The organism is Micromonospora sp. WMMD1102 (assembly GCF_029626265.1).
Lineage (GTDB): Bacteria > Actinomycetota > Actinomycetes > Mycobacteriales > Micromonosporaceae > Plantactinospora.
This window is the reverse complement of record NZ_JARUBN010000001.1, coordinates 5,667,374-5,724,435: the sequence shown is the minus strand read 5'-3', so window position 1 is coordinate 5,724,435 and position 57,062 is coordinate 5,667,374. Positions and strand designations below refer to the sequence as shown.

The 57,062-nt window shown below is 73.0% G+C and carries 52 protein-coding genes, 3 pseudogenes and 1 riboswitch (2 of these 56 running past the window's edge); of the genes and pseudogenes, 41 read left to right on the top strand and 14 right to left on the bottom strand.

All coding sequences use genetic code 11. The features are described 5' to 3' along the window. From O7626_RS25630 to O7626_RS25615, 4 genes and pseudogenes are all read left to right on the top strand, one after another. Positions 1-303: the end of a helix-hairpin-helix domain-containing protein gene (locus tag O7626_RS25630; protein WP_278063647.1), read on the top strand. It extends 561 nt beyond the left edge of the window; 303 of the gene's 864 nt are visible here — the last part of the coding sequence; its start codon lies beyond the left edge, outside the window; its stop codon occupies positions 301-303. A gap of 65 nt (positions 304-368) precedes the next feature. Then, entirely contained in the window at positions 369-2,852 is a 2,484-nt protein-coding gene (locus O7626_RS25625; protein WP_278063646.1) for a ComEC/Rec2 family competence protein, read from the top strand. A gap of 235 nt (positions 2,853-3,087) precedes the next feature. Next, on the top strand, positions 3,088-4,062 hold the full coding sequence (gene holA, locus O7626_RS25620) for a DNA polymerase III subunit delta (RefSeq protein ID WP_278063645.1): 975 nt from the start codon (positions 3,088-3,090) through the stop codon (positions 4,060-4,062). Continuing rightward, positions 4,059-4,376, top strand: a pseudogene (locus tag O7626_RS25615) (hypothetical protein); the annotation flags it as partial. The gene holA and the pseudogene O7626_RS25615, both read left to right, overlap by 4 nt. A gap of 671 nt (positions 4,377-5,047) precedes the next feature. Here the strand turns inward: O7626_RS25615 and rpsT are convergent. Together rpsT and O7626_RS25605 are read right to left on the bottom strand one after the other, a co-directional pair. Next, complete coding sequence (gene rpsT / locus O7626_RS25610; RefSeq protein ID WP_278063644.1) at positions 5,048-5,314, bottom strand: 30S ribosomal protein S20; 267 nt, start codon at positions 5,312-5,314, stop codon at positions 5,048-5,050. 165 nt (positions 5,315-5,479) lie between these two features. Then, complete coding sequence (locus tag O7626_RS25605) at positions 5,480-6,469, bottom strand: phosphotransferase (protein ID WP_278063643.1); 990 nt, start codon at positions 6,467-6,469, stop codon at positions 5,480-5,482. A gap of 323 nt (positions 6,470-6,792) precedes the next feature. On the opposite strand from O7626_RS25605, the gene lepA reads away from it, so the two are divergent. The 4 genes from lepA to O7626_RS25585 all read left to right on the top strand — a co-directional run bounded on the left by lepA (position 6,793) and on the right by O7626_RS25585 (position 10,914). Beyond that, positions 6,793-8,673 carry a translation elongation factor 4 gene (gene lepA / locus O7626_RS25600; protein WP_278063642.1) on the top strand — a complete coding sequence of 627 codons (1,881 nt, stop codon included), beginning with the start codon at positions 6,793-6,795 and terminating at the stop codon, positions 8,671-8,673. Next, positions 8,670-9,335, top strand: a complete 666-nt coding sequence (locus O7626_RS25595) for an NUDIX domain-containing protein (protein ID WP_278063641.1) — start codon at positions 8,670-8,672, stop codon at positions 9,333-9,335. The genes lepA and O7626_RS25595 overlap by 4 nt, the downstream gene beginning before the upstream one ends. Before the next feature lie 105 nt (positions 9,336-9,440). Continuing rightward, positions 9,441-9,728 (top strand): GlsB/YeaQ/YmgE family stress response membrane protein, encoded by a 288-nt coding sequence (locus tag O7626_RS25590; protein WP_278063640.1) that lies wholly within the window; start codon positions 9,441-9,443, stop codon positions 9,726-9,728. A gap of 367 nt (positions 9,729-10,095) precedes the next feature. Continuing rightward, on the top strand, positions 10,096-10,914 hold the full coding sequence (locus O7626_RS25585; protein ID WP_278063639.1) for a hypothetical protein: 819 nt from the start codon (positions 10,096-10,098) through the stop codon (positions 10,912-10,914). Positions 10,915-11,324: 410 nt separating this feature from the next. Here the strand turns inward: O7626_RS25585 and O7626_RS25580 are convergent, their stop codons facing one another. From O7626_RS25580 to O7626_RS25570, 3 genes are all read right to left on the bottom strand, one after another. Then, complete coding sequence (locus tag O7626_RS25580; RefSeq protein WP_278063638.1) at positions 11,325-12,227, bottom strand: phytanoyl-CoA dioxygenase family protein; 903 nt, start codon at positions 12,225-12,227, stop codon at positions 11,325-11,327. Between the two features lie 243 nt (positions 12,228-12,470). Then, positions 12,471-13,331: a hypothetical protein gene (locus tag O7626_RS25575; RefSeq protein WP_278063637.1), complete on the bottom strand. Its 861-nt coding sequence runs from the start codon at positions 13,329-13,331 to the stop codon at positions 12,471-12,473. Positions 13,332-13,437: 106 nt separating this feature from the next. Continuing rightward, positions 13,438-14,223, bottom strand: a complete 786-nt coding sequence (locus tag O7626_RS25570) for an enoyl-CoA hydratase-related protein (protein WP_278063636.1) — start codon at positions 14,221-14,223, stop codon at positions 13,438-13,440. Positions 14,224-14,240: 17 nt separating this feature from the next. On the opposite strand from O7626_RS25570, the gene hemW reads away from it, so the two are divergent. Next, complete coding sequence (gene hemW, locus O7626_RS25565; protein WP_278063635.1) at positions 14,241-15,464, top strand: radical SAM family heme chaperone HemW; 1,224 nt, start codon at positions 14,241-14,243, stop codon at positions 15,462-15,464. A gap of 53 nt (positions 15,465-15,517) precedes the next feature. Here the strand turns inward: hemW and O7626_RS25560 are convergent, their stop codons facing one another. Beyond that, positions 15,518-16,294, bottom strand: a complete 777-nt coding sequence (locus tag O7626_RS25560) for a DUF4870 domain-containing protein (RefSeq protein ID WP_278063634.1) — start codon at positions 16,292-16,294, stop codon at positions 15,518-15,520. 365 nt (positions 16,295-16,659) lie between these two features. On the opposite strand from O7626_RS25560, the gene hrcA reads away from it, so the two are divergent. From hrcA to O7626_RS25545, 3 genes are all read left to right on the top strand, one after another. Then, positions 16,660-17,682 (top strand): heat-inducible transcriptional repressor HrcA, encoded by a 1,023-nt coding sequence (gene hrcA / locus O7626_RS25555; RefSeq protein WP_278063633.1) that lies wholly within the window; start codon positions 16,660-16,662, stop codon positions 17,680-17,682. A gap of 65 nt (positions 17,683-17,747) precedes the next feature. After that, positions 17,748-18,884: a molecular chaperone DnaJ gene (gene dnaJ / locus O7626_RS25550; protein ID WP_278066313.1), complete on the top strand. Its 1,137-nt coding sequence runs from the start codon at positions 17,748-17,750 to the stop codon at positions 18,882-18,884. Between the two features lie 46 nt (positions 18,885-18,930). Beyond that, on the top strand, positions 18,931-19,674 hold the full coding sequence (locus tag O7626_RS25545; RefSeq protein WP_278063632.1) for a 16S rRNA (uracil(1498)-N(3))-methyltransferase: 744 nt from the start codon (positions 18,931-18,933) through the stop codon (positions 19,672-19,674). Positions 19,675-19,806: 132 nt separating this feature from the next. Here the strand turns inward: O7626_RS25545 and O7626_RS25540 are convergent, their stop codons facing one another. Both O7626_RS25540 and O7626_RS25535 read right to left on the bottom strand, forming a co-directional pair. Then, positions 19,807-22,368: a glycoside hydrolase family 3 C-terminal domain-containing protein gene (locus O7626_RS25540; protein ID WP_278063631.1), complete on the bottom strand. Its 2,562-nt coding sequence runs from the start codon at positions 22,366-22,368 to the stop codon at positions 19,807-19,809. A 72-nt stretch (positions 22,369-22,440) separates the two neighbouring features. Continuing rightward, complete coding sequence (locus tag O7626_RS25535; RefSeq protein ID WP_278063630.1) at positions 22,441-23,202, bottom strand: SDR family oxidoreductase; 762 nt, start codon at positions 23,200-23,202, stop codon at positions 22,441-22,443. 150 nt (positions 23,203-23,352) lie between these two features. On the opposite strand from O7626_RS25535, the gene O7626_RS25530 reads away from it, so the two are divergent. The 12 genes and pseudogenes from O7626_RS25530 (at position 23,353) to O7626_RS25475 (ending at position 33,939) form a co-directional block, all read left to right on the top strand. Beyond that, the gene (locus tag O7626_RS25530) at positions 23,353-23,703 is read left to right on the top strand and encodes a histidine triad nucleotide-binding protein (RefSeq protein ID WP_278063629.1); all 351 of its coding nucleotides are present in this window, start codon (positions 23,353-23,355) and stop codon (positions 23,701-23,703) included. 89 nt (positions 23,704-23,792) lie between these two features. Next, on the top strand, positions 23,793-25,184 hold the full coding sequence (locus O7626_RS25525; protein WP_278066312.1) for a serine hydrolase domain-containing protein: 1,392 nt from the start codon (positions 23,793-23,795) through the stop codon (positions 25,182-25,184). 368 nt (positions 25,185-25,552) lie between these two features. Next, positions 25,553-26,248, top strand: a pseudogene (locus tag O7626_RS25520) (PhoH family protein); the annotation flags it as partial. Further along, a pseudogene (locus O7626_RS41575) lies at positions 26,237-27,058 on the top strand (LAGLIDADG family homing endonuclease); the annotation flags it as partial. The pseudogenes O7626_RS25520 and O7626_RS41575, both read left to right, overlap by 12 nt. A gap of 150 nt (positions 27,059-27,208) precedes the next feature. Further along, a complete protein-coding gene (locus tag O7626_RS25510; RefSeq protein ID WP_347404870.1) occupies positions 27,209-27,676 on the top strand; it encodes a PhoH family protein in 468 nt (155 codons plus the stop codon). Positions 27,677-27,745: 69 nt separating this feature from the next. Further along, a complete protein-coding gene (ybeY, locus tag O7626_RS25505; RefSeq protein ID WP_278066311.1) occupies positions 27,746-28,213 on the top strand; it encodes an rRNA maturation RNase YbeY in 468 nt (155 codons plus the stop codon). Further along, the gene (locus O7626_RS25500) at positions 28,213-29,646 is read left to right on the top strand and encodes a hemolysin family protein (protein WP_278063628.1); all 1,434 of its coding nucleotides are present in this window, start codon (positions 28,213-28,215) and stop codon (positions 29,644-29,646) included. The genes ybeY and O7626_RS25500 overlap by 1 nt, the downstream gene beginning before the upstream one ends. After that, positions 29,639-30,037 carry a cytidine deaminase gene (locus O7626_RS25495; protein WP_278063627.1) on the top strand — a complete coding sequence of 133 codons (399 nt, stop codon included), beginning with the start codon at positions 29,639-29,641 and terminating at the stop codon, positions 30,035-30,037. Before O7626_RS25500 ends, O7626_RS25495 begins: the two co-directional genes overlap by 8 nt. Next, positions 30,034-31,002: a GTPase Era gene (era, locus tag O7626_RS25490; protein ID WP_278063626.1), complete on the top strand. Its 969-nt coding sequence runs from the start codon at positions 30,034-30,036 to the stop codon at positions 31,000-31,002. The genes O7626_RS25495 and era overlap by 4 nt, the downstream gene beginning before the upstream one ends. A gap of 37 nt (positions 31,003-31,039) precedes the next feature. Next, a complete protein-coding gene (locus O7626_RS25485; protein ID WP_278063625.1) occupies positions 31,040-31,879 on the top strand; it encodes an NAD(P)-dependent oxidoreductase in 840 nt (279 codons plus the stop codon). A gap of 71 nt (positions 31,880-31,950) precedes the next feature. Continuing rightward, the gene (locus tag O7626_RS25480; RefSeq protein ID WP_278063624.1) at positions 31,951-32,607 is read left to right on the top strand and encodes an MOSC domain-containing protein; all 657 of its coding nucleotides are present in this window, start codon (positions 31,951-31,953) and stop codon (positions 32,605-32,607) included. A 180-nt stretch (positions 32,608-32,787) separates the two neighbouring features. Next, a complete protein-coding gene (locus O7626_RS25475) occupies positions 32,788-33,939 on the top strand; it encodes an acyltransferase (protein WP_278063623.1) in 1,152 nt (383 codons plus the stop codon). On the opposite strand, the gene O7626_RS25470 is transcribed toward O7626_RS25475, so the two are convergent. Further along, on the bottom strand, positions 33,920-34,705 hold the full coding sequence (locus O7626_RS25470; RefSeq protein WP_278063622.1) for a DUF4097 family beta strand repeat-containing protein: 786 nt from the start codon (positions 34,703-34,705) through the stop codon (positions 33,920-33,922). The two genes, O7626_RS25475 and O7626_RS25470, sit on opposite strands and share 20 nt — an antisense overlap. A 114-nt stretch (positions 34,706-34,819) precedes the next feature. On the opposite strand from O7626_RS25470, the gene recO reads away from it, so the two are divergent. The 9 genes from recO to O7626_RS25425 all read left to right on the top strand — a co-directional run bounded on the left by recO (position 34,820) and on the right by O7626_RS25425 (position 45,056). Next, the gene (recO, locus tag O7626_RS25465) at positions 34,820-35,659 is read left to right on the top strand and encodes a DNA repair protein RecO (RefSeq protein ID WP_278063621.1); all 840 of its coding nucleotides are present in this window, start codon (positions 34,820-34,822) and stop codon (positions 35,657-35,659) included. 8 nt (positions 35,660-35,667) lie between these two features. Then, positions 35,668-36,480: an isoprenyl transferase gene (locus O7626_RS25460; RefSeq protein WP_278063620.1), complete on the top strand. Its 813-nt coding sequence runs from the start codon at positions 35,668-35,670 to the stop codon at positions 36,478-36,480. Positions 36,481-36,786: 306 nt separating this feature from the next. Then, on the top strand, positions 36,787-37,038 hold the full coding sequence (locus O7626_RS25455) for a hypothetical protein (RefSeq protein ID WP_278063619.1): 252 nt from the start codon (positions 36,787-36,789) through the stop codon (positions 37,036-37,038). A 238-nt stretch (positions 37,039-37,276) separates the two neighbouring features. Beyond that, positions 37,277-38,896, top strand: coding sequence for a hypothetical protein (locus tag O7626_RS25450; protein ID WP_278063618.1), 1,620 nt, complete (start codon positions 37,277-37,279; stop codon positions 38,894-38,896). A 3-nt stretch (positions 38,897-38,899) separates the two neighbouring features. Beyond that, the gene (locus O7626_RS25445) at positions 38,900-39,334 is read left to right on the top strand and encodes a hypothetical protein (RefSeq protein WP_278063617.1); all 435 of its coding nucleotides are present in this window, start codon (positions 38,900-38,902) and stop codon (positions 39,332-39,334) included. Then, a complete protein-coding gene (locus O7626_RS25440; RefSeq protein ID WP_278063616.1) occupies positions 39,331-39,948 on the top strand; it encodes an FHA domain-containing protein in 618 nt (205 codons plus the stop codon). The genes O7626_RS25445 and O7626_RS25440 overlap by 4 nt, the downstream gene beginning before the upstream one ends. Before the next feature lie 13 nt (positions 39,949-39,961). Then, on the top strand, positions 39,962-40,762 hold the full coding sequence (locus O7626_RS25435) for a protein kinase (RefSeq protein ID WP_278063615.1): 801 nt from the start codon (positions 39,962-39,964) through the stop codon (positions 40,760-40,762). Continuing rightward, on the top strand, positions 40,759-43,059 hold the full coding sequence (locus tag O7626_RS25430; RefSeq protein WP_278063614.1) for a cation:proton antiporter: 2,301 nt from the start codon (positions 40,759-40,761) through the stop codon (positions 43,057-43,059). Before O7626_RS25435 ends, O7626_RS25430 begins: the two co-directional genes overlap by 4 nt. After that, on the top strand, positions 43,056-45,056 hold the full coding sequence (locus O7626_RS25425) for a serine/threonine-protein kinase (protein ID WP_278063613.1): 2,001 nt from the start codon (positions 43,056-43,058) through the stop codon (positions 45,054-45,056). Before O7626_RS25430 ends, O7626_RS25425 begins: the two co-directional genes overlap by 4 nt. Before the next feature lie 40 nt (positions 45,057-45,096). Here the strand turns inward: O7626_RS25425 and O7626_RS25420 are convergent, their stop codons facing one another. From O7626_RS25420 to O7626_RS25410, 3 genes are read right to left on the bottom strand one after another with little or no spacing between them, the layout of a single operon-like run. Further along, the gene (locus tag O7626_RS25420) at positions 45,097-45,897 is read right to left on the bottom strand and encodes an energy-coupling factor transporter transmembrane component T (protein WP_278063612.1); all 801 of its coding nucleotides are present in this window, start codon (positions 45,895-45,897) and stop codon (positions 45,097-45,099) included. Beyond that, positions 45,894-47,339, bottom strand: coding sequence for an ABC transporter ATP-binding protein (locus tag O7626_RS25415; protein WP_278063611.1), 1,446 nt, complete (start codon positions 47,337-47,339; stop codon positions 45,894-45,896). Before O7626_RS25415 ends, O7626_RS25420 begins: the two co-directional genes overlap by 4 nt. A 16-nt stretch (positions 47,340-47,355) precedes the next feature. After that, complete coding sequence (locus tag O7626_RS25410) at positions 47,356-47,949, bottom strand: ECF transporter S component (RefSeq protein WP_278063610.1); 594 nt, start codon at positions 47,947-47,949, stop codon at positions 47,356-47,358. A gap of 96 nt (positions 47,950-48,045) precedes the next feature. Further along, a riboswitch (TPP riboswitch) is annotated at positions 48,046-48,154 on the bottom strand. A 155-nt stretch (positions 48,155-48,309) separates the two neighbouring features. On the opposite strand from O7626_RS25410, the gene O7626_RS25405 reads away from it, so the two are divergent. The 7 genes from O7626_RS25405 (at position 48,310) to O7626_RS25375 (ending at position 54,323) form a co-directional block, all read left to right on the top strand. Then, positions 48,310-49,059, top strand: a complete 750-nt coding sequence (locus tag O7626_RS25405) for an SIS domain-containing protein (protein ID WP_278063609.1) — start codon at positions 48,310-48,312, stop codon at positions 49,057-49,059. Positions 49,060-49,180: 121 nt separating this feature from the next. Beyond that, entirely contained in the window at positions 49,181-49,690 is a 510-nt protein-coding gene (locus tag O7626_RS25400; RefSeq protein WP_278063608.1) for a DUF6328 family protein, read from the top strand. Positions 49,691-49,908: 218 nt separating this feature from the next. Next, the gene (locus O7626_RS25395; RefSeq protein WP_278063607.1) at positions 49,909-50,034 is read left to right on the top strand and encodes a hypothetical protein; all 126 of its coding nucleotides are present in this window, start codon (positions 49,909-49,911) and stop codon (positions 50,032-50,034) included. Continuing rightward, complete coding sequence (locus O7626_RS25390) at positions 50,031-50,612, top strand: sigma-70 family RNA polymerase sigma factor (protein WP_278063606.1); 582 nt, start codon at positions 50,031-50,033, stop codon at positions 50,610-50,612. The genes O7626_RS25395 and O7626_RS25390 overlap by 4 nt, the downstream gene beginning before the upstream one ends. Continuing rightward, complete coding sequence (locus tag O7626_RS25385; RefSeq protein ID WP_278063605.1) at positions 50,609-52,573, top strand: EAL domain-containing protein; 1,965 nt, start codon at positions 50,609-50,611, stop codon at positions 52,571-52,573. Before O7626_RS25390 ends, O7626_RS25385 begins: the two co-directional genes overlap by 4 nt. 177 nt (positions 52,574-52,750) lie before the next feature. Then, positions 52,751-53,374, top strand: coding sequence for a hypothetical protein (locus tag O7626_RS25380; protein ID WP_278063604.1), 624 nt, complete (start codon positions 52,751-52,753; stop codon positions 53,372-53,374). A 61-nt stretch (positions 53,375-53,435) separates the two neighbouring features. Next, positions 53,436-54,323 (top strand): serine hydrolase, encoded by an 888-nt coding sequence (locus O7626_RS25375; RefSeq protein ID WP_278063603.1) that lies wholly within the window; start codon positions 53,436-53,438, stop codon positions 54,321-54,323. A gap of 22 nt (positions 54,324-54,345) precedes the next feature. On the opposite strand, the gene O7626_RS25370 is transcribed toward O7626_RS25375, so the two are convergent. Beyond that, entirely contained in the window at positions 54,346-54,948 is a 603-nt protein-coding gene (locus O7626_RS25370) for a TetR/AcrR family transcriptional regulator (protein ID WP_278063602.1), read from the bottom strand. Between the two features lie 114 nt (positions 54,949-55,062). Between O7626_RS25370 and O7626_RS25365 the strand changes: the two genes are divergently transcribed. Beyond that, positions 55,063-56,193: an aldo/keto reductase gene (locus O7626_RS25365; protein ID WP_278063601.1), complete on the top strand. Its 1,131-nt coding sequence runs from the start codon at positions 55,063-55,065 to the stop codon at positions 56,191-56,193. A gap of 215 nt (positions 56,194-56,408) precedes the next feature. Here the strand turns inward: O7626_RS25365 and O7626_RS25360 are convergent, their stop codons facing one another. Continuing rightward, positions 56,409-57,062: the 3' portion of a pyridoxal-phosphate dependent enzyme gene (locus tag O7626_RS25360; protein ID WP_278063600.1), read on the bottom strand. Its footprint extends 342 nt past the window's final position; only the last 654 of its 996 coding nucleotides appear in the window; its start codon lies off the right edge, out of view; the stop codon is at positions 56,409-56,411.

The following is a 57,062-nucleotide window of genomic DNA, read 5'->3' as shown; positions in this document are numbered from 1 at the left end:
CGCAAGGTCACCGACGGTGAACTGATCCTGGTGGGAGTGACACCACCACCGGGGGCCGCGCCGGCCGGTGCCGGGGCGCCCGCAGGTGCACCGGGTGTCCAGCCGGGCGCCGGAAAGGTCAACCTCAACACCGCCACCGCCGCTCAACTCGACGCCCTGCCCGGGGTCGGGCCGGTGCTCGCCCAGCGCATCGTGGCGCACCGGGAGGAGCACGGCGGCTTCCGTTCGGTGGGCGATCTGCGCCAGGTCACCGGCATCGGTGACGCCCGTTACGAGGACCTGAAGGACCTGGTGACGGTGTGACGGCGGGGCTGGTGGGCGGTGCTGGGCCGGTGGGCGGTGGTGGCCCGTCCGGCGGTGGTGGGCCGGTGACAGCCGGAGGAGGTGCGGCTGGGGATGGAGATCGACGGCGGCCGGACCTGCGGCTGGCCGGACTGGCGGTGGGAGCCTGGCTGTCGGCGTTGGCCGGGTTGCTGCTCGGCACAGGCCCGACTGTGCTCGTCGCGGTCCTGGCTGGCGTAGCCGCGCTGGTCACGTCGGGCTGGCTGACCGTGTCGAGCCGGCCGGACGGATCGAGCCCTCGGATCGGCTCGGATCGGGTGGCCGTGCCGGGTCGGGTGGCCGTGTCGGCTCGGTTGGCCGGGGGGACGCGCGTCGTATTCGATCGGCACGGCTGGGTGGTGGTGACCGTACTGCTCGGTGTGGTCTGCGGCAGCGTGGCCACCGCCGCCCGGCTCGCGGTCCGGGACGCCGAGCCGGTGAGCCAGTTGGCCGAGGCGCGGGCCAGGGTCAGCGCCGAACTGGTGATCCGGGAGGACCCGCGGCCGATCGGTGGTGCCGCCGGCCTGCCGACCACCTATCTGCTGCCGGCCCGGCTGGTCTGGGTGGCCGAGGAGGAGAGGCCCAGGGTCAGGGTGCCGGCCCGGATACTCGTGCTGGCTACCGAACCCGGCTGGCGTCGACTGCTTCCCGGGCAGCGGGTGACGGCGAGCGGACGGCTGGCGGCGCCGCGCGGTGGGGACCTCACCGCCGCCGTGCTCACCGTCGACATCGCACCCGAGCTGCGCGGCACCCCGTCCTGGGCACAGCGGGTGGCCGGCTCGCTGCGGGCCGGGCTGCAACGTGCCTGCGCACCGCTGCCCGCCGAGCCGGGCGGACTGCTGCCGGGACTGGTGGTCGGCGACACCAGCCGGCTGGAGACGACGGTCGAGGAGGACTTCCTGGCCACCGGCATGACCCACCTGACAGCGGTCTCCGGATCCAATGTGGCGATCGTGGTGGGGATGGTCCTGCTGCTGGCCCGCTGGGCCCGGGCCGGCCCCTGGCTCGCCGCCGTCCTCTGCGGGATCGCGCTGGTCGGCTTCGTCGTCCTGGCCCGGCCGTCGCCGAGCGTGGTCCGGGCCGGCACCATGGGGGCGATCGGCCTGCTGGGGCTCGCCCTCGGACGCCCCCGGGCGGCCCTGCCGGCGCTGGCCGGCGCGGTCACCGTACTGGTGGTCGTGGACCCCGACCTGGCGGGTGACCCGGGGTTCGCGCTCTCCGTACTGGCTACCGGGGGTCTTCTGCTGCTGGCCCCTCGTTGGCGGGACGGACTGCGGCGCCGGGGCGTACCACCCGGTGCGGCGGAGGCGCTGGCCGTCCCGGCAGCGGCACAACTGGCCTGTGCGCCGGTGGTGGCCGGGCTCTCCGGCACGATCAGTCTGGTGGCGATACCGGCCAACCTCCTGGCGGTGCCGGCGGTGGCGCCCGCCACGATGCTCGGGGTCACGGCCGCGGTGCTGTCCCCACTCTGGCCGGACGGTGCGCAGGGCGTCGCCTGGCTGGGCGGATGGCCGGCGTGGTGGCTCGTCCTGGTGGCGCGGTACGGCGCACGCCTGCCAGCCGGGACGGTGCCCTGGCTGGACGGGGTCGTCGGTGGTCTGCTGCTCGGCGCACTGACCGTCGCACTGCTGATCGCCGTCCGCCGCCCACCGGTGCGCCGGATCGTCGCGGTGGTGACGACCGCGGTGGTGGTCGGCGCGCTGCCGGTGCGGGTGGTCGCCAGCGGATGGCCTCCGGTCGGCTGGGTGGTCGTCGCCTGTGCGGTGGGTCAGGGCGACAGCCTGGTGCTGCCGTTGGGCGCCGGCCGGGCGGTGGTGGTGGACGCGGGCGCGGACCCCACAGCCGTGGACCGCTGCCTGCGCCGCCTCGGCGTACGGACCGTGGCCCTGTTGCTGGTGAGCCACTTTCACGCCGACCACGTGGACGGGGTGGACGGCGTCTTCCGGGGACGGCGGGTGGAGGCGGTGATCGCCCCGCGGTGGCTGGAGCCGGTCGAGGGGCGCGGAACGGTGGAACGCGCGGGAAGGATGCGGGGCGTACCGGTCGGAGTGGCCGGTCCCGGCTGGACCTACACGGCCGGCCCGGTGACGCTGACCCTGCTCGGCCCGCCCTACCCGATTCGGGGCACCCGTTCGGACCCGAACAACAACTCGCTGGTCCTGCGCGCCGAGGTGGGCGGCGTCAGCATCCTGCTCACCGGGGACGCCGAGACCGAGGAACAGCAGGCGCTGCTGGAGCTGCTGCCGGTGGCCCGGCTCCGGGCGGATGTCCTGAAAGTCGCTCACCACGGCTCGGCCTACCAAGAGCCGGCTTTCCTCGACGCCGTACGTCCGGCGGTGGCGCTGGTGCCCGTCGGCGTCGACAACGGATACGGGCACCCGAACGCGGGAGTGCTGGCCCGGCTGTCCCGGTCCGGCGCCCGGGTACTGCGGACCGACCAGCACGGGGATCTGGCGGTGCTCGGGAGCGGCGGGGAAGGGCTGGCGGTGGCCGTCCGGGGCCTCGATCCCGGTGACCCGGCCACCCGATGATTCCGCTCCGAGTTCCCCGCCCGGTTCGCTGACTGTCCTACCGGGTAGACCGGCCTACCGTGTCGTAGCGGGGTGTCAGCTGGTTCCGGCGGTAGGCTTCGAGCCGGTCACCACAAATCCTGGCAAGAATGCCGGGGTTAAGATAAATGTCTGGATTTGCGCTAACTGCGGGGTCAGCCGCAGCGAGCCAGGTGACCAGGCCCGATGGACGCACACCGCGTGCGACGATGACCTCGTGACCCCCGCTAGCCTCGCTCCCGTCGTACTCGTGCTCGGTGACGAAGAACTGCTCGCCACCAGAGCGGTCGCCGGAGTGGTCGACGCGGCCAGAGCCGCCGACTCGGACGTCGACGTACACGACCATGAGGCGGGCGGATTGGGGCCGGGAGAGATCGCCGAACTGCTCGGACCGTCCCTGTTCGGGGGCCGCCGGGTACTCGTCGTCCGAGCTGGACAGGATGCCAGGAAGGACCTGGTGGCGGCGCTGCTGGCGTACGCCAAGAATCCCGACCCCGAGGTGCAGTTGGTGGTCGTCCATGCCGGCGGAGCCAAGGGCAAGGCGTTCGCCGACGGCCTGCGGTCGGCAGGCGCGGAGGTCGTCCCGGCGGCGAAGCTGAAAGGTCACCGGGACCGCGTCGCCTTCGTCCGGGACGAGATCCGCCGCGGCGGCGGTCGGTGCACCGACGACGCGGCCGAGGCGCTCATCGCGGCGGTCGGCAACGACCTGCGCGAACTCGCCTCCGCCTGTTCCCAGTTGCTGGCCGACACCGACGGGCGGATCGGCGTCGACACGGTTTCCCGGTACTACCGGGGGCGGGCCGAGGTCAGCGGCTTCACCGTCGCCGACGCCGCGATGGCCGGTGACGTGCCGGGTGCCCTGGAGGCGCTGCGCTGGGCGCTGCACGTCGGAGTGGACCCGGTGCCGATCGCCGACGCGATCGCCGACGGGGTGCGCACGGTGGCCCGGGTCAGTTCGGCGGGCCGGGGCAGCGCCTACCAGTTGGCGAGCAGCCTCGGCATGCCGCCGTGGAAGATCGAGAAGGCGCAGCGGGTCGGTCGGGGCTGGACTCCGGAGGGACTGGCCGACGCCATGTACGCGGCGGCCGAGTGCAACGCCGCGGTCAAGGGCGGTTCCGACGACCGGGGATACGCCCTGGAGCGGGCCGTGGTCGCGGTCGCGGCAGCCCGCAGGGTAGGCGCATCGCGATGACCACGGCGACGGCGGCGGACGAGGAGCGGCTGAGGCCGCTCTACGCCCGCGTGCTGCGACTGCGGCACGTCGATCCGGGTGGGATGCTCTGCTTCGTCTTCTTCGAGGGCACCGTGGCCCTCGGACTGCTGCTCGCCCTCGCCGAACTGGTCCGGTGGTGGGAAGTACTCGTGTTGCCCGCGACCGTCGCGGCCATGGTCAAGACCAACGACGTGGTGGCCGCCGCGGTGATCCGTTCGGCGGTCCGGGTGCCCAGCCAGGAACGGGAACGGTTCCGCCGCCAGATCCAGCCGGCGGTCGGGCGGGCCAGCGTGCCGAAGCGGTCGCTTGTCGAGTCCGGGCAGACCCACCGGCTGACCGAGCCCGGCTCCGGCCCCGCCGAGGCGGTCGGCGTCCCGACCCGCCGTGCCCGCCCAGGTAACCGGCTGCCGACCCGGTTCCTCGGTGCCCGACAGTTCGGCATGACCGCGGCGATGCGGGCCCGGCTGGACTTCGGTGCCCGGCGTCGACGGCACAGTGATCCGGCGGCGACCGAGCGGACCGCGGCCGGAGCGGCCGATGGTGCCGGATCCGGCGGGGAAGCCGGTGCCACTGGCCACGGCGAGGCGCGACCGCAGCACGGTCCGCCACAGACCAGCGGCCTACCGCAGGCCACCGGCGTGCCCCAAGCCACCAACCTGCCGCAGACGGGTGTTCCGCAGACCCGGCAGGCCGTGCCGGCGCCGTCCGCCGCCGGGACCGCCCGGGGTCCCAACAGCGGGCTGGCCGAACACCTGGAGCTGCGACCGGCCCGGCGCTGGCTCTCCCGCCCGGACCCGATCAACACCAGCCGGCAGTCGGCCAGACGCCGCTACCGTTGACCGACGCGGCCGCGAGAGCGGCCAGGGAATGACCGACCCAGCGGCGAGAGCGGCCAGGGAACACGTGTGGCCCCGAACCGGTCAGGCTCGGGGCCACACGTCAGGTGTGTGGGTGTTCCGTTTGGTCAGGCGGAGAGCGACTCGAGCCGCTTGGCGATCGCCGACTTGCGGTTCGCCGCCTGGTTCTGGTGGATCACGCCCTTGCTGACCGCCTTGTCGAGCTTGCGCGACGCGTCCCGCATCAGCTCGGTCGCCTTAGCGGCGTCTCCACTCTCGGTCGCCTCGTGGAACTTGCGGATGGCGGTCTTCAGCGACGACTTGACCGACTTGTTACGCAGCCGGCGCTTCTCGTTCTGCCGGTTGCGCTTGATCTGGGACTTGATGTTCGCCACGCGACAGCCTCGTCCTGGTAGCTAGGGTTACGTTTGCCTTTGCTGCGCGGACGGTGACACACGTCAGAGTGCGCCGTGTCGGCACGCGCGAAGAGCCACGTTACCAGGTACGCCCCGCCCGAGCCAAAACAGCTCAGTCTGGCGCCCCGCCGGGACCGGGACAGCTCAGGTTGGTGTCCAGTGCTGCCGCTCGGCCAGCCAGCCGAGCGCGGTCTCGCCGCTCCACCGCTGGTGCGCCTGGGCGTGCGGCGCACCGCTGTCCGGGCCGGCCGCAGCGCGGATCAGCCAGTAGCCGGAGAGTGCGGCCAGTGCGGCGTCCAGCCCGTCCGGCGGGGCGTCCCGCGCCGCCAGATGGGTGGCGAACAGGGCGTCGGCGTCCAGCCCGCTGGCGTAGGCGGTGATCAGCAGGCTGGCCAGGTCGAACCAGGGCGGTCCGAAACTCAGCCACGTCCAGTCGCAGAGCCAGGCGAGACCGGCGGGGTCCACCAGGACGTTGTCCACCCGCAGGTCGCCGTGGATCATCGACGGCAGGTCGGCGTACCCGGGTAGCCGGGACTCCAGCGCCGCCAGGTCGGCCAGCCGGTGCCGGGCGACCGCCGGCACCTCCGGCAGGGTCTCCCGACCGGCGGCCAGCTCCGCCCACCAGGCCAGGTCCGCGCGGGCCAGGTCGGCGAGCCGGGGTACGCCCAGCGCCACAAGCTCACCCGGCGGCTGTCGCAGCGCTGCCGCCACCGTCGCGTACGTGTCGAGGGTCGCCGCCAGTTCGGCCGGCCGCCAGGGCAGCCCCGGCATCCGGCCGTCGATGGCGTCCAGACAGATCACGTGGTACCCGGCGGCGGTGAGCGTCCAGCGGGGACGGGCGACGGCCAGCCCGGCCGGCAGTACGGCGGTGATCGCCGCCTCCCGGGCGTACCAGTCGCTCAGGTGCCGCTGGTCGACCAGGGACGCGGCCTTGACGAAGACCCGGTCGCCGGCCACCGTCTGGAGCACCCCGGCGAACCCCTGGGTGAACCCGCCACCGGCGGTGCTGGCCCAGTTGACCCGGGCACCCAGCCGGGCGCTGATCGCCGCCCGCAACTCGGCGGGAAGATCGGCCCAGCCCGGCCGTACGGCGGTCGCGTCGTACGGTCGGGGTGGTACCGAGATGGTGGCCATCTCCCAAGTCTGCCCCGGTCCGATCGGGTTGCCGGGATTTCGTCGCCACCGGGCACTCGCGTCGCGCCAGGCCCTGACCGCGGTGTACACGTCCCGGTCTGCGGTGTGCGCGTCCCGGTCTGCGGTGTGCGCGTTCCGGTCTGCGGTGTGCGCGTCCCGATCTCCGGGCAGGGGTGGTCAGGGGTGCGGTGGGGGTCTTCAGGGGTGTGGCGGGCGTAGGTGACGGAAGTCGCGGCGGTGATCCGGCGGCCTCGGCCGGGCACTGTCGGGCGGCATGGGAACATAGAAAGCCCATCGTCGTCAGCCAAGCAGAACGGACCGCCGTGCCACCGACGCCCGACTCCGGCGCGAACTCTCCTGGTGCCACCGAACCCGGTCGCATCCGGAACTTCTGCATCATCGCCCACATCGATCATGGCAAGTCGACGCTGGCCGACCGGATGTTGCAGCTCACCGGCGTGGTCGATCCCCGGCAGATGCGCGCGCAGTATCTCGACCGGATGGACATCGAGCGGGAACGCGGCATCACGATCAAGAGTCAGGCGGTCCGCATGCCGTGGACCGTGCGGGAGGGTGACCAGCAGGGCGAAGAGGCCGTGCTGAACATGATCGACACGCCTGGGCACGTGGACTTCACCTACGAGGTGTCCCGGTCGCTGGCCGCCTGCGAGGGCGCGATCCTGCTGGTCGACGCCGCTCAGGGCATCGAGGCGCAGACCCTGGCCAACCTCTACCTGGCGCTCGAGAACGACCTGCACATCATCCCCGTACTCAACAAGATCGACCTGCCGGCCGCCCAGCCGGACAAGTACGCCGAGGAGCTGGCGCACCTGATCGGCGGGGACCCGAGCGACTGCATCCGGGTCTCCGGCAAGACCGGCGAGGGGGTGCCGTACCTGCTCGACGAGATCGTCCGGCAGTTCACCCCGCCGGTCGGCGAGGCGGGCAACCCGGCTCGGGCCATGATCTTCGACTCCGTCTACGACGTCTACCGGGGCGTGGTGACGTACGTCCGGGTGATCGACGGCCGGATCGAGGCGCGCGACAAGATCAAGATGATGTCCACCGGGGCAGTGCACGAGCTGCTGGAACTCGGTGTGATCTCTCCCGAGATGCAGAAGGCCGGCGCGCTCGGGGTCGGCGAGGTGGGTTACCTGATCACCGGCGTGAAGGACGTCCGGCAGTCCCGGGTCGGCGACACGGTCACCATCAACGCCCGGCCGGCGAGCGAGCCACTCGGCGGCTACAAGGACCCGAAGCCGATGGTCTACTCGGGTCTCTACCCGATCGACGGGTCGGACTACCCGGCGCTGCGAGACGCGCTCGACAAGCTGAAACTCAACGACGCGGCGCTCAACTACGAGCCGGAGACCTCGGCCGCGCTCGGCTTCGGCTTCCGCTGCGGCTTCCTCGGCCTGCTGCACCTGGAGATCATCGGCGAGCGGCTGGAACGCGAGTTCAACCTCGATCTCATCTCGACCGCGCCGAACGTGGTCTACCGGGTCGCGATGGAGGACGGCAACGAGGTCACCGTCACCAACCCGAGCGAGTACCCGACCGGCAAGATCGCCGAGGTGTACGAGCCGGTGGTCCGGGCGACGGTGCTGACCCCGAACGACTACGTCGGTGCCGTGATGGAGCTCTGCCAGGGGCGGCGCGGCTCGTTGCAGGGGATGGACTATCTCTCCGCCGACCGGGTCGAGCTGCGTTACACGCTGCCGCTCGCGGAGATCATCTTCGACTTCTTCGACCAGCTCAAGAGCCGTACCAAGGGCTACGCCTCGCTCGACTACGAGCCCACCGACGAGCAGCGCTCCGACCTGGTCAAGGTCGACATCCTGCTCAACGGCGAGCCGGTCGACGCGTTCAGCGCGATCGTGCACAAGGACAAGGCGTACAACTACGGCGTCAACATCGCGGCGAAGCTGCAGAAGCTGATCCCCCGGCAGCAGTTCGAGGTGCCGATCCAGGCGGCGATCGGCAACCGGGTGATCGCCCGGGAGACGATCCGGGCGATCCGCAAGGACGTGCTGGCCAAGTGCTACGGCGGTGACATCAGCCGGAAGCGCAAGCTGCTGGAGAAGCAGAAGGAGGGGAAGAAGCGGATGAAGATGGTCGGCCGGGTCGAGGTGCCGCAGGAGGCCTTCATCGCCGCCCTCTCCACCGCTGACTCCGGCGACGGCAAGGGTGGCGGCAAGAAGTGATTCCCCGGGGGTACGGCCCCGGCGCCTCCTTCTGCCCCCGGTGCGCGACCGCCCTGCCCGGCCCCGCCCCGACCACCTGCACCCGGTGCCGCTACCAGCTTTTCGTCAACGCCCGCCCGACGGTCGGCCTGGTCATCCTGGACCGCGAGGTCGCACCCGGCCGCCTCGCCGGCCCGGACCCTGAGGTCGGACCGGCCAGCCCTGCTACGCCGGCCAGCCCTGTCGGCTCGGCCAGCCCCGCCGGCCCGGAGCAGCCACCCGGCGTGGACCGGGCCCGGGAACGCGGCCTGGCGGGGGTGCGCTTCCTGGCGCTGCGCCGGGCGGCGGAGCCGATGGCGGGCCGGTGGGAGACCCCGGGTGGATTCTGTGACGGCTGGGAGCACCCGGCGGAGGCGGCGGTGCGGGAGGCCCGGGAGGAACTCGGGGTCTCGGTCACCCTCGGCGAACTTCTCGGCATGTACGTCGGCAGCTACGAGTTCCAGGACGAGACGCTGCCGGTACTCGACACGTTCTTCCTGGCCACCCTGGACGACCCGCGGATCGTGCTCAATCCGGCCGAGTCCGCCGAGCTGGGTTGGCTCCCGCTGGTGAACCCGCCCCCACTGGCTTTCGCCACCATGGATGCGGCGGTTCGGGACGCGGTAGGACGTCTGGGCGACTAGGCACGCGGCACGACGTCTGGGCGACTGGGTCGGTTTGAGATTTTGCGCCTTCGGGAACCTAGCAGTCACCACAACAACGTGTGACACATCCGAAGGAGGACGGCCGTGGAACTCACCGTCTGGGGTATCATCACCGCGCTCGTCGTCGGTCTCATCATCGGCGCCCTCGGCCGTCTGGTCGTACCAGGCCGCCAGGACATGCCGATCTGGCTGACGATGCTGATCGGTGTCGGTGCGGCGCTGCTCGGCACGGTCGTCGCCCGGGCCGCCGGCATCGCGACGCAGACCGCCGGCATCGACTGGATGGAGCTGCTGGTCCAGGTCGCCCTGGCCGCCATCGCGGTGGCGCTGGTCGCCGGAGTCGGCCGCCGTCGCCGAGTCAGCCGGTACTGAGCACCCCGCTCCCGGTCCAGCAAGGGGCGTCGGCCGAACGGGCCGGCGCCCCTGCGGCGTTCCCGGGCCGCCGTGGTGTTTCCGGCTCTCGGCGTCGGTGGCGCTGCGGCCGAAGCCACGGAACCCCGGGCACCGTCGGGCGGCTCGCCGTGTCGGCAGGGCTCGGGTGGTGGCGGACTGGCGCTTCGGGTGGTGGCGGACTGGCGCCGGTTGCCGGGAACCGCTAAATTCTCCACGGCCGTATGATCGATCGTGGTCGACTAGCCGACCCGACCTACAGTTGTGATCGTCATTCGCATTTGCTGAAATGATCTCCTTATGTTACGCTCCGTAAGTGTCTACGGACTCTCTCCCGGGAAGCGCCAGGGTGTCATCTCGACAACTTTCCGATCTGCACCCCAAGGTCGCGTTGTACCTTGAGGCGTACACCCCCCTGGTCGAAGAGTGGTTCTGCATGCTCCGCGTTTCGGACGCGCTGACGGAATTGCGCCGCGCGGCACCCGGCCGCGATCTCGTCGACAATCTGCAAAGCCTCGACCAGCTTTTCCGAGACCTGGTCGACGCCATGTTCGCGCATCCGACGCCGGTGCTGGAGCACGCCCTCGCGGTCGTGGCCGCCCACCGCGAGGCGGTGGTCTGGGAGGACCAGATGGTGCCGCGCGGCGATGCCGGGACGGCGGAGCTGGCCGCCTCGCTGCGGCACAAGTTCAAGCGCAACATCAGCCTCGCTCTGTTGGAGGCGCTGATCTGCCTGGAGTCCGCCCTCGCGTACGGGCGGGACGGCCTGGGCCTGACCGGGGCGGCGCTGGAGCAGACGCTGCGCGGCAGTACCTCCATGCTGGCCAGTCTCTCCGTCCTGCACGACCAGCACGAGGTGGCTCGGATGCGGCAGTTGACGGGCGACCCGACGGAGATCCAGCATCCGCGGTTCACGGTGGCGGACATCGTCCGGGGCGCCTTCCGGATCGGGCCGGAGAAGTTCCGGGCGGTCGGCCCGGAGGGGCAGCGGAAGATCAGGTTCGGCAGCGTCGCGCCGCAGGACATCGAGCTGTCCAGCCCAACCATGAAGTGTCCGGCGCACCGGCTGACCAACGACGACGGCCAGCCGTTGAACAACGAGCTCTGGGCACTTCTCGTCGACGTCTACCGGTTGTCCGGCCGGTTGGCCCAGCGCGCCCCGGCGTAGAGCCGACTGTCCGGGTTGAACGTGAATGATCCGGCGATTTAATCGCATTAGCCGTCGGGTCGACCGATGTGTTCCGGGCCACTTTCCGGCGGCTCGGCAGAATTGCCATTGCAATCGGTGAATCACCGACAGTTATCTATGGCGTCGCCAGCGAGGGCTTGGATGCGCGAACGCCCGGCGGCGACGAGGACGGCCGGCGGGCATATACCCCGGACGAGCGGGATACCGCCCTGTCATCAAGATGACTTGGTGGTATCACGACGAAAGCGAATATGCCCGGTCCGCCGGGACCGCTCATCGAGATGTCCGGGCTCGCATCGAAGACGGCGGGCGACGGCGGATGCGACGAAACGGCGGTCCCGCCGGCCCGGCTGGACCGGCGGAACCGCCGCATCAGGTGGAGCGAGTCGTCAGCGCAGCCAGGGGATGCTGCGGTCGAGCAGACCGCGCTCCTTCAGCTCCTTGCGCAGCGGGATCTCGTCGTCGACGTAGCCGTCCCAGTTGATGCCCCAGTAGTTGGCGGTGTGGGTGCCCTCACCGATCAACTGACGCTGCACCGGGGTCCGGTTCTTGTACCACTCGCCGTTCTTGTCCGGGTGCAGCTCGTCCAGCGGCCGGATCCACCGGTAGGTGTAGCCGACGAAGAGCATCTTCCGGGTGATGGTGGAGAGGTTGGTGGACCGGGAGTGCCACTGCCGCCGGTCGAAGATGAAGGCGTCGCCGGGGTTGGCGGTGATCTCGACCGTCCCCTCCGGGTCCGGGTTGTGCACGCTCAGGTCGGCCGGGCGCGGCAGCGAGTTCCACAGGTGGCTGCCGGGGATGACCTTGGTCGCCCCACGGCCCTTCTCCGACAGGTCGGAGAGCACGTACGCGACCTTGAGCGAGAACATCGGCCGGGGCAGGTTCGGATCCATCGTCTCCGGGTCCGAGTTCTGCCGGTAGCCGTCCTGGTGCCAGCCCCAGTACGGCTTCTCCGGCTCCAGGGCCGGCGGGGTGACGTCCAGGTGGTTGTGGTGGGTGTAGATGTTCCACCCGGCCAGGCCCCACATGTAGGGGAACGAGATCGGGTGGGTGAGCAGCTCGCCGAAGAGCTCGTCCCGCTCCACGAAGCCGAGCAGGTGCAGCGTGCCGTCCTTGGTGGTGTTGCCGGCCGCCTTCTCCTCGGCGTAGACCCGGTCGACCGCCGCCTCCAGGGCCGCCCGGTGGTCCTCGGTCAGGACATTGCGGAGCAACAGGAAGCCCTGCTCGTGGAACTCCTTGCGATCCGTGTCACTGATCGGCTCGTAGCCGGTGCGGCCGCCGTAGTCGAACACCGCGTCCCCTCCCCATAGGGTGAAACTCTTTCTGAGCACACAGGCTGCCGATCGTAACTCCCTTGGCAAGACCCGCAGCGCGGCGCTCGGCCACCGGATCGACCCCGGTCAGCCAGAGGTACGCAGGGGAGCTGAGCCCTGACTCGAAGTGGCGAAGCGGTGGCGAAATGGGGGATCAAAGGCGCGTCTGTCCGTTTGTGCAATCACCGCCAGTTAGCGAGGCAGTGGCCGGGCAACAAAACGTCAGTCGGTGAAGACCTCGGCGACCACCTGGTGCGGGCTCGGCGGGCTGCCCTTGACCGGCGCCCAGGCCCCGCCGTCCGCGCTCCACTGGAGGTCGCCGAACCGGACCGTGCGTACCCCGTGGTCGTCGGCGTGCGACACCAGCCAGTGCGCGTAGCGCCACCCCACCTGTGGATCGGTGGTCGGTACGGCCAGACCGGTCAACTCGGCCGGCACCGACGTCTCCAGCCGGCCCCAGTCCAGCTTCAGCCCGGCGGTAAGCGCCGCCGCCGCCGCGTTCCCGCGCATCGCCGGCTCCCGGCCCACCGTGCAGGCCACCGCGCCGGTGGCATTGCCGAGCAGTGCCCGGGTCAGCACCTCGGACTCGTCCGCCCACTGCTGGTAGGCGTTGGGGAAGGCAGACCGCTGCACCCGCTGCGCCGCGACCGTGACCTCCATTTGCTCCCAGCCGCGCACCCGCTTCAGCGCGTTGTAGAACCTGGTCGCGGCGTAGCGCGGATCCCGGATCTGTTCCGGGGTGCCCCAGCCCTGACTCGGGCGCTGCTGGAACAGCCCGACGGAGTCCCGGTCCCCGCCGGCCAGGTTGCGCAGCCGTGACTCCTGGAACGCCGTGGCCAGCGCCACCACCACGGCCCGCTCCGGCATCTTGCGCCGGACGCCGACCGCCGCGATGGTCGCGGCGTTCGCCATCTGCTCCGCGTTCAGCGTGACCCGGCCGTCCGCCTCCACCACGCAGCCGGGCGCCGCCCGGGGGATCGGCAGCTCGTGCCCGAACTCGCGGGCACCCAGATAGACGCCGAAAGCGGCAACCACCGCGAGCGCCAGGCCGGCCGCCACCACCGCCCGAGTCTGCACCGCCACCCCCTGCCCGATATTGGGACACAGCCTACTTCGACCGCCGATAGTTCCCGGACCGCCAGTTCGACTGCCGATAGTTCCGGACCGGTCGCGCCGGCTGTCCCGGCGGTCAGCTCCCGGGTACCCACCGGGCGGGCCGTTTCTCACCGAACGCGGCGACGCCCTCCCGACCCTCCTCGGAGTGGAAGTACCGCACCGACAGGTCGCGCAGTTCGGCCAGGCCGGCCCGGAAATCCGTCTCGGAGCCGCGCCGGAGCAGCTCCTTCGCCCCGGCCAGCGCGCCCGGGGCGCCCCGGACCAGCGCCAGGCAGTACGAGGCGACGGTCTCGTCCAGCGCCTCGGCGGTGGTGACCGTGGTGACCAGCCCGATCTCGGCCGCCCGGCGCCCGTCGAAGGTGTCCCCGGTCAGATAGAGCTCGGCGGCGGCCCGGGGTTGCAGCCGGGGCAGCACGGTCGCCGAGATCACCGCCGGGACCACCCCGAGGCGTACCTCGGTGAACGCGAAGGTCGCCTCCTGGGCGCAGACCGCCACGTCGGCCGCCGCGATCAGGCCGAGGCCACCCGCCCGGGCCGGCCCGCCGATCCGGGCCACCACCGGCTTCGGGCACTCCCAGATCGCCCCGAGTACGTCACCGAGCATCGCCACCGGCACCGTGCCCTCGCGGTACGCCGCCGCCGTCTCCTTCAGGTCGGCTCCGGAGCTGAAGACCGGCCCGGTGTGCGAGAGCACCACCACCCGTACGTCGTCGTCCGCCGCCGCCGTGCCCAGCGCGTCGAGGAGTTGGGCCAGCAGGGTGCTGGAGAGCGCGTTGCGGTTGTGCGGGCTGTCCAGGGTGAGGGTCGTCACCCCGTGCGTGGTGGAGACCCGGACGAGCGGATCGGGGGCTGAGGTCATGCCGGCACACTAGTCGCATGCCAAAAGTCCTCCCCGCCGGCGAGCCCGTACCCGTCGACGGGTCGCTGCCCGAAGCCGCCCTGGCCAGGGTGGGTGAGCGTGGCTTCGGCGTCTACGTGCACGTGCCGTTCTGCGCCAGCCGGTGCGGCTACTGCGACTTCAACACGTACACCGCGACCGAACTCGGCGGTACGGCGGGCCGGGACGGGTACGCCGACCAGGTGCTCGCCGAGTTGCGCCTGGCCGACCGGGCGCTGGCGGACCGGCCGCCGGGCCGGGTCGACACGGTCTTCGTCGGCGGCGGGACCCCCACCCTGCTGCCCCCGGACGATCTGGCCCGGATCCTGGACGGCATCGACCGGACCTGGGGGCTGGCCGCCGACGCCGAGGTCAGCACCGAGGCCAACCCGGAGTCGGTGACCCCGGAGTCGCTCTCCGCGCTGCGGGCCGCCGGCTACACCCGGATATCCCTGGGCATGCAGTCGGTCGCCCAGCCGGTGCTGGCGATCCTCGACCGCCGGCACACCGCCGGCCGGGCGACCGAGGCGGCCCGGGAGGCCCGGGAAGCCGGGTTCGAGCACGTCAACCTGGACCTGATCTACGGGACGCCGGGGGAGCGGGCGGAGGACTTCGCGGCCTCGCTCGACGCGGTGCTGGCCGCCGGGGTGGACCACGTCAGCGCGTACGCCCTGATCGTGGAGGACGGCACCCGACTGGCCGCCCGGATCGGGCGGGGGGAGCTGGTGTACCCGGACGACGACGTGGCGGCGGACCGCTACCTGGCCGCCGAGGCGGAGCTGTCCGGGGCCGGTTTCTCCTGGTACGAGGTCTCCAACTGGGCCCGTACGCCGGCCGCGGCCTGCCGGCACAACCTGCTCTACTGGACCGGCGGCGACTGGTGGGGACTCGGGCCGGGCGCGCACAGCCACGTCGGCGGGGTCCGCTGGTGGAACGTCAAGCACCCGTCGAGCTACGCGGCCCGACTCGGTGCGGGGCAGTCCCCGGGGGAGGGCCGGGAGCTGCTCTCGGCCGGGGAGCGGCACACCGAGGAGGTGCTGCTGCGGGTGCGGCTCGCCACCGGACTGCCGCTGGCCGTCCTGGACGAGCCGGGGCGGGCGGGTGCGACCCGGGCCCGGGAGAACGGGCTGCTGGACGGCGCGGCGTACGACGCGGGGCGGGCGGTACTCACCCTGCGCGGGCGACTGCTGGCCGACGCCGTCGTCCGCGACCTGCTGCCCTGACAGCCCGATGGCCCGCGCCGGGTGCGGCACGGGCCATCGTCGTGGCTCGGGAATTACTTGATCATGCGAATGGTCATCGGGTAGCGGTACAGCACGCCCTCGTTGGCCTTCATGCCGGCGATGATCGAGAAGATCAGCACCACCACCCAGGCGATCAGCGGCAGGAAGAAGAGCACCACGGTGCAGGTCCCGACGACGAGCGAGACGATCGAGATGATGCCCCAGGTGATCTGGAAGTTGAGCGCCTCGACCGCGTGCGCGCGCACGGTCGGCGACTCGTTGCCCTTGGCGAGCAGCGCCACGAGCGAGGCGATGAAGCCGACCACGATGCCGCCGAAGTGCGCGATCAGGGCCCAGGTCTTCTCGTCGCTGTTGGCATAGCCGTGCGGTGCCGGTGCGCCGTAGGGGTTGCCGGGGTAGCCGCCCTGCGGCGGGTAGCCGCCCTGCGGCGGGTAGCCGCCCTGCGGCGGGTAGCCGGCGCCGGGGTATCCGCCGGGCGGCTGGCCACCGGACGGCGGGTAACCGGGCGGCTGGCCACCGGGCGGCGGGTAGCCGCCACCGGGGGGTGGGTAGCTCCCGCCCTGGGGCGGGTAGCCGCCACCGGAGGTCGGGTACGTCCCGCCGCCTGAGGTCGGGTAGGTGCCGCCACCGGACGTCGGATAGGTGCCGCCGCCCGAGGTCGGCGGGGGCGTGCCGGGCGCACCGTACTGCGGTGCGGCGGGCGGGGGATACCCCTCGCCCGGCGGCGGGTACTGGCCCGGGTTCATCGGGGTGGTCGGGTCCTGCGGCGGACCGCCGTATTCTCCGGGAGGGCGGGGCGGTTCAGTCATGGGGTCACGGTAGGACCAGCGCTCAACCGACGCCAGCCGCCCCCCCGGTCGAACCCGCACCCGCGGTCGAACCCGCACCCGTCCGGAGGATCGAACCCGCACCCGTCCAGCCGATCGGACTCGCGCCGTCCGGCGATCGAACCCGGACGATGACCGGCGGTGCCCGCCAGGCGCACCGGGGTAGGGTGTGCTGGCAAGCCTGTTGTCCAGCTTCGGATAGCCCTTCCAAATGATCATCGCGCGGGGTACGCCTTGGTCGTAGACTGGCACTCGCTACAGTCGAGTGCCAGGCAAGCCTGGCCCGACCGTCGTGGTCGCCCCGGTCGTTTCGCCCAGCCGGGGCCGGACGTCGCAGGGAGGTGAGGATGGGTCTCGACGACCGCAAGCTCGACGTGCTGCGCGCGATCGTGGAGGACTACGTCGCCACCCAGGAACCGGTCGGCAGCAAGGCACTTGTCGAGCGTCACCAGCTCGGGGTCTCCCCGGCCACCGTCCGCAACGACATGGCCGTGCTGGAGGAGGAGGGCTACATCCGGCAGCCGCACACAAGTGCCGGTCGGGTTCCCACCGACCGTGGCTACCGGCTCTTCGTGGACCGGCTCTCCCGGGTCAAGCCGCTGACCCCGGCCGAGCGCCGGGCGATCGAGCGGTTCCTGGTCGGCGCGGTGGACCTCGACGACGTGGTGCACCGTACGGTCCGGCTGCTCGCCCAGCTCACCCGGCAGGTGGCCGTGGTGCAGTACCCGAGCCTGGCCCGCTCCGCCGTCCGGCACCTGGAACTGGTGCCGATCTCCACCACCCGGCTGATGCTGGTCATGATCGCCGACACCGGCCGGGTCGAGCAGCGGCTGGTCGAGCTGCCGGCGCCGATCACCGCCGACGACGTGACCGACCTACGCCGGCTGATCAACGAGCAGCTCGCCGGCAAGAAGCTCGCCGACACCCCGCCGCTGGTCCAGGCACTCGTCGACGAGGTCGTCCCCGGGCTCCGCCCGGCGATGACCACGCTCGCCACGGTGCTGCTGGAAACCCTTGTCGAGCGGCACGAGGAGCGGCTCGCCCTGGCCGGCACCGCGAACCTGACCCGGGGCGGGCTGCTCGACTTCCAGGGCTCGCTGCGACCGATCCTCGAGGCCCTCGAGGAGGAGGTCATCCTGCTCAAGCTGATCGGCGAGGTGGAGCCGAACACCCTCCAGGTGCGGATCGGCGACGAGAACGAGATCGACAACCTCCGGGGCACCTCGGTGGTCAGCACCGGATACGGTCCGGGTGCGACCATCGTCGGCGGACTCGGCGTGTTGGGGCCCACCCGGATGGACTATCCGGGCACCATCGCCACGGTGCGGGCCGTGGCACGCTACGTCGGCGACGTGCTGGCGCAGAACTGACCACCACAGCTCACCCTGACGACCGGCGGACGGTACGCGAGACAGACATGAGGACACGGAACGCAGTGGCCAAGGACTACTACGGGATTCTCGGCGTCAGCCGGGACGCCTCCGACGACGACATCAAGCGCGCCTACCGCAGGTTGGCGCGGCAGTACCACCCGGACGTGAATCCGGATCCGGAGGCACACGAGAAGTTCAAGGACATCAACGCCGCGTACGAGGTCCTCTCGGACGACCAGAAGCGGCAGATCGTCGACCTCGGCGGTGACCCGCTGGCCCCCGGTGGCGGACCCGGTGCCGGTCCCGGCGGTGCGGGCGGCCCCTTCGTCGGCTTCCAGGACATCATGGACGCCTTCTTCGGGGCGGCCGGCGGCTCCCGGGGCCCGCGTCCGCGCACCCGGCCCGGTGCCGACGCGATCCTGCGGCTCGAACTCGACCTGCCGGAGACCGCGTTCGGGGTGGAGGCGCCGATCACGGTGGACACGGCCGTGCTCTGCACCACCTGCACCGGCGCAGGCACGGCACCCGGCACCCACCTGGCCACCTGCGAGGCGTGCGGCGGGCGCGGCGAGGTGCAGTCGGTGCAGCGCACCTTCCTCGGCCAGGTCGTCTCGTCCCGGCCGTGCACCGTCTGCCAGGGGTACGGCACGGTCATCCCGCACCCCTGCCCGACCTGCGCCGGTGACGGCCGGGTGCGCACCCGCCGCTCGCTGACCGTCAAGATCCCGGCCGGGGTCGAGGACGGCATGCGGATCCGGCTGGCCCAGCAGGGCGAGGTCGGCCCCGGCGGCGGTACGGCCGGCGACCTCTACGTGGAGATCCACGAGCGGCCGCACGACGTCTACTCCCGCAAGGGCGACGACCTGCACTGCCGGGTCACGGTGCCGATGACCGCCGCCGCGCTCGGCACCCGGCTGACCATCAAGACGCTGGACAGCGAGGAACCGGTCGACGTCAAGCCGGGCACCCAGCCGGGCTCGACGCTGCGGCTGCGGGCCCGGGGCGTGCCGCACCTGCGCGGTGCCGGCCGGGGCGACCTCTACGTGCACCTCGACGTGCGTACCCCGACCAAGCTCGACGCCGACCAGGAGCGGATGCTGCGCGAGTTCGCCAAGACCCGGGGCGAGGAGGTTGCCGAGCTGACCAAGCAGGGCGGCTTCTTCTCCCGGATGCGGGACGCCTTCAACGGCCACGGCTGACCCGCGCCGTGCCACCCCGGGCCGGTGACCGGTTAACCTGCTCGCCGTGAGTGCGCCGCTGTTCCTGGTCGAGTCGCTGCCGCCGGGCGACTCCGTCACCCTCGACGGGCCGGAGGGGCACCACGCCGTGACGGTGCAGCGGCTGCGTACCGGCGAGGAGCTGCTGCTCGCCGACGGGCGCGGCGGCACCGTCACCGCCGTGGTCACCGCCGTCGGCCGGGGCACCCTGACCGGCAGGGTCACCGCCCGCCGCTACGCCGAGCCGCCCGACCCGCGCCTGGTGGTGGTGCAGGGCATCGCCAAGGGAGACCGGGCCGAACTCGCCGTGCAGGCGATGACCGAGGTCGGGGTGGACGAGATCGTGCCCTGGGCGGCCGAACGCTCGGTGGTGCAGTGGCGCGGCGACCGGGGCGTCCGGGCCCGGGACCGCTGGGTGGCGACCGCCCGCGAGGCGGCCAAGCAGGCCCGCCGGCCCTGGCTGCCGGCCGTCGCCGGATCGGCGCAGGCGCCGGACGAGTCGACCCGGGCGCTGGCCCGGCGGATCGCCGCCGCGACGGCCGGTTTCGTGCTGCACGAGGAGGCGGTGGACCGGCTCGGCTCCGCCGAACTGCCGTCGACCGGCGACATCGTGCTGGTGGTCGGCCCCGAGGGCGGGGTGTCGCCGACCGAGCTGGCGGCGCTCGCCTCGGCCGGTGCCGTACCGGTCCGGCTCGGCCCCGAGGTGCTGCGTACCTCCACCGCCGGAGTCGCCGCACTGGCCGTACTCTCGGCCCGGCTCGGCCGCTGGTGACGAGGCTTCTGCCTTGGCTCGACGGCTGGTGACGAGGCTCTGCCTCGGCTCGGCCGCTGGTGACCCGGTTCGGTTGTCGGTGACCTGGCCCGGTTGCTGGCGACCGGCTCGGCCGCTGGTGGCGTGGATCTGTCAGGAATCGAGGTCGACGGTGGCGCTCCGGCGCAGGTCGCCGAGGCTGTGCGCCGCCTCGACCCGGTACCGGCCGGTGCGGGTCCGCCAGCCGTCCGGCTCCCAGACCTGGAAGGTGCGCTCCGGCAACGGCACCCGGACCGTCACCGTCTCGCCGGGAGCGGCGGTGGCAGCGGCGAAGCCGGCCAGCCAGCGGACCGGACGCTCCGGGTCGGCGACCTCCGGGCCGACGTACACCTGCACCACCTCGCGGCCCGGCCGGTGGCCGGTGTTCCGGACGGTGACCACCGCGACCGGCCCCTCCGCCGCCTCGTCCACCGTCAGGGACTCGTACGCCCAGTCGGTGTAGCCGAGCCCGTGCCCGAACGGGAAGAGCGGCTCGGCCCGCCAGCCCCGGTAGCCGACGAAGACCCCGTCGGAGTAGTCGAGCACCCCGTCGACCGGGGTGGTGGGCAGCGCCGGGCAGTCCTCGGGCCGGCGCGGCCAGGTGGTCGGCAGCCGTCCGCCCGGTTCCGCCCGCCCCCGCAGTACGTCGGCGAGCGCCGCCCCGGCCTCCTGACCGGGAAACCAGGTCAGCAGGATCGCCGCCACCTCGTCCGCCCAGGGCATCAGCACCGGTGAGCCGGCGTTGACCACCACCACCGTACGGGGATTGGCCGCCGCCACCCGGCGGACCAGTTCGTCCTGCCGGCCGGGCAGCGCCAGCGTGCTCCGGTCGAACCCCTCCGACTCGACCTCCTCGGTGGTGCCGACCACCACCACCGCGACGTCGGCCCCGGCGGCCAGCCGGACCGCCTCGTCGAGCAGGGCCTCCGCCAGGGATTCCTCGTCGGGCAACGTCTCCGGCAGGGACTCCCCGGCGGCGGCGGGCGGCTCGGCGTGTCCGAGGGTGACCGACACGAAGCCCGGATGGTCGCCGTCGACGAACCGCCGGCGCAGCAGCACCTCGACCGGCTCGCCGGCCCGGACCGGGATCTCGAACCGGCGCTCGACGGTGCCTCGGAATACGGTTCCGGGCTCCTCGGCCGGGTCGGCGAGCGGGCCGGCGAAGAGTTCGGCACCGTCCACGGTGAGGGTGAGGAATCCGAAGCCCTCGACGGAGAGCCGGGCGGTGCCGCTGCCGCGCGGTGTGTGCACGGCGCGCAGTTCGATGCTGGCCAGCTCCGCCGGCGGCATCCCCTCGGGCAGCTCGCCCATCCAGCGCACGGTGGCCCGGTCCAGCTCCGTCGAGTAGCGCGCCCGCCCGTCGACGTCGCGCAGCGTCGCGGTGATCGGGGTCCAGGCGACACCACCGGCGGCCGGCAGCCGGAGCCGGGGGTCGGCGCCGACCGCGTACCCGAGTTCGGTGTCCGGGAGCGCGGCGGTCAACCCGGCGAGCGGCGAGATCGCGTGCGGCGGCGAGACCAGCGCACTGCCGCCGCCCTGGATCCGGGCGTCGTCGGCGAGCGCGCCGAGCACCGCGACCCGGCGCAGCCGGCCGGGGTCGAGCGGCAGCAGGTCGCCGTCGTTGCGGGCCAGCACGAAGGAGTTGACCGCGACCGCGTGCGCCACGGCGGCGCCGTCCGGCGGGCGCGGCAGGTCGGCCGGGTCCACCGCCGGAGGTACGCCGTCGAGCAGCCCGGCCCGGCCGGCGAGCCGGAGCACCCGGCGTACCTTGTCGGCCACCTCCGCCTCGGCGACGGTGCCGGCGCGGACGGCGGCGACCAGCGCGGCGCCCCACGGATCGCCGACGGCCGGCATCACCACGTCGAGCCCGGCGTTCGCGGACGCCCCGGTGCTCCGCGCCGCCGTCCAGTCGGAGACCACCACCCCGTCGAAGCCCCACTCCCGCTTGAGCAGGTCCCGCAGCAGCCCGGCGTGCTCGGTCATGGTGTGACCGTTCACCCCGTTGTACGCCGCCATCACCGCCCAGACCCCGGCGGCGACGATCCGCTCGAACGGATAGAGGTAGACCTCCCGGAGCGCCCGCTCGGAGACCCGGACGTCCACGGTCATCCGCTCCGTCTCCGAGTCGTTGGCGACCAGGTGCTTGACCGTGGCCCCGACACCGAGATCCTGCACTCCGGTGACGTAGCCGACGCCGATCTCGGCGGTGAGCAGCGGGTCCTCGGAATAGCACTCGAAGTGCCGGCCGCCGAGCGGGCTGCGGTGCAGGTTGACGGTGGGGGCGAGGAGCAGGTGGATGCCGTTGCGCCGGCACTCGGCGCCGAGCACCCGGCCGGCCTGCCGGGCCAGCTCGGGATCCCAGGTGGCGGCCAGCGCGGTCGGGCTGGGCAGGGCGATCGACGGGTTGTCCGGGGCCCAGCGGACGCCGCGTACCCCGATCGGGCCGTCCGACATCACGAGCGTGCCGAGCCCGATCCCGGGTACCGCCGGCAGGGTCCAGAAGTCCTGACCGGAGAGCAGCCGTACCCGGGTCTCCAGGTCGAGCGCGGCGAGCGCCCGCTCCAGCACCGCCTCGTCCCCGCCGGCCGTCGCCCTGTCCCCGACCGTCGGCCCGTCCGGGTGTGCCGTCGTCCCGTCCTCGCCGGTCGTCTTCCCGTCCCGCCGATCCACAGTCATCGTCGCGCCCCTTCCGCCCGGCCGGATATCGATCATCCTGCCAGTCGTCAGCCTCGCTCACCGGCCGCCGGCTCAGGTGCGCAGGTAGGAGGCGCCGTTGAGGTCCACGATGGTGCCGGAGGCCCACTCCGCCTCGGGCGAGGCCAGCCAGTGCACGGCGGCGGCGATCTCCGCCGGCCGGGCCACCCGGTTGAACGGGCTCTGCGCCCGGATCGCGTCGCCGCGCGGCGCCCTGAGGTGCTCGTTCGTCATGTCGGTCTCGACGAAGCCGGGCGCGACGGTGGCGACCGCGATGCCGTACGGGGCGAGGGCCACCGCGAGGGACTGGCCGAGCGCGTTCAGCCCGGCCTTGCTGGCGCCGTACGCCGGCTGGGTCGGCTCACCCCGGAACGCGCCCCGGGACGAGACGTTGACGATCCGGCCGCCCCGGTCCCGCAGGTGCCTCGCCGCGCACCACATGGTGTTGGCCGCGCCGAGCAGGTTGACGTCGAGGGTACGGCGCCACTGCTGCTGCCACTGCTCGTAGGAGGACTCGAAGACCGGGTGCCCGGCGTCCGCACTGCCGAACACCCCGGCGTTGTTCACGAGTACGTCGAGTCCGCCGAGCCGGTCGGCCGCGTCGTCGACCATCGCGCGTACCTCGTCCGGGTCGGCGAGGTCGGCCCGGACCACCACGTGCCCATCGCCGGGCAGGGCTGCCACGAGTTGCCCGGCCAGCGCGGCCGAGTCGCGGTGGTGCACCGCGACCCTGTCGCCACCGGCGGCGAACGCCGTCGCCACCGCCCGTCCGATCCCCCGGGACGCTCCCGTCACCAGCACCGCTCGTCCAGTCATCGCGCCATGATGCCGGTCGGTCCGGTCCCCACGGCAACCCGGCTCTGGAGGACCCCGGATTTGGAGGACCCCGGCTCTGGAGAGCCCGGCTCCCGCCGACCCGGCCGGGCGGTGCGCGGGCGGGACCGGCAGCCCCTACGATTGGCGACGATGGAAACTGACTGCCTGTTCTGCCGGATCGTCGCGGGCGAGATCCCGGCCACCGTCGTCCGGGAGACCGACACCACGCTGGCCTTCCGGGACATCGACCCGAAAGCCCCGGTGCACGTGCTGGTGATCCCGAAGGAGCACTACGCGGACGTGGTGACCCTGACCGAGGCCGACCCCGGGCTGGCCGGCGAGGTGCTCGGCACCGCGGCGGTGGTGGCGGAAACCGAGGGACTGGTCGCCGACGGATTCCGGCTGATCTTCAACACCGGCCCGTACGGCGGGCAGGAGGTCTTCCACGCGCACGCCCACGTGCTCGGCGGCGAGCCGCTGGGCCCGATGCTGGCCCGCTGACCCCGCATCGCCGTTCACCCGCCATCGCGCCGCACCCCCACACCTAACGCCGGCGTAAGATCAACGATCTTGACGTGTCAGGGGGAGAAGTGGGCGAGGTTGATCGACGGTTGGAGCGGCTCGTCCGGCAGGCGCAGGCCGACTCCCGGATCCCGGCGGTCTCGGCCGCCCTGCACCGGGCCGACCGGCCGCTCTGGACCTGCACGGTCGGCAGCACCGGCAACGGCGCCCCGCTCGGCCCGGACACCGCGTTCCGGATCGGCTCGGTGACCAAGACCTTCACCGCCGTACTCGTGTCGCAGTGCCGGGACGACGGCCTGCTCGACCTCGACGACCCGATCGGGGCGCACCTCGACGTGCCGGCACACGCCGAGCTGACCGTACGCCGGCTGCTGTCGCACACCTCCGGCGTGCAGCGCGAGCCGTACGGCGACATCTGGGACACCCTGCACACCCCGGAGCTGGCCGGGTTCCTCGCCGACCTGGCCCGGGCCGAACGGGTACTTCCGCCGGCCCGCCGGTTCCACTACTCCAACCTCGGTGTCGCGCTGCTCGGCCAGGCGGTGGCCCGGCTGCGCGGCGGCAGCTGGGCGGAGGTGCTCGCCGACCGGGTGCTCACCCCGCTCGGCCTCGCCGACACCCACCAGGGGCCGCCGGCCGGCGCGGCGACCGGTTTCCTGGTCGACGCCTACTCCGACCACGCCCGGCCGGAGCCGAACACCGACCTCGGCGCGGTCGGGCCGGCGGCCCAGCTCTGGAGCACGGCACCCGACATGGCCCGCTGGGCGGCGTTCCTGGCTGATCCGGCGGCGGTCGACCCGGCCGGTGCGGTACTCCGGCCGGACACCCTCGACGAGATGCGCTGGCCGCTGACCGTGACCGACGAGTCGCTCTGGGCCGCCGGGTTCGGGCTGGGCCTGATCCTGCTGCCGCAGCGGGACGACCCGGGGGCCGCCGAGCGGGTGCTGCACGTCGGCCACGACGGCGCGATGCCCGGCTTCCTGGCCAGCGTCTACGGCCGGCGGGGCGGTTCCGGCACGCCGGGCGCGATGGGCTGCGCGGTGCTCGGCTCCTCCGGGACCGGGGTGGCGGTGAACGAGCTGGCCCACCAGCTCCTGACCACCTCGGCCCGGGACGATCCCGCCGACATCGTGCCGTGGATCCCGGGCGCGCCGGCCCCGGAGGCGTACCGGGGGCTGCTCGGCCGCTGGTGGGGCGAGGGATTCGAGTACGTCTTCTCGTGGTCCGACGGCGCCCTGCGGGCCCGGGGCGCCGCCGATGCCGCCGGCCGGCCGCCGGCCGTCTTCGCGCCGTTGCCGGACCGGCCCGACGTGCTGCGGACGATCTCCGGCCGCGAGGTCGGCGAGCTGCTCCGGCTGACCCGGGACGAGCGGGGCGAGGTGGTCCGGATGCACTGGGCCACCTACCGGTTCACCCGTCGCCAGGAGACCTTCGACCGCTTCGACTTCCGGACGACCTGACCCACCCCCTGACAACCCGCCCGCCCTCCCGGCGCCCCTCCCGACACCCGCCGAGCACCGGCAGCAGGCCGGTTCCGGCGGCTGACCTGGACACCGTGGGCGTTACCGCTGCCCAATTACGCCCACGGTGTCCAGGTCAGCCAGGCAGGACGCTCGTCCGGCGCGGCGGGTTGGGGCGGACCCGGCACGTGGCCGGGGCGCGAGCTGCGCAGGCCGGTGGAGAGTGGCGGAAATGGGCAGCGTGCAGTCGGCGTTGAACAGATACGATGACTCCAACGTCCGCACGTCGCACGACCAGCCGGGAGGTTCCCGGCGGCGCAGCGGCACCGAGATCGGAAGCAGGTGGCACAGGGCCCCGGGCCCGACCCATGACCGGTACCCCACCCCCCGGACAGACCCGGGTGCAGACCAGGATCACGGTCCCCGACCCCAAGATCATGGTCAATCTGCTCGGCGCGGGCGACGAGATCCTGCGGCTGATCGAGCGGTCGATCCCCAGCGACGTGCACGTCCGGGGAAACGAGATCACTCTCACCGGTGCCCCTGCCGACAACGCCTTCGCCGAGCGGCTCTTCACCGAGCTGCTCGAACTGATCGAGAAGGGCGAGACGCTGACCACCGACGCCGTGCGGCGTACTCTCGGCATGATCGAGCAGGGCGGCACCGAGCGCCCCGCCGAGGTGCTGACGCTGAACATCCTGTCCCGGCGCGGCCGGACCATCCGGCCCAAGACGCTGGGCCAGAAGCGGTACGTCGACGCGATCGACGGGCACACGATCGTCTTCGGCATCGGCCCGGCCGGTACCGGCAAGACCTACCTGGCGATGGCCAAGGCCGTGCAGGCGCTCCAGGCCAAGCAGGTGAACCGGATCATCCTGACCCGGCCGGCGGTCGAGGCCGGCGAGCGGCTCGGCTTCCTGCCCGGCACGCTCTACGAGAAGATCGACCCCTACCTGCGCCCGCTCTACGACGCGCTGCACGACATGCTCGACCCGGACTCCATCCCCAAGCTGATGGCCGCCGGGACGATCGAGGTCGCCCCGCTGGCATACATGAGGGGGCGTGCGCAGCCGTACGACGCGCGGGTGCTGACTCCGGAGGGCTTCAAGCCGTTCGGGTCGCTCGAGATCGGCGACCTGGTCATCGGCTCGAACGGTGAGCCCACGCCGGTGATCGGCATCTACCCGCAGGGGCCCAAACAGGTCTACCGGGTCACCACCCAGGACGGCGCCTCGACGCTCTGCTGCGGCGAGCACCTCTGGACCGTCGCGACTCCGGAAGACAAGCGGCGTGGCCGCCGACGTACGCTCGAGACGAGCGAGATGATCGGCCAGGAACGGCGGGGATACATCCACCGTTACGAACTTCCGGTCGTGGCTCCTGTGCAGATGGAGTCGCGGGAGGTTCCGCTCGATGCGTACGCCCTCGGTCTGCTGCTCGGGGACGGCTCCATCTCATGCCGGACGACTCCGGGCTTCACCATGACGGACCCGGAGCTGGCGGCGGCGCTCGAGGCGGCACTGCCCGGCATCGAACTCGCGCGCAAGAACGACATCGACTACGTCCTCCGGCACGTGAACGGTGGCCGTGGCGGCGTGATCGTCGCGAACCCGGTGACCGTCGCGCTGCGCGGGCTGGAGCTGGCCGGCACCACGTCGGGGACCAAGTTCGTGCCCGAGGTGTACAAGCGCAACTCCGTCGACATCCGTCTGGCCGTGCTCCAGGGGCTGCTGGACACGGACGGCGGACCGGTCGTGCAGTCGGGGCGCACCTGCCGGGTGCAGTACTCGACGACGTCCAGCCGGCTGCGGGACGATGTCGTCTACCTGGTCCAGTCGCTCGGCGGAGTCGCCACCTGGCGCGTCCGGCCGGCCGAGGGGCGAAAGCCCGGGCTCGCGAACGGCCGTCCGGTTCCGTATCGGGCGGACGCCTATGTCGTGGAGATCCGGTTGCCGGAGGGGATCACCCCGTTCCGGCTGACCCGGAAGCGCCGGCTGTACGAAGCGCACGGGGGTGGTCGGCCGATGCGTTTCATCGACACCATCCTTCCGGCCGGTGTGCAGGAGACGATGTGCATCCAGGTCGCGGCGGAGGACTCGCTGTACGTCACCGACGACTTCATGGTGACGCACAACACGCTCAACGACGCTTTCATCATCCTGGACGAGGCGCAGAACACCACGCCCGAGCAGATGAAGATGTTCCTCACCCGGCTCGGCTTCGGTTCCAAGATCGTGGTGACCGGCGACGTGACCCAGGTCGACCTGCCCGGCGGGACGACCAGCGGCCTGCGCGCCGTCCGGGACATCCTCGAAGGAGTCGAGGACGTGCACTTCGCCCAGCTCGGCAGCTCCGACGTCGTGCGGCACCGGCTGGTCAGTGACATCGTGGACGCGTACGCCCGATGGGACGCCGAGCGGGAGTCCCAGCAGGGCCAGGGCGTGCACGCCGTACCGGGACGGACCGCGCACGGCGGCGGCCGGCGCCGCTAGTCCGGCCGCGGCCGGTGCAGCGGCAGGACCACATCACCACAGCTTCCGACAGTGCATCAGGGGAACCAGTTGTCCATCGAGATCGCCAACGAGTCGGGGAGCAGCGTCGACACCGACGCCGTGCTCGCCGTCGCCCGGCACGCCCTCGACGAGATGGGAGTCAACTCCCTCGCCGAGCTGTCGGTGCTGCTCGTCGACGTCGACTACATGACCGAGCTGAACCACCGCTGGATGGGCGGGGACGGCCCGACCGACGTACTCGCCTTCCCGATGGACGAGGGCAGTGTCGACCACGGGCCCGGCGAGGTCAACGGCGGTGAGCCGGCGCTGCTCGGCGACATCGTGCTCTGCCCCGAGGTCGCCGCCAAGCAGGCCGCCGCCGCCGGGCACTCGGCCGACGACGAGCTCCACCTGCTGACCGTGCACGGCGTACTGCACCTGCTCGGCTACGACCACGCCGAACCTGAGGAGGAACGGGAGATGTTCGCGCTACAGGCGCGGCTCCTGGACAGCTGGCGCGCGACCCGGACCCAGTGATGCCTGACCATTTAGCCGCGCTGCCCGCGTCGTTGGCGTCGTCCGCCGGCGCACCGGGCGGCCTCCCCGATCTCGTGCTTCTCTTCTTCGCCGCCGGTCTGGTGGTGCTGGCCGGCATCTTCGCGATGGCCGACGCCGCGGTCGCCGCCGTCTCCCCGGCCCAGGCCGGTGAGCTGGCCCGGGACGGCGTACGCGGTGCGCGTACCCTCCAGGTGGTCGCCGCCGACGCGGTCCGGCACATCAACCTGCTGCTGTTGCTGCGGCTGCTCTGCGAACTGACCGCGACCGTCCTGGTCGCGCTGGTCGCGGTGGACACCTTCGGCGCCGGCTGGACCGCCGCCCTGGTCACCGCGGGCGCGATGACGGTGGTCAGCTTCGTCGTGGTCGGCGTGGCGCCGCGCACCATCGGCCGGCAGCACGCCTACACCGTCGGCCGGGTCACCGCGCCGCTGGTCCGCTGGCTGGGCCGGGTGCTGAACCCGCTCGCCTCGCTGCTGATCCTGATCGGCAACGCGGTCACCCCCGGGCGCGGCTTCCGGGAGGGCCCGTTCGCCACCCAGGTCGAGCTGCGCGAGCTGGTCGACCTGGCCGAGCAGCGCGGTGTCGTGGAGCACGGCGAACGGCAGATGATCCACTCGGTCTTCGCGCTCGGCGAGACGATCGCCCGCGAGGTGATGGTGCCGCGTACCGAGATGGTCTGGATCGAGGCGCACAAGAAGCTGCCGCAGGCGCTGGTGCTCTTCCTCCGCTCCGGCTTCTCCCGGATCCCGGTGATCGGCGAGAGCGTCGACGACGTGCTCGGGGTGCTCTATCTCAAGGACGTGATCCGGCAGACCCAGGGCGACGACCCGGCCGCCGAGGAGCGGCCGGTCTCCGAGGTGATGCGGACCGCCACCTTCGTGCCCGAGTCGAAGCCGGTCGACGACCTGCTCTCCGAGATGCAGGCGGCCCGCACCCACGTGGTGATCGTCGTCGACGAGTACGGCGGCACCGGCGGGCTGGTCACCATCGAGGACATCCTGGAGGAGATCGTCGGCGAGATCACCGACGAGTACGACGTCGAGCGCCCGCCGGTCGAGCACCTCGACGACGGCCAGGTGCGGGTCACCGCCCGGCTGCCGGTGGAGGACCTCGGCGAGCTGTTCGACGTCGAGTTGCCGGCCGACGAGGTGGAGACGGTCGGCGGCCTGCTCGCCCAGGCGCTCGGCCGGGTGCCGCTGCCCGGTGCCTCGGCCGACGTGGGCGGGCTGCGCCTGATCGCCGAGGGCACCACCGGGCGGCGCAACCACATCGACTCCGTACTGGTCCGCCGGCTCACCGAGGCGGACTCGCCGGAGCAGCAGCAGACCCCCGCCACCCCGGCGAGCCGGGGTGCAGAGAACACCCGGGAGCAGCAGTCCCGGACCGAGGAGAGGCAACCAGCCGATGCCTGAGCCGTCCGCCGCGCCGCCGACCGCCCCGGTCGCCGGGCACACCCCGTCGGCGACGGTCGAGTTGACCGCCGAGGACACCAAGCTGGTGGTGCTGGCCCGGGGTGCCCGGGGCCGGGTCGGCGCGGTGGAGGGCGCGGCAGTACGCGACCAGGACGGCCGGACGTACGCCGCCGCCAGTGTCTCGCTGCCGTCGCTGACCATCACCGCGTTGCAGCTCGCGGTCGCCTCGGCGGTCGCCGCCGGTGCCACCCGGCTGGAGGCCGGTGCGGTGGTGACCGAGGCGTCGACGCTGGACGGCGCCGGGCACGCCGCCGTCCGCGACCTGACGGCGGACGCCCCGATCCACGTCGCCGCCCCGGACGGCACCCTGCTCGGCACGGTGCTGGAGTGAGCGCGTCCGAGGACACCCCCCGCGCCGCCGGCCGGCGCGCCACCGGTGCCCGGGAGGCCGGGCAGCGTGCGGCGGGCGCCCGGGAGGTCGGTTACCGGGCCGGGTTCGCCTGCTTCGTCGGGCGGCCGAACGCCGGCAAGTCGACGCTCACCAACGCGATCGTCGGGCAGAAGATCGCGATCACCTCCAACAAGCCGCAGACCACCCGGCACGTGATCCGGGCCGTACTGCACCGGCCGGACTCGCAGCTCGTCCTGGTGGACACCCCGGGGCTGCACCGGCCGCGTACCCTGCTCGGCGAGCGGCTCAACGACCTGGTCCGGCAGACCTGGAGCGAGGTCGACGTGATCGGCCTCTGCATCCCGGCCGACGAGCCGATCGGCCGGGGTGACCGGTTCATCACCGGCGAGCTGGCCGAGCTGAAGGCCACGGTGCTGGCGGTGGTGACCAAGACCGACCTGGTGGACCGGAAGCGGCTGGCCGAGCAGCTGCTCGCGGTGAGCGAGCTGGGCGACTTCGCCGAGGTGGTGCCGGTCAGCGCGGTCTCCGGGCACCAGGTGGAGACCCTTGTCGAGGTGATGACCGGCTATCTGCCCGGCTCGCCGCAGCTCTATCCGGACGACATGCTCACCGACGAGCCGGAGCAGATCCTGGTCGCCGAGCTGATCCGGGAGGCGGCCCTGGAGGGGGTCCGGGACGAGCTGCCGCACTCGATCGCGGTGGTGGTCGAGGAGATGATCCCCGAGGACCGGCTGACGAAGATCTACGCCGACGTCTACGTGGAACGCTCCAGCCAGAAGGCGATCGTGATCGGGGCACGGGCCAGCCGGCTCAAGGAGGTCGGCATCCGGGCCCGGCAGCAGATCGAGGAACTGCTCGGCACCCGGGTCTATCTCGACCTGCACGTCCGGGTCGCCAAGGACTGGCAGCGGGACCCGAAGCAGCTCCGCAAGCTCGGCTTCTGAGCCCGTCCGCGCGCCGGGGAGGGGAAGGGAGGCGCGAATGGTGTCGCGGCTACTCGTCACCGGCTCGGCCGGGCGGGTCGGGCGGCTGCTCCGGCCCCGGCTGGCCGGCCCGGAGCGGATCCTGCGGCTGCTCGACCTCGCCGATCAGGCACCGCCGGGATCCGGCGAGCCGGTGGAGGTCGTCCGGGCCGACATCTTCGACCCGGCGGCGCTGGCGGCGGCCTGTGCCGGGGTGGACGCCGTACTGCACCTGGCAGCGATCCCCACCGAGGAGAGCTGGGCGGAACTGCTCCGGGTGAACGTGACGGGTACGCAGCTGGTGCTGGAGGCGGCCCGTACCGCCGGGGTGTCCCGGGTGGTGCTCGCCTCGACGATCCACGCGGCCGGGTGGTACCGGCGGGCCGGCAGCACCCCGGAGCCGGCCGGCGTACCGGCTCCGGAGGGCCCGGACGGGGTACCCGCGGCGGCACCCGCCCGGCCGAACACCTACTACGGCTGGTCGAAGGCGGCCGTCGAGTCCCTCGGCAGCCTCTACGCGGACCGGTACGGCATGACCGTCTTCGCACTCCGGCTCGGCGCCTGCTTCCCCGAGCCGCCGGGGTTGAGCGGGCTGGAGAACTGGATCTCCCCGGACGACTGCACGCGGCTGGTCGACGCCTGCCTGCGGGCCGACACCACCGGCTTCCGGCTGCTCTGGGGGATCAGCCGGAACAGCCGGCGCTGGTGGTCGCTGGCCGAGGGGCGGGAGATCGGGTACGAGCCGCAGGACGATGCCGAGCGCTACGCCGACCAGGTCCGCCCGCTGGACGGCGAGGTCGCCACCGCCGGCCTGCTCGGCGCCCAGTTCTGCGGCTACCCGCTCGGCGAGCGGCCCTGACCTGCCGCCAGGCGGCGTCGGGGGGCAAATCGGTGCCGGTCGACGGACGGCAGTGGATAGGGTGCGGACCCATGGGAAAAGTCCTCTCGGTCAACCTGGCCGTGCCCGAGCCGAACAGCGCCAAGGCGGTCGGCACCACAGGCATCAACAAGCGCCCGGTCGACGGGGCGGTCCAGGTCCGGGCGCCCGGACCGAAGACCGTCGGGCTGGGCAGCGGCCTGGTCGGTGACCAGATCTTCGACGTGGCGCACCACGGCGGCGACGACCAGGCGGTGTACGCGTACGCCCGGGAGGACTACGACTGGTGGGAGGCGGAGCTGGGCCGGACGCTGCCCGGCGGCCTCTTCGGGGAGAACCTCACCACGGTCGGGCTGGACGTGAACGGGGCGGTGCTCGGCGAGCAGTGGCAGGTCGGCGCCGAACTGGTGTTGCAGACCACCTTCGGCCGGATCCCGTGCGCCACCTTCCAGGCCAAGATGGGGCTGCCGCAGTGGTTGAGGACGTTCACCCGGGCGGCCCGGCCGGGCGCCTACCTGCGGGTGGTGCGCCCGGGGGAGGTGCGGGCCGGCGACGAGGTGACGGTGCTGCACCGGCCGGAGCACGGGGTGACCGTCGCGGAGGGGTTCCGGGCCTGGATGTCCGAGCCGGAGCTGCTGCCCCGGCTGCTGGCCGTCGAGGAGGCGCCGGAGGAGCTGCGCGAGCAGGTACGGCGGCGGCTGGCCGGCTGACCCACCAGGAGCGCCCGGCGGGCGGGTGGGCGCTGTCGGCGTCGTGCAAGCCGGGGTCCGGGGCGTTCGCCGGGAGTTCCCGGAGGGTTCACCGCACGACCTTCCCGGAATCGGTTGGCTGCGGCGGCACGCGGGGTAGGAAGGCATCCTGTCCCGCCGTCCCGACGACAAGTCAGGCTGATGCGAAACCGGTACTACGACCTGCTCCGCTGCCTCGCCATCGTCCGTGTCGTCGTCTACCACGTCACCGGCTGGGCCTTCCTCACCCTCGCCTTTCCCGCCATGTCGGTGATGTTCGCGCTGGGCGGTGCGCTGATGGCCAGTTCGCTGGACCGGTTCGGCCCGGCCGCGGTCGGGCGCCGGCTGCGTCGCCTGCTGCCCTCGCTCTGGCTGGTGGCGCTGGTCTTCGTGCCCGCCATGCTGCTGACCGGCCTGGCGCCGTCCTGGCGGCTGGTGTTCTGGGTACTGCCGCTGGCCGATCCGCCGGCCAACACCTGGGGCGCGCTGGTGCTGAGCGTGGTCTGGTACCTGCGCGACTACCTGTGGTTCGTGCTCGTATCCCCGGCGGCCCGCTGGCTGTTCCGGCGCTGGCCGGTGCCGACGCTGCTGGCGCCGTACCTGCTGCTCGGGGTGGTCGAGTTCGGGTTCCCCGACGCGCCGGGGGTGCTGCGGGACTTCGGGCTCTACTACGGGGCCTGGCTGCTCGGCTTCGCCCAGCACGACGGGCTGCTGCGCCGGCTGTCCCGCCGGCTGCTGTTCGGGATCGCCGTGCCGGTCGGCATCGCCGGTCTCGGCTGGATCCTCGGTCATCCGGGGCCGCGCGGCTACGACCTGAACGACGTACCGCTGGGTAACGCGCTCTGGTCGGTCGCGTTCGTGCTGCTGGTCTTCGGCCTGGCCCCGCCGGCCGCCGCCGGGGTCGACCGCGCGGGGGGCGACCGGGTGGTCGGCTGGGTCGACCGGGTCGTCGCCGGGGTCGACCGCCGGGTACGGCTGGGCCGGGCGGTGACCGTGCTGAACAGCCGGGCGCTTACCGTCTATCTCTGGCACATGCCCTTCGTGATCGCCGTCAACGAGCTGCTCTCCGGGCTGGGGCTGGCCCATTCCTCCGCGCTCGGCCTGGCGGCCCGGCTGGCCGCCGTCGCGGTGCTGGTGGGGGTCGCGGTGGCCGTCTTCGGCTGGGTCGAGGACCTGGCCGCCCGTCGCCCGCCCCGCCTGCTGCCCGCCGCCCCGGAGCGGACGCCCGCACTCCCGGTGCGGGCGCCGGCCGGTGCCGGGGAGTTGCCGGCGCCGGCCGGGCAACCCGCCGGGTTCAGCTGGACCGGACGGTGATGTCGCCGCTGCCGGTCTGGAGGTCGAGTACGGCCTTCGCGGCCGGGTCGTTCGGCACCTTCACGTCGGTGTTGCCCGAGTCGGCGTGTGTCCGCACCTGGTAGCCGCCGGCCGGTACGGTCAGGTCGATCGAGCCGCTCGACGCGTTGGCCTGGACCGGGCCGGGGGCGGCCAGGGTCAGCGAGATGTCGCCGGAACCCGTCTGCGCGTCGACCTTCCCGGCACCGAGCGAGCGTCCCTCGACCGATCCGGAGCCGGCCCGCGCCGAGACGGTGCCGGGCAGCCGGGTGAGCCGGATGTCCCCGGAGCCGGTCTCGACGCGTACCGGGCCGTCGACGTCGGTCACCGTGATGTCGCCGGAGCCGACCTTGATGTCCACCTCGGTCAGCGCGGTCAGGTTGACGTCGCCGGAGCCGTTCTCGCCGCGCAGCGCGACCCCGGCCGGGGCGAGGATGTCGTACGACACCCCGCAGTGCTTGCCGCAGTCGGTGTCCAGGATCAGCTTCGTACCCTCGATCCGGTAGGTCGAGTCGTCCGGTTGCGGGCCGCGGTACTGCACCACCCGCTCGATCCGGACGTTCTGTACGGCTCCGGTGCGTACCACTACGTTTCCGGAGCCGGGGAGCACCTCGATCTCGGTGATCTTCACGTCCTCGGTGCGGTCGTAGGTGAGCCGCTGCTCGGCGAGGCCATCACAGCCGGCCAGGGCGATCAGGGCGGCCAGGGCGAGCCCGCCGGTCAGGGCGGTGGTCCGGGAAACCAGCATGCCGAAAAGGCTATGGGGGTGGCGGACCACGGGCATCGGGGTTCCGCCACCGGGCCACCCCGATCTGCGACCCTGAGAATTCTCAGGGTCGCACCGGCAGGGAACAATGGGCGGGTGCCCGGGTACCGCCGACAGCTCTACCGCGACGACGCGGTGGTGCTGCGCGTCCAGAAACTCGGCGAGTCCGACCGGATCATCACCCTGCTGACCCGCCGGCACGGCCGGCTGCGCGCGGTCGCCCGGGGGGTACGCCGGACCACCTCGCGGTTCGGTGCCCGGCTGGAGCCGTTCGGCCACGTCGACCTCCAGATCGCCGGTGACCCCAAGGGCGAGCAGGGCAGTTCGCTGCACTCGATAAGTCAGGTGGAGGGGATCCGGCTCTACGGCAAGGCGTTCGTCGCCGACTATCCCCGCTACACGGCGGCGAGTGCGATCGCCGAGACAGCGGAGCGGCTCACCCCGGTCGAGCGGGAGCCGTCGCTGCGGCTGTTCCAGCTCACCCTGGGCGGGCTGCGCGCACTTGCCGACGGGGAGCACGCCAGCACCCTGGTGCTGGACGCGTACCTGCTGCGCGGGATGGGGCTGGCCGGTTGGGCGCCGGCGCTTGTCGGCTGTGCCGTCTGCGGTACGCCGGGCCGGCACGGCGCCTTCTCGGTACCCGCCGGGGGTTGTGTCTGCCCGGACTGCCGGCCGCCCGGTGCCGCCCATCCGGCGCCGGCCACCCTCGACCTGATGGCCGCGCTCGCCGCCGGGGACTGGTCGACGGCCGACGCCGCCGAACAGCCGTACCGCCGGGAGTGCAGCGGGCTGGTGGCGGCGCACCTGCAGTGGCATCTGGAGCGCGGGTTACGCTCGTTGCCGCTGGTCGACAGGGGATCGACAGGTGAGCGTACGGAGCGGGCGCGGCACGTCCCACCGCCCGGTCCGGCGGACGTAGCGAAGGAAGCACAGTGATCCGTTCGATGACCAACCGGACCGGTCGGCAGCCGGTGCCACCCACTCCGCACCCGTCCGGGGCCCGGCCTCCGGCGCTGCCGGCCGAGGCGCTGCCCAAGCACGTGGCGGTGGTGATGGACGGCAACGGGCGCTGGGCCAAGCAGCGCGGCCTGCCCCGGACCAAGGGACACGAGCAGGGCGAGTACTCGCTCTTCGACACCATCGAGGGTGCGATCGAGCTGGGCGTCCCCTACCTGTCGGCGTACGCCTTCTCCACGGAGAACTGGCGGCGCTCGCCGGACGAGGTGCGCTTCCTGATGGGCTTCAACCGGGAGGTCATCCGGCGCCGCCGGGACCAGTTGGTGGACCTGGGGGTCCGGGTGGTCTGGTCGGGGCGGACCGGCCGGCTCTGGAAGAGCGTGATCTCGGAGTTGCAGACCGCCGAGGAGATGTCCCGGGGCAACTCGACGCTCACCCTCCAGTTCTGCGTCAACTACGGCGGGCAGGCCGAGATCGCCGACGCCGCCGCCGCGATCGCCCGGGACGTCGCCGCCGGCAGGGTCGACCCGGCCAAGGTCAACGAGAAGATGATCTCGCGGTACCTCTACCACCCCGAGGTGCCGCCGGTCGACATGTTCCTGCGCCCCTCCGGCGAGCAGCGCATCTCCAACTTCCTGCTCTGGCAGAGCGCGTACGCCGAACTGGTCTACCTGGACACCCTCTGGCCGGACTTCGACCGCCGCCACCTCTGGTACGCCTGCGAGCTGTACGCCCAGCGGGACCGCCGGTTCGGCGGCGCGCTGCCCAACCCGGTGGCACCCGGCCCGGCATCCGGCTGAACACCTCCGCCTCCCCCCGGGACGGACGACCTGCTCGGCCGGGAGCGGGTCGGCTGAAGAAAACAGGTGCGCCCGGCAGTGGGTCGGGTTATCGTGCAGGAATGCGGTACTGATGCCCCCTCATCCGAGCCCACCCGCCCGCCTGTTCGCGCGGTGTGGGCGTGAGCGCTCCGGGCGTCCGTGCCGTTTCGCCTCTTCGGCAAGCTGCCACCCGCAGGTGGTACGTCTCCGCGGACGGACGCCGCACCGATCCCGTCCCGCGCGCTGCCCGAGCAGGGCGCTCCGACCAGGAGGAGAGAACGCCGTATGCCTGCCAAACGAAAGTCCGGCAAGACCGCCCGCGCCACCGGAGCCGGCTCGCCGGCCCGGCTCGACCGGCCGGCGGAGGAGTCGATCGAACTCGCCACCCCGGTGGTGCTGCCGGACGACGGACCCCGGGCCGGACGGCCGGCGGCGCCGAAGTCCGGCCCGGTGCTCCGCAACGGCGGCGGTGCCGCCGGTGTCGGGCGTGGCCGGAACACCGGGGGCGGTCGCCAGTACGCCTTCCGGCGTAGCTGAGCCCGCCACCCGGCCGCGCCGGCCACGGCGCCGGGCCGGCTGGTCGGCCGGTCCGGTTGGTTGACCGGTCACGGTTGCCCGCGCGGGGTCGTGGATGGACAGTCCGACCCCGCGCGGGGCGCACCGCCCGCCCCCGCGTGCGCTGCCGATCAGTACGGCTGCCCGGTGGATCGCCTGTGCTAGACAGTGCGGCAGAAGGGGCTGCCGCGCCCCTTACCGGCTCACGGAGGGGGACTCGATGGTGGCTGTCGCGCGCCGGGCGGACGGGCGGGCCGGGCCGGGTGAGCTGACCGACCAGCTGCTCGACGCTCCCATCTGGTCGGACGCGATGGTCGAGGCGGCCGGCATACCCGTGCACGACGTGCCGTTCGTCACCGTCGGCGGCGGCATCGGCTCGTTCGTGACGGTCGACTACCTGCGCGTCGCCGGGGTACCGGTCGACCAGATCCGGGTGCTGTCCAACCTGGAGCATCCGTGGGAGACCTACGAGTACCTGACCCGGGTGTCCCAGATCCCGCGACCGGAGCGGATCCGGTCCGACTCGTCGTCCCGGCCGGACAACATCTGGGGCTTCCCCTCGTACGCGCTCTCCGAAGCGTGGCAGGACCGCAGCGTACGGCCACTGCTCCAGGTCCTCGGCGAGCCGATCCTCAGCGACTACTGGACGCCCCGGGCCGGTGCCGTCTTCGACAGCCTGGAACGGGAGTTCCACCGGATCGACTATCCGGCCATGCGCAGCCGCGGCGTGGTGCGGATGGTGCGGCGCCGGCACGGCGGCGGCTACTTCACCGTGCTGACCCCGCCCGAGGGCAGCGGCCCGACCAGGCGGGTGGCGTACCGGTCCCGGTTCGTGCACCTGGCCGTCGGCTATCCCGGGCTCAGGTATCTGCCCGACCTACAGGAGTTCCGGGAGACGTACCAGGACTTCACACACGTCGTGAACGCCTACGAGTCGCACGAGCACGTCTACGAGTCCCTCAAGCTCCGCCCCGGCACCGTACTGGTGCGCGGCGGCGGGATCGTGGCGTCCCGGGTACTCCAGCGGCTGATGGACGACCGCGAACGGTACGGCCTGCACACCGAGATCGTGCAGATCTTCCGGACCTTCGTGGCCGGGGCGCACGGCCCGCACCGCTGGGCCCGGCGCAGCGGCGGGGACGGCTGGGCGTACCAGGGATTCAACTACCCGAAGTCGGTCTGGGGCGGCCAGCTCAAGTCCCGGATGCGCCGGCTGGAGGGCGAGGCGCGGGCCCAGCTCTACGCCGAGATGGGCGGCACCAACACGCCGTGGCGCCGGCGCTGGCAGCAGCAGATGCGGGCCGGCCGGCAGGGCGGCTGGTACCACTCGATGCAGGGAGTGGTGCGGCAGGTCCGTCCCGGCCCCGACGGGATGCTCGTCAGCCAGGTGAGCGGCGACGGCGGGGACCGGGAGATCGCCGCGCACTACATCGTCGACTGCACCGGCCTGGAGGCCGACATCGCCGAGCACCGCGTCCTGGCCGACCTGCTCAGCCACGGCGGCGCCGGCCGCAACCCGCTCGGCCGGCTGGACGTCGAGCGGCACTTCGAGGTCAAGGGCACGGCGAGCGGCGACGGCGCCCTGTACGCCTCCGGCGCCACCACCCTGGGCGGCTACTTCCCGGGCGTGGACACCTTCCTCGGGTTGCAGATCGCCGCCCAGGAGATCGCCGACGACCTCGCCCGCCGGGGCTGGTGCCGCCGGATCGGCCCGGTCCGCTCGACCGTCGGGTGGCTGCGCTGGATGCGGGGCCGGGGAGTGGACGGCGAACGCCGCGAGCCTGGGGGCGAGAGCCGGCGGACGCACGGCGAGCGCCGCGACGTGGAAGGCGAGGGCTGAGGCGTGCTGCCGATCCTGTCCGGGCGGATCCAGACCCGGCTCTTCCTGCTCGCGGTCGTCGGTTCGGCGGTCACCGCCGTACTCGTGCCACTGCTGCCGCTCGACGGCCCGCTCGACGAGCGGTACCGGGCCGCCTTCGGGGTACTGGCGGCGGTCGCGGTGCTCGGCGTCGGCTGGGAACTGCTGTACCACCTGCTGATGCAGTTCCGCTGGGAGAAGGACTGGCCGACCCTGTTCGGGCTGGTCACCGTGATCCCGGAGGCGGCACTGCTCTGGCTGCTGCTGCGCGGCGACGCCGTACCGGGGGTGGCGGCGCCGCCGCTGGTGGCGTACCTGTCGCACGTCGCGGTCGTCTGGGTCGCGGTCTGGCTCGTCGCGAACGGGCCGATGCGGGTGCCGCTGCTGCGCTGGCGGTTCCGGGGCGGGCGGCTGCTGTGACCATCCGCGAACCCGACCCCGGGACCCCGTTCGTCTCGGTACTGCTGATCCCCGGCCACACCGACCCGACCGTCGACCTGGCCGCCGCCGCCGACACCGTCGACCTGTCGGCGGCGGAGACCGCGCCGCTGCGACCCCGGCCAGTCCTGGTAGAGGGCGCCGACTGCAAGCGGGGGCACTTCAACGATCCGGCGGCGCGCTTTTGCCAGCAGTGCGGGATCGCCATGCACCAGCTCACCCTGGTCACCCGGCGGGCTCCCCGGCCGCCGCTCGGAGTACTGCTGCTCGACGACGGTACGACGTTCCGGCTGGACACCGACTATGTCGTCGGGCGGGCACCCGAGGCGGACGGCGAGGTGACCGCCGGCCGGGCCAGGGCGCTGCGGATCGCCGGCGACGGCGCCGGGGTCTCCCGCCGGCACCTGCGGGTCGTGCTGACCGGCTGGCAGGTCCGGGTCCTCGACCTCGGCTCGGCCAACGGTACGGGGGTGCGACTTCCCGGCGACCCGTCGACCGACTGGGTCGGTGCGGGTACCCCGGTCCGGGTCGTGCCGGGCAGCCGGGTCGACTTCGGCTCGCGCTGGCTCCGCTACGAGTCACACCGGAACCTCTGAGGAGGCACGGAGCATGCGGGGGATCGCCGACTACCGGTTCGTCAGGCCGCTCGGCTCGGGCAACCACGGACACTTCTACCTGGCCGAACGTCCGTCCCGACTGCCGGTGGCCGCCGAGACGGTCGCGGTGAAGGTGCTCTTCGCCGAGTCGGTCGACGCGGCGTTCCGGCGGGCGACCCGGGAACTGGCCGCGTTCGCCGCCGTCCGCTCGCCGTACGTCGTCGCACCCTACGACGCGGGCCAGCACGACGGGCTCTTCTACTACGCCATGGAGTACCTGCCGGACGGCTCGCTGGCCGCGCCCGCCGACCCGCCGACCCCGGCGGCCGGGCTGCGGGCGCTCGCCGACGCCGCGCGGGCCGCCGCCAACCTGCACGCCGCCGGGATCGTGCACCGGGACATCAAGCCCGGGAACGTACTGCTGCGCCCCGGTGGCGGGAAACTGTCGGATCTCGGCCTGGCGCAGGTCTTCACCGAGGGCGTCACGGTGACCGGCATGGGGCCGGTGGACTCGGTGGAGTTCGTCGACCCGGCGGTGCTGCTCGGCGAGGCGTCGAGTCCCGCCGCCGACGTCTGGTCGCTGGGCGTGACCCTGCACCGGCTGGTCGCCGGGGACGCACTCTATCCGGGGCTGCGCGCCGGCGACGGGCTGCTGGCGCTGCGGACGGTCCTTTCCACCCCACCCCGGCCGAGCCCCGCGCTGCCGCCCGAGGTGCGCGACCTGGTGACCGACTGCCTCGCCCCGCCGGACCGGCGACCGGACGCCGCGACGGTGGCGGCCCGGCTGGACCGGCTCGCCGAGGCCGCCGGATGACCCCGCACGCGGTCGGGCAACTGCTGCTCGCCCTCGCGGTGATCATCGCGGCGGCCCGTGGCTTGGGTGCGGTGGCCAGGCGCCTCGGGCAGCCGCCGGTGGTCGGCGAGATCGCGGCCGGCGTCCTGCTCGGCCCGTCGCTGTTCGGTCCGGGACCGGCCGAGCTGCTCTTCCCGGCCGAGATCCGGCCCGCGCTCGCCGGGCTGGCCAACGTCGGCCTGGCGCTGTTCATGTTCATCATCGGCTACGAACTGGACCAGGCGCTGGTGCGGGGACGGGTCCGGGCGGCCGTCTCGGTCTCGCTCGGCTCCATCGTCCTGCCGCTCGGTGCCGGTGTCGGGCTGGCGCTCTGGCTGGCGCCCCGGCACGACGTCGAACGGGTCACGCCGTTCGCGCTCTTCATCGGCGCCGCGATGGCGGTCACCGCGTTCCCGGTACTCGCCCGGATCCTGGCCGACCGGGGGATGGTCCGTACCGGGGTCGGCGCGCTGGCCCTGGCGAGCGCGGCCGTGGACGACGTGGTCGCCTGGACGCTGCTGGCCGGCGTGGTGGTGCTCGGCACCGCGGGCGGTACGCCGCCCTGGCAACTGCTGTTGGCGCTGCCCTACCTGCTGGTGATGTTCCTCTGGGTACGCCCGCTGCTGCGCCGGCTGACCGCCGCCCGGGACCGGGCCGGCCGGCTCACCCCCAACCTGCTCGGGATCGTCCTGATCGGACTGCTGCTCTCCTGCTTCGCCACCGAGTGGCTCGGCCTGCACGCAATCTTCGGCGCGTTCGTCTTCGGTGCGGTGATGCCCCGGGCCGGCGGCGAGGCCCTCCGGTACGAGATCTTCGAGCGGCTGGAACAGGTCGCGGTCCTGCTGCTGGTGCCGGTCTTCTTCGTCATCGCCGGTCTCGAGGTCGACCTGTCCACGGTGGGCGGCGCCGGGCTGCTGGAACTGGCGCTGATCCTGCTGGTGGCGGTCGCCGGCAAGTTCGGCGGCGCGTACGCCGGAGCCCGGCTCCAGGGTGTCGCGCCCCGGCCGGCGGGTGCGCTGGCCAGCCTGATGAACACCAGGGGGCTCACCGAGATCGTGATCCTCAGCATCGGGTTGCAGCTGGGCATCCTGAGCGGCGAACTCTTCTCGCTGATGGTGGTGATGGCGCTGGTCACCACGGTGATGACCGGCCCGCTGCTGGCGCTGGTCTATCCGGCCCGGCTGGTACGCCGCGACCTCGCCGAGGCCGAGCGGGCCGCGCTGGCCGACGACGGGGCGTACCGGATCCTCGTCGTGACGACGCCGTCCCCGGAAGCGGGAAAGAGCGGGGCGGAGGCGATGACTGTCGGTGCGACGGGGGCGGTGGCCGCGGGCGTGTCGGCCGTCGAGCTGACCGCGCTGGCGACCGACCTGGTCGGCGCCCGCCGGCCGGCCGAGGTGGTGCTGAGCCGGCTGCTGCCGTACCCGGTCTCGGCGATCGAGGTCGGCAGCGGTCTTGCCGGCGAACTCGTCGGGATGACCACGGCGTTGCGGGAGCTGGCCCGGCTGGCCGAGCCGATCCGCTCCGGCGGGCTGGCTGCGCCGGTTTTCGCCCGCTACACGGCGGACCCGGTGGCCGACCTGGCGATCGAGTGTGACGCGGTCCGCCCGGCCCTGGTCGTGGCGGCGGACGAGCCGCCGCCGGACGGCCCGCCGACGACCTGGATCAGGGTCGCCGCCCCGCCGCCGGAGGGTTGGCGGTCGGTGCTGGTCCGGCTTCCCCGGTCGGGCGGCGAGGCGGTGCTCCGGATCGGCGCGCAGCTCGCCGCCGCCCGGGACGCCGAGCTGCGGGTGGCGGCCGGCGCCCGCCCCGGCCGCCGGATCGAAGCGGCGGTCCGGGCCCTGACCGCATCCGGAATGCGGGTACGGCTGGACACCGGCCCCGACACCGACACCGACCCCGGCCCCGACACCGACGCCGACACCGGCCCCGGCCAGGTCGCCGGCCTCGGCTGCGGCCTCGGCAGCGGCGCGGGCGGTGACACCGACCTCGGCTCGGACCCTGGCAGCGGCAGCGGCGTCGACGCCGGTAGCGGCCCCGGCGTGCGGGAGCGGGCCGGGACGTCGTCGCTGGTGGTCGCCGTGCAGGGCCCGGCGCACCTCGTCGTCCGGGTTCCCCGGGCCGAGGCTCGGGAAGAGCCGCAGGACTGGGTACGGCAGCTCGGTCCGCCCACCGTGGACGCCCTCGGATCGTCCGTCGAGGCGGTCGGGTGTGATACTTACCCGACCTCCGGGCACGGGGTGGTGGGACTGGGTAGCAGTGGGGGCAAGTCGGGATGACGGGCGAGATCGCCGGCACACGGCCACTCCGGTCGACCGACCCGTCGCGGCTCGGCGAGTGGGAGCTGCTGGGCCGGCTCGGCGAGGGCGGCATGGGCACCGTCTACCTGGCCCGCGCCGCCGGCACCGGGCGGCTGGTCGCGGTCAAGATGATCCGGTACGACCTGGCGCACGACGCGGAGTTCCGGCGGCGGTTCCGGGGCGAGGTGAAACGGGCCCGGCAGGTGCCGCCGTTCTGCACCGCGGAGGTGCTCGACGCCGACCCGGACCACGACCCGCCCTACCTGGTCGCCGAGTACGTCGACGGACCCAGCCTGGCCACCGTGGTCACCGAACGCGGGCCACTGACTCCGGGCAACCTGCACGGGCTGGCGGTCGGGATGGCGACCGCGCTGACCGCGATCCACGGCGCCGGGGTGATCCACCGCGACCTCAAGCCGAGCAACGTGCTGCTGCCGCCCGGCAGCCCGAAGGTGATCGACTTCGGGATCGCCCGCGCGGTCGCCGGCACCGGTGCCGGAACCCGGACGGACCAGGTGATCGGCACCGTCGCGTACATGGCGCCGGAGCGCTTCGAGCCGGCGACCACCGGCTTACTCACCCCGGCGGCGGACGTCTTCGCCTGGGGCGCCGTGGTGGCCTACGCCGGCACCGGACGTACCCCGTTCGCCGCCGAGACCCCGGCGGCGACCGCGGTGCGGATCCTGACCCAGGAGCCCGACCTCGACGGCCTGACCGGTCCGCTGCGGGACCTGGTCGAGCAGGCGTTGGCCAAGGACCCGGCGCAGCGTCCGTCGGCGCGCGAGCTGCTGGACCGGTTGCTGGACGGTGGGCCGGGCCGGCTGGGCGCGGTGGCGTCGGCGCTCGCCGGCCAACCCGAGCTGCGGGTCGCGGTCGAGCAGGCGCAGGCGGTGACCGACCAGCGGCCACTGGCCGAGACGGCGTTGGCCGCCGAGTCGGGTCCGGATCCGGTCGGGGACCTGAGCGAGGCGACCACCCGGCAGGGCGGTCCCGAGGTGCGGGCCGCCGCCCGGCAGGCCGGCCCGGCGGTGCCGGTGGCCGGAACGACGGCTGCCACCCCGGCCGGACCGGCCGGTGCCCTGGCGGGACCGGGTGCCCTGGCGGGACCGGCTGTCCCGATGGAAGCCGCGGCGCCGCCGGGGCGTGACCCGGCGGGGCGTGGTCGGGCGGGGCGCCGGGGCTGGATCGCCGTCCTCGCGGTGGGGCTCGTCGTGCTGCTCGGCACCTCCGTCGGAGTGGGCTACGCCAGCGGGTTCCTGCCCTACCGGGCATCCTCGGCCACCTCGCCGACGACCTCACCCGGCACACCGCCCGGCACGCCTGCCGGTGCCGGCCCGGCCACGGCGACCAGCGGGCCGGCGCCGGGCACCCCGACCGCCACCGGAGCCTCGGACGGGCCGCCCTGGTCCGGCACCGTGGTGGTCAGCGACCCGCTCACCAGCCGCCGGGGATGGCAGCCGAGGACGGACGAGAAGCACGAGGTGAGCTGCGGGTTCGACGACGGGCTGGTGGTGACGAAGCGCGGCGTGGGGCCGTACCGGTGCCCGGGGCCACAGGACACCTGGCCGGACGTGCAGGTGGAGGTCGAGGTGACGCTCGTCGAGCCGGAGGGTTGCGCCGCCGTCTGGTTCCGGTTCACCGACCGCACCGGCGGGCACGCGCTGCGGATCTGCCGGGACGGCTACTACCTGGTGGCACACGGTGTGGACAGTACGAGCGCGATGACCCCGGCCGGCAGCTTCCGGTTCGACCCGGCACAGAAGTTGACCGCGAGCACCCCGGTCCGGGTCGGCATCGTCGCGCACGGCGAGGAGCTGCGGTTCTATCGCGACGGGCAGCGCATCGGCGAGGCGCGGGACGCCCAGCCGGTCGACGGGCGGGTGGTGCTCGGGATCTTCCCGGTCGGGTCGGACAACGGCTCCGGAGGGCCGTACGAGGTCGTCTTCCGGGACATCCGGATCAGTACGCCGGACTGAGCATCCCGCCGGACGGCGCACGTCGCCGGGGTGCGCGGGGTCAGCGCAGCAGCGGCCGGAAGGTGCCGAGTGCCACGCTGAGCCCGAGCGCCGCACCGGCCAGCAGTACCGCACCGGCGATCAGGGCGGCGTCCGCCGCGCCGAACCGCTGCCGGCGGGCGGCGGTACGCGGCACTCCCGAGTCGAAGCCACGGGCGTCCATCGCGGCGGCCAACCGGGTGCCCCGGCGGATCGCCCCGACCAGCAGGGTGAACGCGGTCGAGCCGAACAGCCGCAACCTGGCCAGCGGGTTCCGTCCGGCCTCGATGCCCCGGGCCCGCCGGGCCAGGCTCACCATCTGCCACTCCACGGCCAGCAACGGCACCAGCCGGAACGCGGCGAGTGCCCCGATCGCGAACCGGGGCGGCGCCTTGACGTTCTGGACCAGCGCGTCGGCGAGGTCGGTCGGGTCGGTGGTGGCGAAGACCAGTACGCCGGGCAGTGCCACCGCGACCACCCGCAGTGCCATGCCCAGCGCGGTGCCGAGTACCCCGGTGGTGACCTCGACCGGCCCGGCCTGCCAGAGCAGGGTGCCGGTCCGTTCGGCGGCGAAGAGCAGCAGGGTGCCGAAGATGCCGAGCGCGCTGAGCAGCAGCGGCCAGGCCCGCCGGGCCAGTGCCGAATACCGGACCCCGAAGAGCGGCACGACGGCGAGTTGGAACCCGATCGCCACCGCCGGGGTCACCGGGTCGACCGTGGCGATCAGCGCGACGGACAAGACCAGCGCGGCGGCGACCTTGGCCACCGGGTTGCGCCGGGCCAGCGGTGCGTCGGGGGCGGCGATCGGCTGGTGCGGGATCACCCGACCCGCCCCACCGCGGCGGTGCCGGCCGGCGGATCGAGCCGGACGGTCCGGTCGGCCAGCGCGGCGACGAAGTCGGCGTCGTGGGTGACCGCGACCACGCCGTGCCCACTGTCGCGCAGCCCGGCGAGCAGGTCGACAAGTTCGAGCCAGGTACGCCGGTCCTGGCCGAACGTCGGCTCGTCCAGCACCAGCAGCCGGGGCGCGGTGGCCAGCGCGGTCGCCACGCTCAGCCGCCGCGCCTGACCGCCGGAGAGGGTGTACGGGTTGGCCTCGGCCAGCCGGTCCAGCCGGAGCCGGACCAGCAGCTCGTCCACCACCGACCGGACCTCCGCCTCCGGCCGGCCGGTCCGGCGCGGCCCGAGCGCCAGCTCGGCGAAGACGGTGCCGCTGACGAACTGGTGCTCCGGGTCCTGGAAGACCGAGCCGATCCGGGCGGCCAGCACCGGCGCCCGCCACCGGTGTGGTGCGCTGCCGGCGTGCCGACCGGCGAGTTCCGGGGTGGCCGACAGCCGGCCGCCGCCGGGCCGGAGCAGCCCGCCGAGCAGCAGGGCCAGGGTCGACTTGCCGGCACCGTTGCGGCCGAGCACCGCGAGCGCCTCGCCGGCGCGTACCCGCAGGTCGGTGTCGACCAGCCGGGGTGGCAGGCCGAGCCGGTCGGCGGTGAGCAGCAGGTCTCCGGGGCTGGCGGTCGCCCGGCGCGGTGCCGGCGGCGGGCCCGGCACCCAGACCCCGGCGGCGGCCAGTGCTTCGCCGTGCGCCGCGAAGACCTGCTCGGCAGGGCCGTCGGCCAGTGTCCCGCCGCCCGGTTCGAGCACCACCACCCGGTCGACGAGCGGCAGCGACTCCGCCACCCGGTGCTCGACCAGGATCAGCGTGGTGTCGTCGTCGACAGCCGCCCGGACGGCGTCCCGGACCAGCGCGGCGCCGGCCGGGTCCAGGTTCGCGGTCGGCTCGTCGAGCAGCAGCAGGCCGGGCCGGAGGGCGAGTACGCCGGCCAGGGCGAGCCGCTGCTGTTCCCCGCCGGAGAGCGCGGCGGTGGACCGGTCGGGCCCGTACGGGAAGCCGACCCGGTCCAGCGCCTCGGTGACCCGGGGCCAGATCTCCGCCGCCGGTACGCCCCGGTTCTCCAGGCCGAACGCCACGTCGTCGCCGGCCCGGGCCATCACGAGCTGGGTCTGCGGGTCCTGGAAGACGATGCCGACCCGCTCCCGGGCCTTGCGCGGGTCGAGTCCGTCGATCTCGACGGTGCCCTCCTGCTCGCCGGAGTCCTCGGCGAGCAGCCCGGCCAGCGCCGCCAGCAGGGTGCTCTTGCCGGCCCCGGAGGCGCCGAGCAGGAGTACCCGCTCGCCGTGCCCGATCCGCAGGTCGAGGTCGCGGACCGCCCAGGCCCGGCGGCCGGCGTGCCGCCAGCCGAAGCCGCGCAGCCGTACCTCGCTCACGACGGCACCGCGCCGGTCAGACGAGGGTACGTTCGCGGCCGGCCGGGAACCGGTCCAGCACACCGGTCCGGGCCAGTGCCCGGGTGAGCAGCCAGCCGCCGGCGCCGGCCAGCACCGCCGCGCTGAGCACGGTGATCACGAAGACGGGTACCCGGAACGCGGCGAAGTCGTACTCGGAGTAGTAGCGGAACTGGTCGAAGATCGCGGCGGCGAGTCCGGCCAGCAGGCCGGAGCCGACCGCCACCGGCAGCCGGAACGAGCGGTAACGCAGCGCCGCGAACGCCAGCTCGGCGCCGACGCCCTGGGCGGCCCCCTGGAGGATCGCGACGGTGCCCCACTGGCTGCCCAGCAGCACCGAGACGACGGCGGCGAGGAACTCGCAGTAGAACGCCGCGCCCGGTTTCCGGATCACCAGGCCGCCGAGTACGCCCGGCACCAGCCAGATGCCGTAGATGACCGCCTGGGCCGGCGGGAAGAAGGTGAAGGCGCCCTCGGTGGCGCTCCAGACCACGTTCCAGGCCCAGAAGACGACGCCGAACGCGACCGCGATGACCGAGGCGACGACGATGTCGACGGTGCGCCATCTGGTGGTGTCGGTGGACTGCTTCATTGCGTGGCCTCCCAGTCGTCGCGTTCGTCGAGACGGTGGTTCGACGAACCGGCAGGACGCACGCCGCAACCCGGGACGGCCCGGACTGCGGCGCGGCTGGAGACTCGACCGAACTCCCTGCGCTGGCATTACCCAGATCAGGTTCGAGGGTCTGCGGGTGGGTTCACCCGCACTCTCAGCGCTGTGCGCTCCCCTGTCGGATGTGCTGTTGTTGCGCAGACGGTACACCGGATACCGGTACGCCGACAGCGGGCGGCGGTGGATGTGGCCGCGCCCACCACGGCACCGGACGGGGTGGGCCTGGCACGGCACGGGATAGGGTGGATGGCCCAGATCGTCGTCTCGAAGGGATCCGTGACCGTGACACTCAGCCCCGAGGGCTATCTCGACGTGGTCAGCGAGACGATCGGGCGGGTGGCGGCCGATTCCCGGGACGGCGTACGCCGGGCAGCCGACCTGGTCACCGCCGCGTTGCGGGCCGGGGGAGTGGTGCAGGCGTTCGGCACCGGCCACTCGGAGGCGCTGGCGATGGAGATCGCCGGTAGGGCCGGCGGACTGGTTCCGACGAATCGGATCGCCCTGCGGGACCTGGTGTTGCGCGGTGGCGAGCCGGTCGACATCCTCGGGCCGACCCTGGAGCGGGATCCGACGGTGGCCCACCGGCTCTACGAGCTGACTCCGGTCGACCCCCGGGACGTCTTCGTGATCGCCTCGAACTCCGGGGTGAACGGCACGATCGTCGAGTTCGCGTCGCTGGTCAAGGAGCACGGGCACGGGCTGATCGCGATCAACTCTGGGCAGCACTCGGCCCGGGTGGCGTCCCGGCATCCGTCCGGGCGCAAGCTGGGCGACCTCGCCGACGTGGTGCTGGACAACGGCGCCCCGTACGGCGACGCGGCCCTGCCGCTGCCCGGCGGTGGCGCGGTCGGCGCGGTGTCGTCGATCACCGCCGCGCTGCTCGCCCAGCAAGTCGTGGTGGAGGTGGTCCGCCGGCTGGTCGAGGCGGGCGAAACCGCCCCGGTCTACCTCTCGGCCAACATTCCGGACAGCGACGACCACAACAACAGCCTGGAGGCCCGGTACGCCGGCCGGATCCGCCGGGGTTCCTGAGTCCGACAGCAGCACCGGAAAGGCCGGCGGTCCCGCACGCCCCGCCGGCCGAACGTGCGTGCGTTTCGCGTCTGCTCCGTTCGGGCATCACTGCTGCCAACTTCGAGGCGGGAGGCGCCAGGTGAGCGTGGAGACGGAGAAGCAGCGTTGGCAGCGCAATTTCGCCGACCTGTTGCAGGAACTGCGGGTCGCGCAGACCGGGGTGCAGATCCTGTTCGCCTTCCTGCTCACCCTGCCGTTCAGTGCCGGCTTCCCGGAAACCAGCACCTTCCAGCAGGACATCTACATCGTCGCGCTGCTGGCGGCGGCTGCGGCCACCGCGTTGATCATCTCGCCGGTCGCCTTCCACCGGGCGCTCTTCCGGCAGGGGCGCAAGCCGGAACTCGTCCGGTTCGCGCACGCCATGGCGACCGGCGGCCTGGCCTTCATGCTGATCGCCATGGTCAGCTCGGTGCTGCTGATCACCGACTTCCTGCTGCCCCGGCCGGTGGCGTTCGTACTCAGCGGGCTGACCGGGCTCTGGTTCCTGACCTTCTGGGCCGCGCTGCCGTTCATGCGCCGCAACTGGGGCGAGCCGGACGAGGACGACGACACCGAGCCGACCACCGCCCGCCCGGACGCCGTCGAGTGAACCGAGCCGCGCGTTCCGTCACTTTCCGCAATCCATACTGGACAGTAGATCGGTTGGCCTGATCGGCTTGTCTACTGTGGCCGAATGGAGGAAATACCGCAGCCAGTCGCCACTTTATTGATCATCGCTATCTTCGCCTGGGCGGGTCGCCCCGCACACCGGGACCCTTGACGGAGAGTTATACGCGGAACGACAACTACGGACCGCGAGAGGCGAGGATGAGCGAGGTTCTGGGGGGACTGTCGACCGGTGGTCCGGCGGCGGTGCTGGTGGGCCTGATCGGAGGGGTGGGCCTGCCGGCCCACGGCCCGCTGCGTCGAACAGACGAGGGCGGGGCGGCATGAGAAGCGGCGACAACGCGGTGGTGCGGGCCGAGTCGGCCGCCCGGTTGGGGGACCGGGGCCAGGCCGAGTCGGCGACCAGCTTCGAGGTGTTCTGCCAGTGCAACTTCGTGCTGGTCGAGCGGTTCCTGCTGGCCCGCTGTGCGGACCGAGGGCTGGTGGAGGACGCCGTACAGGAGGCGTTCGCCACCGCCCGGGACAAGTGGGAACAGATCCGCGACTACGAGAAGCCACTGGCCTGGCTGTACAAGACCGCCCGGTACAAGCTGCTGGTGTTGCAGCGGCGTCACGGGCCGGAGCCGACGGTCAGCCTGGCGGAGGTGCCACCGGAGCGGCTGGCCGAACCGGCCGACCCGGCGGAGGCCCGGGAACTGCTGCGCGGCTGGCTGCGCCAGTTGCCGCCGAGACAGGCCGAGGTCTTCGTGTTGACCCTGGACGGCTGGCAGGACCACGAGATCGCGGCCATCCTCGGCATCGCGCACAACACGGTGCGGGCGTACCGGCAGGAGGCCCGGCGCCGGTTGCGGGAACTCGCCCAGCAGGCGGGCTTCGAGACGCCGGCCGGGAGGGACCGGGGATGAACCTGGACGACGTCCTCGCGCTGGCGTCGGACCGCACGCTCAGCGAGCTGGAACGGGCCCGCGCCCGGCGGGCCACCCGCCGGGTGCGACAGGAGTACCAGCGGGCAACCTCCGAGGGCCGCGACCTGACCGGCGACGTCGAGGTACGCGACCCGTTGACCGCCGGCACCGACGAGGCGGCCCGGATCGTCCGGGCGGCCCAGTTGGCCAAGCACGGCACCGTGACCTGGGTCCGGGCCAGCGGAGAGTTGACCTGGTCGGACGAGATGGCCCTGATCCTCGGCTATCCGCCGGGCACCGTGCGGCACACGCTCGCCACGCTGGCCCGGCTGGTCCACCCCGACGACGTCGACGGGGTGCGCGCGGCGGTCGAGTCGGTGTGGCGGGACCGGACGGTCCGGGAGGCGACCTGCCGGGTGATCCGTCCGGACCGGGTCACCCGGTACGTGCACTGCCACCTGGAGTACGTGGTCGACCCGGAGGACCGGCCGCACGGCATCGTCGGCACCGCCCGGGACGTCACCGAGGTCGAACTCGCCCGCCAGGAGCAGACGCGGCTGGCCCGGCGCCGCGAGACCGTGCATCCGGAGCTGGCCGGCCGGGACCCGGTCACCGGGCTCTTCCACCGGGCCCGGTTCGCCGACGAGATCGACACCGCCCAGCGGGGCGGTCCGGGCGTACTCCTGGTGGTGGCGGTGGAGCCGGTCGGCCCCGACGCCGATGCCGACGGCGAGCCCGGCGGCGGCCCGGACGAGCAGGAGCGGCTGGCGGTGGCGGTCGCCCAGGTCGTCCGCCGGGTCGCCCGGCGCTCCGACGTCTGCGGTCTGACCGCTCCGAACGAGTTCGGGGTACTCATGCCGCGCACCACGCCGAGTTCGGCCACCGCGCTCGCCGAGTCCATTATCGACGGCATCCGGTCCCAGCCGTTCGTGCTGGGCCGGACCCGGCTGCTCGACGCCTGGGGCGGCCTGGTCCGCTACCAGGGGCGGGACGGCAGCCGGGGCGTCGACCTGGTCGTGGACGCCGAGACGGCCTGGCGCCGGGCCAGGGCGACCGGGGTGGCCCGGGTCGCCCTGGACCAGCCGGCGGCCGAGGAGGAGCGCCGGGAGCTGTGCCGGCACCGGGTCCGGGCGACGGTGGCGGAGAACCGCTTCACCCTCTACACCCAGCCGATCCTCGACCTGCGGCTCAACCAGGTCACCCGGCAGGAGATCCTGCTCCGGGTACTCGACGACGCGGGGCGGGCGCACTCCGCCTCGACCCTGCTCGGCGACGCGGAGCGGGTGGACGAGGTCCTGCCGATCGACCGCTGGGTGGTCGACCGCACCATCGAACTCGTCGCCCGGGGCTCGGGTACCTCGCACTACCAGGTGAACCTCTCCGGGCGGTCGCTCGGCGACCCGCACCTGCTGGAGCGGCTGCAGCTCCGGCTCCAGCAGTACGACGTCGACCCCGGCCAGCTCACCTTCGAGGTCACCGAGACGGCCCGGATCGGCAACCTGACCGAGGCGCACAACTTCGCGCACGGCATCCGCGAACTCGGCTGCCAGCTCGCCCTGGACGACTTCGGTTCGGGGCATGTGCCGTTCACGTTCCTCACCTGCTTTCCGGTGGACCTGGTGAAGCTGGACGGCGAGTTCGTCACCGGGATCGAGCACTCGGTGGCGAACCAGCGCATCGTGCGGTCGATCGTCGAGCTGTGCGGGTCGCTGGGCATCCGGACCGCGGCCGAGCACGTCGAGGACGAGGGCACGATGAACCTGCTCCGCGACTTCGGGGTGGACTTCGCCCAGGGCTACCTGGTGGGCAGGCCGAAGCCGGTGGGCCGGCCGTCCGGTGATGCCGTGGCCCGGTTCGGTCAACCGACCCGGTTGCCGTTGCGCAGGATGATCGTGAACTTGCCGCCGAACGACTGCTTGCCCAGCCCGTTCGCCTGGCCGGGCGCGCTGTCACCCGAGTAGTAGTAGAGCGGCCAGGAGCCGCCGCTCGTCGCGGGCCTGGCCGTTCTGTTCGTCCGTCGTTCCCCCCGCCGTCGACCATCCGACCATGCAACGTCCCGGGGGCGATCGCCGTCTTTAAGGGACGTGGAAGCCCGAGTAAGGCCGCTACCGGCCGGGACAGTACTTCTCCTCCTGCTGGTGTTGCCGGTGGTGCTGGCCGCCGCGGGTTGCACCGCCGAGCCGGCACCCCGGGCCCCGGCCGCCGAGGGGACCCGGTCGACCGCGAGCGGCCCGGGGCAGCGGCCGGCAGCCCTCGACGTGGCGCTGCTCCGGCCCGACGGTTTGGGCGCCGGATGGCGGCAGAGTGCGCATCCGCCCGAGCCGCCGCCGTGGCCGTGGCTCCAGGCCGACTGCCCGGCGTACCGGGACGAGGACTATCCGGCCCAGCGGCACCGGGTCGGCGCCGTGCAGCGCCGCTTCCGGCACGAGCCGTCCGAGCTGGTCGCGACGCAGGTCGTCGAGGACTACCAGCCGGGGTGGGCGGTGCGGGCCCTGGACGACGTACGCCGGGTCGTCCGGACCTGCGCCCGGTACGACGCGTACGGCGCCACCGTCTCGTTCACGGTGCTGGAGACGGAGCTGCCGCCTGGAGGTGGGCTGGTGGTGCAGGGCCGGATCGAGTCTCCCGGCACACCGACCCGGTCCACCCTGCTGGTGGCGGTACGCCAGCACGACCGGCTCTCCACGCTGAACATCCCGGGGCCGGTGGACCCCGACACCGCGATCATCGTGGTGCGGAAGCTGGCGGATCTCCTTGACTAGCCGACGCGGGCCCGATGGTCGAACCGGGCCGACCGGTCGGTCCGGGCCGAGACGCCGGGAGTTGCTCGCGGCCACCGCCGCCGCACTGCTCGGCGCGGGCGCGGCCGGCACCGGGTTGGCGTACTGGTCGGCGGGTTCGCCGGGTGCCGGTCCGCGGCCGGGGGCGGCGGCCACCCCGGCCCGGCCGACGCCGAGCCCGACGCCGGACCATCCGGCGCTGGCGCGTACCCGGATCGTCCGCTATCTGCGCGGAGTCGGCGGCCGGGTCAGCCTGGCGGTGCGGGACCGGGCCACCGGGCTGGCGGTCGTCGCCGGCACCCGGCGCTACCAGACGGCCAGCATCGTCAAGGTGGACATCCTGGCGGCCCTGCTGCTGCGCCGCCAGGAGCAGGGCCGCACACTCAGTGCGGACGAGCGGCGGCGGGCCCGCACGATGATCGTGGTCAGCGACAACGCGGCGGCGAGCAGCCTCTACGCCGCGATCGGCCACCGGGCCGGCCTGACCGCCGCGAACCGGACCCTCGGGTTGCGCCAGACCACCCCCGCCGCGAGCTGGGGGCTGACCACGACGACGGCAGCCGACCAGCTCCGGCTGCTGACCGTGCTCACCGACCCGGCCGGTCCGCTCGATGCCGACGGCCGGGCGTTCCTGCTCGGCCTGATGGGGCAGGTCGACGAGGCCCAGGACTGGGGGATCACCGCCGCCGCCGGGCGGGCCAGCACCGCCAGCTGTGTCAAGAACGGCTGGACGACCGTGGACGCCGACAACGGACTCTGGCTGGCGAACAGCATCGGCCGGATCGTAGAGCCGGGCCGGGACTGGCTGGTCGCCGTACTCTCCGACCACCATCCGACGCGGCAGCAGGGGATCGCGGCGGTGGAGAAGGCCGCCAGGTACGCGTTGACCGAACTGCGGGCGGTCCCGTCACCCGGTACGCCGGCACACTGAGCCAGCCGCGACCGGAGGCCCGTCACCCGCTCCGAGGAGCCCGTAGGTTGCCGATGCCGACGTCGAGAGCTGCCTCCAGGTGCCCGATCCGGCCGGTCGCGAGCATCACCAGTACCCCGCCCTGGATACCGGCGAGCAGGGCGGCGGCTGCCTGGTCGGCGTCGAGCCCCGGGTCGACCTCGCCGATCCGCTGCATGTGCCGGATCCCCGTGCCGAGTTCCGCCTGCCAGCGCCCAAGCAGTTCGGTGACCACGGCCCGCGCGCCGGGAGTGGTCCGGCCGAGCTGCGCGACCAGACCGTTGAGCGGGCACTCCATGCCCTGCCCGAGATAGCGGGCCACCACCCGGTCCCGCCAGGCCGACCAGGCGGGCCAGGAGGTGAGATCGCCGAGCTGCGGCTGTTGGTCGGCGATCACCCGGTCGGCCTCGTACCGGGCGACCGCGAGCAGCAGTTCGTCCTTGCCGTCCGGGAAGTAGTGGAAGAGTTGGCTCTTGCTGGTGCCGGTCCGGGCCCGTACGTCGTCCAGGGTGGTCGCCGCGACACCCCGTTCCCGGATCTCCGCCGCCGCACCCTCGACGATCCGGTGCCGGGTCTCGGCGCCTTTCCTGGTAAAAGTCCGGTTCATCCTCGCTAAACTCCTCTGGACTCGGCGGTCCACTCTACTCGGGGCGGTCTCCGGTTTTTTGGACTTGTCGGTCCAATTTTTCCGAGGCAGGGTGGCGGCGGGAGGTACACCGACATGAACGACTACTACCTGCTCGGCCGGTCCGGGCTGCGGGTGAGCCGGCTGGCGCTGGGCACCATGAACTTCGGCACCGCCGGCTTCCACGCCTCGTACGGGAAGGCCGAGGCGGACGCCGAGCCGATCCTCCGGGGCTACCTGGAGGCCGGCGGCAACTTCGTCGACACCGCGGACTTCTACACGGCCGGGGAGAGCGAGCGCATCCTCGGCAAGCTGATCGCCGCCGCCGGGCTGCGGGACAGGATCGTGCTGGCCAGCAAGTTCACCAACAGCGTCGACCCGGCCGACCCGAACGCCAGCGGCAACGGCCGCAAACACATCGTCCGGGCGCTGGACGCGACACTGCGCCGGCTGGACACCGATTATCTCGACCTCTACCTGCTGCACACCTGGGACCGGATCACCCCGGTCGAGGAGGTGGTGCGGACCTTCGACGACCTGGTACGCGCCGGCAAGATCCGGTACGCCGGACTCTCCGACGTCCCCGCCTGGTACGCCGCCCGCGCCCAGAGCCTCGCCGAGGCGCACTCGCTGACGCCGATGATCAGCATCCAGTTGCCGTACTCGCTGATTGCCCGGGACATCGAACCGGAGTACCTGCCGATGGCCCAGTCCCTCGGGATGGGGCTCACCGCGTGGAGCCCGATCGGCGGCGGGCTGCTCACCGGCAAGTACCGGCGGACCGCCGACGGGATGTCCGGCGAGGGTCGGCTCGGCGCGTCCGGCGGCCAGCAGCGGCCGATCACCGAACGGGAGTGGCAGATCATCGAGGTACTCGCGGAGGTGGCCGGCGAGCTGGGCCGGAGCATGGCGCAGGTGGCGATCAACTGGGTAGCCGGCCGTCCGGGTGTCGGGTCGGCGATCATCGGCGCCAGCAGCCCCGAGCAACTGGCGGGCAACCTGGCCGCGCTCGACTTCGAGATCCCGGTCGAGGCGCGGCGTCGGCTCGAACAGGTCAGCGCGGCTCCGCTGGCGCTGCCGTACTCGATGTTCACGCCGGAATACCAGTCCTGGATCGTCAGTCCCGGGCTGGGGATCGGGGACAAGCCGGCCGGCTACGCCCCGCCGGTCTGGAACGGCGCGGCAGAGCCGGTCGGAGCCGGCAGCGCGGCAGAGCCGGTCGGCTGACGCCAGCGCCGACCCAGCCGGCCCGGGCAGGCCGACCCTGCCTGGTCCTCTGTGGTCACCTGGACACCAGAGGCGTTACGGCACCGATGTAGCGCCTCTGGTGTCCAGGTCGACACCGAAAACGTCTACGGCGTCCGGCGTCCGGCGAGCGGCGAGCGGCGAGCAGCGGGCGGGGGCTGCCGGGGCGGAGGTGGGGGGCGGGGCAGGGAGGCGGGTCAGCGGCGGACCCAGTGGTGGTAGGCGGACAGGTCGACGTTGCTGCCGCAGATGACTGTCACCACGTGCCGGTCGGCGAACCGGTCGGGATTCTCCAGGACGGCCGCGATGCCGAGGGCGGCCGACGGTTCGACGACCAGGCCGGCGTGCTCCAGCAGCAGCCGCATCCCCTCGACGATCGACCCCTCCCGGACCAGGACCGCGTCGTCGGCGACCGCCAGGAGGTCGTCCAGCACGGCGGGGATGGGGTACCGGCCGGCGACACCGTCGGCGATCGTCTCGGTCGAGTCGGTGGTGACGACCCGACGCTGGTGCCACGAGCGGGTCATCGCGGGTGCACCCAGCGGCTGTACGCAGATCACCTCGACCTCCGGCGCCAGGGTCTTCAGCACGTACCCGACGCCGGTGGCCATCGCGCCGCCGCCGAGAGCGACAAGGACGGCGTCGAAGGAGGAACCCGCGCCGAACTGGCCGGGCCGGACCGACCTGGCCCGGTCCGCCAGTTCCAGTCCGATGGTCGCGGCGCCCTCGCAGGTCTCGATGTCCAGGCTGTCCTCGACCAGCCGGATGTCCCGCTCCCGCGCGACGGCCGCGGCCCGTTCGCGGGCCTGCTCGAAGTCGCCGTCGACGAGTTCCAGCTCGACACCGAGCGC

What these genes read in the sequence shown, in the direction of transcription:
- O7626_RS25435 (WP_278063615.1), top strand. Translation starts at nt 39,962, where the DNA reads ATGCGGGGGATCGCCGACTACCGGTTCGTCAGGCCGCTCGGCTCGGGC.
- O7626_RS25510 (WP_347404870.1), top strand. Translation starts at nt 27,209, where the DNA reads ATGCGTTTCATCGACACCATCCTTCCGGCCGGTGTGCAGGAGACGATG.
- O7626_RS25470 (WP_278063622.1), bottom strand. Translation starts at nt 34,705, where the DNA reads ATGCTGGTTTCCCGGACCACCGCCCTGACCGGCGGGCTCGCCCTGGCC.
- hrcA (WP_278063633.1), top strand. Translation starts at nt 16,660, where the DNA reads ATGGGTCTCGACGACCGCAAGCTCGACGTGCTGCGCGCGATCGTGGAG.
- O7626_RS25495 (WP_278063627.1), top strand. Translation starts at nt 29,639, where the DNA reads ATGCCTGAGCCGTCCGCCGCGCCGCCGACCGCCCCGGTCGCCGGGCAC.
- O7626_RS25385 (WP_278063605.1), top strand. Translation starts at nt 50,609, where the DNA reads ATGAACCTGGACGACGTCCTCGCGCTGGCGTCGGACCGCACGCTCAGC.
- O7626_RS25570 (WP_278063636.1), bottom strand. Translation starts at nt 14,223, where the DNA reads ATGACCTCAGCCCCCGATCCGCTCGTCCGGGTCTCCACCACGCACGGG.
- O7626_RS25410 (WP_278063610.1), bottom strand. Translation starts at nt 47,949, where the DNA reads ATGAAGCAGTCCACCGACACCACCAGATGGCGCACCGTCGACATCGTC.
- O7626_RS25530 (WP_278063629.1), top strand. Translation starts at nt 23,353, where the DNA reads ATGGAAACTGACTGCCTGTTCTGCCGGATCGTCGCGGGCGAGATCCCG.
- O7626_RS25560 (WP_278063634.1), bottom strand. Translation starts at nt 16,294, where the DNA reads ATGACTGAACCGCCCCGCCCTCCCGGAGAATACGGCGGTCCGCCGCAG.
- O7626_RS25460 (WP_278063620.1), top strand. Translation starts at nt 35,668, where the DNA reads ATGACCAACCGGACCGGTCGGCAGCCGGTGCCACCCACTCCGCACCCG.
- O7626_RS25430 (WP_278063614.1), top strand. Translation starts at nt 40,759, where the DNA reads ATGACCCCGCACGCGGTCGGGCAACTGCTGCTCGCCCTCGCGGTGATC.
- O7626_RS25425 (WP_278063613.1), top strand. Translation starts at nt 43,056, where the DNA reads ATGACGGGCGAGATCGCCGGCACACGGCCACTCCGGTCGACCGACCCG.
- O7626_RS25370 (WP_278063602.1), bottom strand. Translation starts at nt 54,948, where the DNA reads ATGAACCGGACTTTTACCAGGAAAGGCGCCGAGACCCGGCACCGGATC.
- O7626_RS25480 (WP_278063624.1), top strand. Translation starts at nt 31,951, where the DNA reads ATGGGAAAAGTCCTCTCGGTCAACCTGGCCGTGCCCGAGCCGAACAGC.
- O7626_RS25475 (WP_278063623.1), top strand. Translation starts at nt 32,788, where the DNA reads ATGCGAAACCGGTACTACGACCTGCTCCGCTGCCTCGCCATCGTCCGT.
- O7626_RS25455 (WP_278063619.1), top strand. Translation starts at nt 36,787, where the DNA reads ATGCCTGCCAAACGAAAGTCCGGCAAGACCGCCCGCGCCACCGGAGCC.
- O7626_RS25390 (WP_278063606.1), top strand. Translation starts at nt 50,031, where the DNA reads ATGAGAAGCGGCGACAACGCGGTGGTGCGGGCCGAGTCGGCCGCCCGG.
- O7626_RS25540 (WP_278063631.1), bottom strand. Translation starts at nt 22,368, where the DNA reads ATGACTGTGGATCGGCGGGACGGGAAGACGACCGGCGAGGACGGGACG.
- O7626_RS25450 (WP_278063618.1), top strand. Translation starts at nt 37,277, where the DNA reads ATGGTGGCTGTCGCGCGCCGGGCGGACGGGCGGGCCGGGCCGGGTGAG.
- O7626_RS25395 (WP_278063607.1), top strand. Translation starts at nt 49,909, where the DNA reads ATGAGCGAGGTTCTGGGGGGACTGTCGACCGGTGGTCCGGCGGCGGTG.
- O7626_RS25535 (WP_278063630.1), bottom strand. Translation starts at nt 23,202, where the DNA reads ATGACTGGACGAGCGGTGCTGGTGACGGGAGCGTCCCGGGGGATCGGA.
- O7626_RS25500 (WP_278063628.1), top strand. Translation starts at nt 28,213, where the DNA reads ATGCCTGACCATTTAGCCGCGCTGCCCGCGTCGTTGGCGTCGTCCGCC.
- O7626_RS25485 (WP_278063625.1), top strand. Translation starts at nt 31,040, where the DNA reads ATGGTGTCGCGGCTACTCGTCACCGGCTCGGCCGGGCGGGTCGGGCGG.
- hemW (WP_278063635.1), top strand. Translation starts at nt 14,241, where the DNA reads ATGCCAAAAGTCCTCCCCGCCGGCGAGCCCGTACCCGTCGACGGGTCG.
- O7626_RS25605 (WP_278063643.1), bottom strand. Translation starts at nt 6,469, where the DNA reads ATGGCCACCATCTCGGTACCACCCCGACCGTACGACGCGACCGCCGTA.
- O7626_RS25365 (WP_278063601.1), top strand. Translation starts at nt 55,063, where the DNA reads ATGAACGACTACTACCTGCTCGGCCGGTCCGGGCTGCGGGTGAGCCGG.